This window comes from Bariatricus sp. SGI.019, from assembly GCF_050315235.1.
Lineage (GTDB): Bacteria > Bacillota > Clostridia > Lachnospirales > Lachnospiraceae > JAFBIX01.
This window is the reverse complement of sequence record NZ_JBNPOQ010000020.1, coordinates 1-43208: the sequence shown is the minus strand read 5'-3', so window position 1 is coordinate 43208 and position 43208 is coordinate 1. Positions and strand designations below refer to the sequence as shown.

Annotated in this window: 43 protein-coding genes; 4 read left to right on the top strand and 39 right to left on the bottom strand. The window is 39.3% G+C overall.

Annotated features, from left to right (window positions below; genetic code table 11):
* Positions 1–3 precede the first annotated feature (3 nt).
* The gene (locus ACQRD1_RS12260) at positions 4–1227 is read right to left on the bottom strand and encodes a D-alanyl-D-alanine carboxypeptidase family protein (protein ID WP_427761756.1); all 1224 of its coding nucleotides are present in this window, start codon (positions 1225–1227) and stop codon (positions 4–6) included.
* A gap of 151 nt (positions 1228–1378) precedes the next feature.
* Between ACQRD1_RS12260 and ACQRD1_RS12255 the strand changes: the two genes are divergently transcribed.
* A complete protein-coding gene (locus tag ACQRD1_RS12255) occupies positions 1379–1657 on the top strand; it encodes a type II toxin-antitoxin system HicB family antitoxin (protein WP_347376385.1) in 279 nt (92 codons plus the stop codon).
* A gap of 392 nt (positions 1658–2049) precedes the next feature.
* Here ACQRD1_RS12255 and ACQRD1_RS12250 read toward each other — a convergent pair whose 3' ends face one another.
* The 17 genes from ACQRD1_RS12250 to ACQRD1_RS12170 form a co-directional block, all read right to left on the bottom strand.
* On the bottom strand, positions 2050–2253 hold the full coding sequence (locus tag ACQRD1_RS12250) for an alpha/beta-type small acid-soluble spore protein (protein WP_159751513.1): 204 nt from the start codon (positions 2251–2253) through the stop codon (positions 2050–2052).
* 67 nt (positions 2254–2320) lie between these two features.
* Positions 2321–4351 carry an ATP-dependent DNA helicase RecG gene (gene recG / locus ACQRD1_RS12245; protein ID WP_235233149.1) on the bottom strand — a complete coding sequence of 677 codons (2031 nt, stop codon included), beginning with the start codon at positions 4349–4351 and terminating at the stop codon, positions 2321–2323.
* Positions 4352–4497: 146 nt separating this feature from the next.
* Positions 4498–6171 carry a DAK2 domain-containing protein gene (locus ACQRD1_RS12240; RefSeq protein ID WP_235233150.1) on the bottom strand — a complete coding sequence of 558 codons (1674 nt, stop codon included), beginning with the start codon at positions 6169–6171 and terminating at the stop codon, positions 4498–4500.
* Positions 6172–6190: 19 nt separating this feature from the next.
* Positions 6191–6550 carry an Asp23/Gls24 family envelope stress response protein gene (locus ACQRD1_RS12235; RefSeq protein WP_235233151.1) on the bottom strand — a complete coding sequence of 120 codons (360 nt, stop codon included), beginning with the start codon at positions 6548–6550 and terminating at the stop codon, positions 6191–6193.
* A gap of 184 nt (positions 6551–6734) precedes the next feature.
* Positions 6735–6923, bottom strand: coding sequence for a 50S ribosomal protein L28 (rpmB, locus tag ACQRD1_RS12230; RefSeq protein WP_235233152.1), 189 nt, complete (start codon positions 6921–6923; stop codon positions 6735–6737).
* A gap of 171 nt (positions 6924–7094) precedes the next feature.
* Positions 7095–7241: a hypothetical protein gene (locus ACQRD1_RS12225; RefSeq protein WP_427787645.1), complete on the bottom strand. Its 147-nt coding sequence runs from the start codon at positions 7239–7241 to the stop codon at positions 7095–7097.
* Positions 7242–7295: 54 nt separating this feature from the next.
* Positions 7296–7700, bottom strand: coding sequence for a GerW family sporulation protein (locus tag ACQRD1_RS12220; RefSeq protein ID WP_235233154.1), 405 nt, complete (start codon positions 7698–7700; stop codon positions 7296–7298).
* Between the two features lie 21 nt (positions 7701–7721).
* Positions 7722–8765: a DUF2953 domain-containing protein gene (locus tag ACQRD1_RS12215; RefSeq protein ID WP_427787643.1), complete on the bottom strand. Its 1044-nt coding sequence runs from the start codon at positions 8763–8765 to the stop codon at positions 7722–7724.
* Between the two features lies 1 nt (position 8766).
* Complete coding sequence (locus ACQRD1_RS12210; protein ID WP_427787641.1) at positions 8767–9090, bottom strand: hypothetical protein; 324 nt, start codon at positions 9088–9090, stop codon at positions 8767–8769.
* A gap of 24 nt (positions 9091–9114) precedes the next feature.
* Positions 9115–10446, bottom strand: a complete 1332-nt coding sequence (locus ACQRD1_RS12205; protein ID WP_347376430.1) for a peptidoglycan D,D-transpeptidase FtsI family protein — start codon at positions 10444–10446, stop codon at positions 9115–9117.
* Between the two features lie 37 nt (positions 10447–10483).
* Positions 10484–11956, bottom strand: a complete 1473-nt coding sequence (locus ACQRD1_RS12200; RefSeq protein ID WP_427787640.1) for an FtsW/RodA/SpoVE family cell cycle protein — start codon at positions 11954–11956, stop codon at positions 10484–10486.
* An 8-nt stretch (positions 11957–11964) separates the two neighbouring features.
* Positions 11965–14091 (bottom strand): peptidase U32 family protein, encoded by a 2127-nt coding sequence (locus ACQRD1_RS12195; RefSeq protein WP_427787639.1) that lies wholly within the window; start codon positions 14089–14091, stop codon positions 11965–11967.
* Between the two features lie 83 nt (positions 14092–14174).
* Complete coding sequence (zapA, locus tag ACQRD1_RS12190; protein ID WP_235233159.1) at positions 14175–14588, bottom strand: cell division protein ZapA; 414 nt, start codon at positions 14586–14588, stop codon at positions 14175–14177.
* A gap of 65 nt (positions 14589–14653) precedes the next feature.
* Complete coding sequence (ruvB, locus tag ACQRD1_RS12185) at positions 14654–15661, bottom strand: Holliday junction branch migration DNA helicase RuvB (RefSeq protein ID WP_347376393.1); 1008 nt, start codon at positions 15659–15661, stop codon at positions 14654–14656.
* 15 nt (positions 15662–15676) lie between these two features.
* Complete coding sequence (gene ruvA / locus ACQRD1_RS12180) at positions 15677–16288, bottom strand: Holliday junction branch migration protein RuvA (protein ID WP_235233161.1); 612 nt, start codon at positions 16286–16288, stop codon at positions 15677–15679.
* A 9-nt stretch (positions 16289–16297) separates the two neighbouring features.
* Positions 16298–16789, bottom strand: coding sequence for a Gx transporter family protein (locus tag ACQRD1_RS12175; RefSeq protein ID WP_235233162.1), 492 nt, complete (start codon positions 16787–16789; stop codon positions 16298–16300).
* A 13-nt stretch (positions 16790–16802) separates the two neighbouring features.
* Positions 16803–17174 (bottom strand): NusG domain II-containing protein, encoded by a 372-nt coding sequence (locus tag ACQRD1_RS12170; RefSeq protein WP_427787637.1) that lies wholly within the window; start codon positions 17172–17174, stop codon positions 16803–16805.
* A gap of 128 nt (positions 17175–17302) precedes the next feature.
* On the opposite strand from ACQRD1_RS12170, the gene ACQRD1_RS12165 reads away from it, so the two are divergent.
* Complete coding sequence (locus ACQRD1_RS12165; RefSeq protein ID WP_235233164.1) at positions 17303–18283, top strand: FAD:protein FMN transferase; 981 nt, start codon at positions 17303–17305, stop codon at positions 18281–18283.
* Between the two features lie 55 nt (positions 18284–18338).
* Here the strand turns inward: ACQRD1_RS12165 and ACQRD1_RS12160 are convergent, their stop codons facing one another.
* The 19 genes from ACQRD1_RS12160 to ACQRD1_RS12070 all read right to left on the bottom strand — a co-directional run bounded on the left by ACQRD1_RS12160 (position 18339) and on the right by ACQRD1_RS12070 (position 35503).
* Positions 18339–18875, bottom strand: coding sequence for a hypothetical protein (locus ACQRD1_RS12160; protein ID WP_235233165.1), 537 nt, complete (start codon positions 18873–18875; stop codon positions 18339–18341).
* Between the two features lie 64 nt (positions 18876–18939).
* Entirely contained in the window at positions 18940–19338 is a 399-nt protein-coding gene (locus ACQRD1_RS12155; protein ID WP_427787634.1) for a DUF2752 domain-containing protein, read from the bottom strand.
* Between the two features lie 88 nt (positions 19339–19426).
* Entirely contained in the window at positions 19427–20218 is a 792-nt protein-coding gene (locus ACQRD1_RS12150; RefSeq protein WP_235233167.1) for an RnfABCDGE type electron transport complex subunit B, read from the bottom strand.
* Between the two features lie 14 nt (positions 20219–20232).
* The gene (locus ACQRD1_RS12145) at positions 20233–20808 is read right to left on the bottom strand and encodes an electron transport complex protein RnfA (RefSeq protein WP_235233168.1); all 576 of its coding nucleotides are present in this window, start codon (positions 20806–20808) and stop codon (positions 20233–20235) included.
* Positions 20809–20821: 13 nt separating this feature from the next.
* A complete protein-coding gene (gene rsxE / locus ACQRD1_RS12140) occupies positions 20822–21541 on the bottom strand; it encodes an electron transport complex subunit RsxE (RefSeq protein WP_235233169.1) in 720 nt (239 codons plus the stop codon).
* 14 nt (positions 21542–21555) lie between these two features.
* Positions 21556–22137: an RnfABCDGE type electron transport complex subunit G gene (locus ACQRD1_RS12135; protein ID WP_235233170.1), complete on the bottom strand. Its 582-nt coding sequence runs from the start codon at positions 22135–22137 to the stop codon at positions 21556–21558.
* Complete coding sequence (locus ACQRD1_RS12130) at positions 22137–23066, bottom strand: RnfABCDGE type electron transport complex subunit D (protein ID WP_268826547.1); 930 nt, start codon at positions 23064–23066, stop codon at positions 22137–22139. Before ACQRD1_RS12130 ends, ACQRD1_RS12135 begins: the two co-directional genes overlap by 1 nt.
* A 50-nt stretch (positions 23067–23116) precedes the next feature.
* Positions 23117–24439, bottom strand: a complete 1323-nt coding sequence (rsxC, locus tag ACQRD1_RS12125) for an electron transport complex subunit RsxC (RefSeq protein ID WP_235233171.1) — start codon at positions 24437–24439, stop codon at positions 23117–23119.
* Between the two features lie 180 nt (positions 24440–24619).
* On the bottom strand, positions 24620–25738 hold the full coding sequence (gene rpsA / locus ACQRD1_RS12120; RefSeq protein ID WP_347376396.1) for a 30S ribosomal protein S1: 1119 nt from the start codon (positions 25736–25738) through the stop codon (positions 24620–24622).
* On the bottom strand, positions 25719–26576 hold the full coding sequence (ispH, locus tag ACQRD1_RS12115; RefSeq protein ID WP_235233173.1) for a 4-hydroxy-3-methylbut-2-enyl diphosphate reductase: 858 nt from the start codon (positions 26574–26576) through the stop codon (positions 25719–25721). Before ispH ends, rpsA begins: the two co-directional genes overlap by 20 nt.
* 22 nt (positions 26577–26598) lie before the next feature.
* Complete coding sequence (gene cmk / locus ACQRD1_RS12110; protein WP_427787630.1) at positions 26599–27255, bottom strand: (d)CMP kinase; 657 nt, start codon at positions 27253–27255, stop codon at positions 26599–26601.
* A gap of 12 nt (positions 27256–27267) precedes the next feature.
* Complete coding sequence (locus ACQRD1_RS12105; protein ID WP_235233175.1) at positions 27268–27873, bottom strand: YcxB family protein; 606 nt, start codon at positions 27871–27873, stop codon at positions 27268–27270.
* A gap of 16 nt (positions 27874–27889) precedes the next feature.
* A complete protein-coding gene (locus ACQRD1_RS12100; protein WP_235233176.1) occupies positions 27890–29119 on the bottom strand; it encodes an NAD(P)/FAD-dependent oxidoreductase in 1230 nt (409 codons plus the stop codon).
* Complete coding sequence (locus ACQRD1_RS12095) at positions 29112–30053, bottom strand: MurR/RpiR family transcriptional regulator (RefSeq protein ID WP_235233177.1); 942 nt, start codon at positions 30051–30053, stop codon at positions 29112–29114. The genes ACQRD1_RS12100 and ACQRD1_RS12095 overlap by 8 nt, the downstream gene beginning before the upstream one ends.
* A gap of 163 nt (positions 30054–30216) precedes the next feature.
* Entirely contained in the window at positions 30217–31632 is a 1416-nt protein-coding gene (locus ACQRD1_RS12090; RefSeq protein WP_235233178.1) for an oxaloacetate decarboxylase subunit alpha, read from the bottom strand.
* 39 nt (positions 31633–31671) lie between these two features.
* Complete coding sequence (locus tag ACQRD1_RS12085; RefSeq protein ID WP_235233179.1) at positions 31672–32826, bottom strand: sodium ion-translocating decarboxylase subunit beta; 1155 nt, start codon at positions 32824–32826, stop codon at positions 31672–31674.
* 46 nt (positions 32827–32872) lie between these two features.
* Positions 32873–33247: a biotin/lipoyl-containing protein gene (locus tag ACQRD1_RS12080; RefSeq protein WP_235233180.1), complete on the bottom strand. Its 375-nt coding sequence runs from the start codon at positions 33245–33247 to the stop codon at positions 32873–32875.
* Positions 33248–33269: 22 nt separating this feature from the next.
* The gene (locus tag ACQRD1_RS12075) at positions 33270–34049 is read right to left on the bottom strand and encodes an OadG family transporter subunit (protein WP_235233181.1); all 780 of its coding nucleotides are present in this window, start codon (positions 34047–34049) and stop codon (positions 33270–33272) included.
* A gap of 14 nt (positions 34050–34063) precedes the next feature.
* Positions 34064–35503, bottom strand: a complete 1440-nt coding sequence (locus ACQRD1_RS12070; protein WP_235233182.1) for an acyl-CoA carboxylase subunit beta — start codon at positions 35501–35503, stop codon at positions 34064–34066.
* Positions 35504–35842: 339 nt separating this feature from the next.
* Between ACQRD1_RS12070 and ACQRD1_RS12065 the strand changes: the two genes are divergently transcribed.
* Together ACQRD1_RS12065 and ACQRD1_RS12060 are read left to right on the top strand one after the other, a co-directional pair.
* Positions 35843–37198 carry a peptide MFS transporter gene (locus ACQRD1_RS12065; RefSeq protein ID WP_235233183.1) on the top strand — a complete coding sequence of 452 codons (1356 nt, stop codon included), beginning with the start codon at positions 35843–35845 and terminating at the stop codon, positions 37196–37198.
* A gap of 141 nt (positions 37199–37339) precedes the next feature.
* Positions 37340–39130, top strand: coding sequence for an aminopeptidase P family N-terminal domain-containing protein (locus tag ACQRD1_RS12060; RefSeq protein WP_235233184.1), 1791 nt, complete (start codon positions 37340–37342; stop codon positions 39128–39130).
* A gap of 88 nt (positions 39131–39218) precedes the next feature.
* Here the strand turns inward: ACQRD1_RS12060 and ACQRD1_RS12055 are convergent, their stop codons facing one another.
* Both ACQRD1_RS12055 and ACQRD1_RS12050 read right to left on the bottom strand, forming a co-directional pair.
* Complete coding sequence (locus tag ACQRD1_RS12055) at positions 39219–39977, bottom strand: ABC transporter ATP-binding protein (RefSeq protein WP_235233185.1); 759 nt, start codon at positions 39975–39977, stop codon at positions 39219–39221.
* Positions 39961–42627 (bottom strand): hypothetical protein, encoded by a 2667-nt coding sequence (locus ACQRD1_RS12050; RefSeq protein WP_235233186.1) that lies wholly within the window; start codon positions 42625–42627, stop codon positions 39961–39963. The genes ACQRD1_RS12055 and ACQRD1_RS12050 overlap by 17 nt, the downstream gene beginning before the upstream one ends.
* Between the last annotated feature and the right edge of the window lie 581 nt (positions 42628–43208).

Genomic DNA, 43208 nt, shown 5'->3' with positions numbered 1-43208 from the left:
CATCTAAAGCAACAACTCTTTTGCAACCCCTTCCAACGCACTCTTATAAGTAATTTCTTCTACCGTTTCCATCGCCAGAATATCTCTTTCTCCAATTTGATCTCCGTTCAAATAATATTGAATTTCTCCCAATTTATCACCTTTTTTCACAGGTGCTTTTATCTTCGAGTCAATGACTATCTTCCTTTCTATGGAATTTAAGTCAGAACCAGTCGTATCTATATAGGAAAAGGCGCCTTTCTGTTCTATTTTTACCTCTTTTTTCACACCTCGTTGTACAGATACAGGGGCTAATTTTTCCATATGCTCCTCTTTATATTTATTACATTTTCCAAATCCATAATTGAAAAGTGTAATTGCATCCTTTACGCGCGTTTTACTATCATCTGCCGCCATGATCACCGCAATCAAATCAATCTCATTCTTCTGCGCAGTTGCAGATACACAGAATTTTGCCTGACTAGTCGAACCGGTTTTTAAACCTGTCGCATATTCATATTGTCGAATTAGTTTATTGGTATTAGTCAATCCAAACTCAGAAGTACCTTTCTTTGTTGTGTGTGTGATATTTTCCATCCAGATTTTGCAATAATCGTATATTTGAGGATATGTAGTAATCAACTCTTTTGACATTAACGCAATGTCTCGCGCAGTCGTCAGATGTCCTTCTGCGTCTAGTCCATTACAATTTACAAAATGTGTATTTTTCATTTCCAGTTTTTCTGCCCTCTTATTCATTTGCTCTACAAATGCCTCTTCACTGCCACAGATATACTCCGCCATTGTTACGCAGGCATCATTAGCACTTGCAACAGATATACTTTTTATCAATGTATCAACCGTTTGCACTTCGCCAGGCTCCAGGAACACCTGTGAACCTCCCATAGATGCCGCATATTCTGAAGTTGTCACTTCATCTTCTAAACTAATCTTTCCTTCCTCTAGTGCATCAAAGATCAAGAGTAAAGTCATCACCTTTGTAACGCTGGCTGGTGGTCTCTGTGTATCAGCATCCTTTTCATAAATGACCTGTCCTGTCGAAGCCTCCATCAAGATTGCCGAGGGTGCACTAACTATAATTGATTCCTCCTTCGGACTTTCTGTTGTTTCCTGCGTATTTGTTGTTTCTTGCACATCCGTGTACAAAATTGGCCCTCTTATCTCCATAGCATATACAGGATGTACACATAATGCGACGCTTAGGATTACTGCCAGAACAAATTTCATACAACAACTCCTTCTGGATATTCGTCTATTACTACCATTCTAATAACAGCCTAAACAAATTATTCCAAATACATGCATACGATTTTACTATTGTTTTCTTCTTATAAAACTCCTATAATAGATTTCGAAAAAAGTTTATAGGAGGAACATTATGAAATTTATATATCCCGCAGTATTCCATAAGACAGAAGATGGAAAATACAAAGGGTACTTTCCAGATTTAGAATGTTGCTACGGAGAAGGTGAAACCTTGGATGATGCCATTGACAGTGCAAATGAAGCCGCCCGCGATTGGATTACATTAGAATTATCCGAAGAAGAACCTTTAATGCCCTATGTCTCAGATATTAGCGATATCGAACTTAAAGAAGGCGATATTGTAAGAAATATATCCGTAAACATCCGTTTTTATGAAGGCTGGGACGAATAGAACATTTTCTGTCATTCACTAAAATTCGAAAAAAGAAGAGCAGGTGGCAATATCGCCATCCTGCCCATATAGACTCCACATTTTGTGGAGAAAGAAAGCGGAATTCATATCATATGTATTTCCGCTTATTAAATTGGACAGATTGTCCAATTGAACCCTTATCATAACCTCTACAAATCTCTGTAACATTTTGTATATATAGATTATCATAAACTGTCATAAATCTCAAATAATTTGTCTGATTTTTTATCAAAATATCATATTTTTTATCGACAATTTTTTACAATTTATTCATCTAGGTACACCACATTTTTCATTTAGGTACACCACAAAATGAAATTTGGGACGTAGACTTTTGTAAAAAGTCTACGTCCCAATTTCATTCATTTTTCTTATTTACCAGCCATCTGTTTTTCCTGCTGTTCGATCATTTTTTTAACCATATAACCACCAACAGAACCATTCTGTCTAGATGTCAGGTCTCCGTTGTAACCGTCTGTTAACGGTACGCCTAATTCGTTTGCAACCTCGTATTTAAACTTGTCTAATGCGCCTTTTGCTTCAGGCACGGCTGCTCTGTTTGATGAACTTGTCATTGTTATACTCCTCCTTTTGGTAACTTTGTAACTTTTGGTTTTGTTACAATCATAGTATATGGAGGATTTAGATTATTACACTAGTATTTCCTTCATAATTTGGAAGATTTTTCAACCAATCACACGCAGACTCTGTAAGGGTATCAGCGGCTTCATTTGCCATCTGTAATATCCGGGCATCCTGATATATATCGCCAAGTCTAAAATCCATCAGTCCACTCTGTCTAATTCCAAAGAGATCACCAGGTCCACGAAGTCTAAGATCTTCACTTGCTATCTTAAACCCGTCATTTGACTTATTTAATATATCCAGCCTTTCTTTGGTTTCTTTTGATTTTGAACCAGTCATAAAGATACAATAAGACTGGTATTTCCCTCTCCCTACTCTGCCGCGAAGCTGATGAAGTTGTGCCAATCCAAAACGTTCTGAGTTCTCGATCATCATAACCGTTGCATTTGGTACATCAATTCCCACTTCAATAACCGTTGTTGATACCAGAATCTGGATCTCATTCTTTCCGAATCGCTCCATAATGTCATCTTTTTCTGTCTGTTTCATCTTCCCATGAAGATAAGATACATTGATTTCTTCTCCCATTTCTTCTTGTAGTGCAGAAGCATAATCAATTACATTTTCAACTTCCAGATGTTCACTTTCCTCCACCATTGGACAAATAATGTAACATTGGCGCCCTTCGGCCACTTGTTTTCTCATAAATGAATAGGCTGTTTTCCTGTAACTGGTATCTACCACACAATTTTTTATTGGGAGTCGGTTTGCCGGCAATTCGTCGATCACAGAAATATCCAGATCACCATACAAGATAATTGCCAATGTTCTTGGTATTGGAGTCGCACTCATGACCAACACATGTGGCACTCTTCCTTTTTTGGCAAATGTCTCCCGCTGTTTCACACCAAAACGGTGCTGCTCATCTGTAACTACCAGCGCAAGGCAATCATAATTAACCCGATCTTGAATCAGCGCATGTGTGCCGATGATAATCTTCGCATATCCGCACTCGATCCTATCATAAGCTCTGCGCTTCTCCTTTGCCGTCATAGATCCCGTCAGCAATTCTACTTTTATCCGAATGTCGTATTCTTCAAATAACCTCGTAATCGATTCATAATGCTGCCTCGCCAACACTTCCGTAGGCGCCATCATTGCACCCTGATATCCATTCCATGCCGTATTCAACAACGCCAGGACTGCAACGATTGTCTTTCCTGAGCCAACATCTCCCTGCACCAAACGAGACATGGTCGTAACGGATGCCATATCAGAAGCAATCTCTTCCCACACTTTTCTCTGCGCATTCGTCAAACGATATGGTAAACGCCGGATAAACTCTTCTACCTCTGGTTTTTTGGAAATCACATATTCATTTTCCAACTTCTCATTCTTATCTTTTAGCTTTCGAAGTGTAAGAATAAATGCCAGGAATTCATCAAAGACCAGCCTCTCTCTTGCATGATAGAACACTTCTTTATCCTCTGGAAAATGAATTCCACGAATTGCGAAATTATATTCCGCCAGTCCATACCTCATTCGTATTTTGTCAGGCAAAAATTCTCGTGTCAGATCCAGACCATCCAAAGCCTGTTTGACTGCTTTTGATACCACATTATTCGACAATCCCGCTGTCAATCCATAGATTGGCTGCAAAGTGTTCAATTTCTCCTTATATTTTTCACTTGGATAAAAGATTTCCGGATGTTCCATTACCAAACCATCTCGTTTACGCACGACTCTTCCCCTTAGAGTAATCACACCACCTTTTGCAAGTGTATTCCGCAAAAAAGGCATACGAAACCAGATAACTTTTATTGTACCAGTCAAGTCTTTCACATACAGTGTAGTAACCTGCATACTTCTACTTCCGGACACTTGTATACGACCATAGACAGTACCAGTTATCGTCTGCGTCCTTCCCTCTTCTACCTCACTGACCGGCACCGCATCTTCATAGACATCATATCCTCTGGGATAGTATCGAATCAAATCCCCGACTGTGCTGACTCCGACTTTTTCAAATAACTTCTGTGTTTTCTCACCAATTCCTTTGATTTCTTTGATACTAGTCTGCTCTATCATATATGCTCCACCCGCAAAACCTTCCATCGAAAATTTTTCCAACTGTATGGCAATAAAAAGGCCAGCTCCGTTCCTAAGGGACAACGCCCTACAGTCACAGAAATCTGGCCCTGCCTATATATTATTTTATCTACCTGATGATTTATTTATTCAACTGCAAGAACATAATAGTATATTGGCTGTCCACCAAAATGTGCATCTACATCCACATCTGGATACAATTCTTCAATCTCTTGAATCAACTGTTCCGCATCTTCTTCCTTGACTTCCTCTCCGTAATAAAGACTGATCAATTCAGACTCCTTATCTACAAGTTGCTCCAACATTGCCTTCGTAGTCTCTTCAATTCCTTTTCCAACTGCAAGAATTCCTTTATCACCAATACCCATAATATCGCCTTCATGAATCTCTTTATCATCAATATGAGTATCTCTAACAGCATAAGTAACCTGACCAGATTTTACACGTTGAATCTCTTCAAGCATTGTCTCTTCGTTCATCTTCGCATCTGCATCTGGCATAAAGTTTATAATAGCAGTAATTCCTTGCGGTACAGTCTTGGTCGGGATTACAATGATTTCTTTATCTTCCACCAATGCTTTTGCCTGATTTGCAGCCAACACAATATTCTTATTATTTGGCAATATAAAGACTGTATCTGCATTCACTTGATCAATAGCATTCAGCATATCTTCCGTACTTGGATTCATTGTCTGTCCGCCTTCAATAATATAATCCGCTCCCAACTCTTTAAATATCTCATTCAATCCTTCTCCGATAGATACTGTAATAAATCCCATCGGTTTTCTTGGCTCTTTCGCTTTTTTCTGTGCTTCTTTTTCAGCCTCTTCGGCGGCCAATTTCTCTGCATCACGAATTAATTTTTCCTGATGTTCCTCGCGCATATTATCAATTTTCATACGCGACAGCTGTCCATATGTCAAAGCTCTTTGAATTGCCAGTCCCGGATCATTTGTATGCACATGAATCTTTACCACATCATCATCAGCGACACATACGATAGAATCACCGATAGAGGACAAATATGCCTTAAATTCATGCTCATCTGTTTCTGTAAATTCCTTCTCTGTCAGAATAATGAACTCAGTACAATAGCCAAACTTGATATCTGCTGTATCCTGTGCATTAATCTTCGTCACAGACATACCAGCGCTTGGGGAAATAGCACTATAGTCAATCTCTTTTCCCAAAAACGCATCATAAGCGCCCTTTATAACTTCTAAAAGACCTTGTCCGCCAGAATCTACAACTCCCGCTTCTTTCAATACAGGTAACATATCCGGTGTCTTGGCAAGCACTTCTTCAGCATGCTCAATGACTGCTGGGATAAAGACCTCAAGATCGTCTGTCTCTTCTGCCATCTGAGCCGCTTTATCTGCAATACCACTTGCAACTGTCAGAATCGTACCTTCTTTTGGTTTCATAACAGCTTTATACGCAGTATCTCTTGCTCTTGAGCAGGCAGCAGCCAATCCAAGAACATCAATCTCTTTTTCCTCACGGATAGATTTGGTAAATCCTCTTAATAACTGTGAAAGGATAACACCTGAGTTACCTCGTGCACCACGAAGGGATCCAGAAGAAATCGCTTTTGCCAGTTCTTTCATATCAGGTTTACTCAACGCAGTCACTTCTTTTGCTGCTGACATAATCGTAAGTGACATATTCGTTCCTGTATCTCCATCCGGTACCGGAAATACATTTAATTCATTGATAAATTCTTTCTTTGCCTCAATATTCTGTGCACCTGCCAAAAACATCTTTGCAAGCATGTCCACACTTATAGTTTTCGTAGCCACTTCTAATGCTCCTCCTTAACTAATCGATGACTCTGACGCCTTCAATGTAGACATTGATCTTATCTACCGGCATTCCCGAAAATTCTTCTACTTTATATTTTACATTACTGATCAAATTCTCAGTAACAGCAGAAATACTTACACCATATGCAACAATAATATGGAAGTTAATGCTGATATGATTATCATCTGAGATACCCACCTGAATTCCTCTGGTCAGACTCTCCTTTTTCAACAGATGAACCAAACCATCTTTTACATTTACCGCAGCCATTCCAACAATACCAAAACATTCCACTGCCACAGTTCCAGCATATTTTGCAATCACTTCAGAGTCAATCGTCACAATACCAAGATCTGTACTCATACATCCCTTCATATCTAAAACCTCCAATTCTTCTCTAAACTTATGAAGTCATAATAATAAGCATATTATACTCTTTTTTTCTATATATTACAATACGAAAACGTTGATGCTTCGTATTACAAAATTACTTTATTATATCAATTAATGGGCAATAAAAAACTCAGATTCCAAAGCGAAATCTGAGTTTTAACCTTCATTACGCACGCTCAACTCTGCCTGATTTTAAACAAGAAGTACAAACATACATTCTCTTTGTAGCTCCATTTTCTGTTTTAACACGAACAGATTTTACATTTGATTTCCACATCTTTGGTGATTTTCTATGAGAGTGGCTTACATTATTTCCAAAGTGAGCACCCTTTTCACAAATAGCACATTTTGCCATGACTGCACCTCCTAACGCTCATATATAGTCTGTTCTCCAGACTCACAACACTAGTTATTGTAACAGAAGAATATATGAATTGCAAGTATTATTTGCATTTTTCTTTGATTATAGTATCAATACAATGCACAAATCCACGATTCATCCTAGCATCATGCTTTGAAATAAGTATTAACAACAGAACAGGTTATATCCTGCTAATACACACAACAAGATGCATAACACTTCTATAAAAGTATTCGGCAAAATCAATGCCAGAATAATGCCAACTGCTACCCAGAACAAGGCAAAACCTACCACGCGCTTCATTGTCTTCACCTTTGCCTGCATTTTATATAATATATGCAAATTCATGCAAATTCATGACTAATCCTATTTTCCATCAGAATCCTGCTCTGCCTCATCCAGAATATCCATAACATCTTCTTCCGTCATCTTATCTTCTTTGTTCGAAGAAAATTTGTCAATAACGTCCGGTACCATATCCAGTATCTTGGTAATCGTATCCTGATTTTTTACATTGACAAGCTTAGTATGTCCATTCTGAATCACAAGCACTGCACTAGGAGTCATCTTTCCTCCCAATCCTCCGGCTCCTTTTTCTTTCTTATCTCCATTAAATGCTCCGGCTCCAATTGCAAATGATACATCCACCAGCGGAAGAATAATGGTATCCCCTATATGAATTGCATCTCCAACAACCGTCTTTGAGGATACTACTCCATCCATTCCTTGAAAGAGCGCCTCAACCGTTCCTTTAAAATTATTATCTGCCATATCTTTCTTCCTCCTAAATGCTTATAATTCAAACTTCTTTATATCTCGATACGTCATTCGCACTTCCCTGCTCCAGATAAGACTCCACAAAAGTTTTATAAAAAAACTGCCTCGTATTTTTCCCGCTACATGCAGGTTGCCTTCCAGAATCTGATTTTCAAAATCTGGTTCCACCCTAACATGGTCTTCTACGAAAGAATAGAGCATACTAAATCCTGCAAGTAACTGTCCTGTTCTGTAAGGGTCTTCAAAACCAAAACGAATGTCTGCTTCCAATCGCTTTGGTCTTAGCTTCCTCAAAAGACAAAAAACCTCATCTTTCACCTTGAGGAACGCTTTTTTATGAATCTCATCCGTGAGAAACATGCAGATTTTCTCTTTCTTTTCTAATAATGCTTTTATTTTATCACAGAAACCTTTGATTGTACATTTAATCTTCCGATAGATATCTTTTATCTTTTGAACACCTTTCTGATAGATTCCTGCAATTTTCTGCCATATGCGCTTCCGTTCTTTCTTACTGCCATCATCAGATTCTTCCCTTGCCTCATCAAAACAGGTTTCTGCTTCTTCCACTGCTTTTTGATCTTCTTGAAATTCTTCTGTAATTCTTTCAGATATTTGGGGTTCTTTTTTAATTTCTTCCGAAATGTCTTGATCGCTTTTACCGTGGACTTCCAGCCTTTCTTCCTGCTTCTTTTCCGACTCCTCTGAAGTTCCTTCTTCATCTTCCTCCAATAATTGTTCCAATTCTTTTTCATAAGATTCCACCTCTTCTTTCACAGATTGTGTTGATTCCTGCTCACTTTGAATATGCTTCCATGCAATCCTGATACACCAGAATAATTGTTTCTCCTCATAAGATGCCGTTATTTTTATCAGATGCAACAACCAAGTCACTCTGGTTTTCGCTTTGACTCCGGAAAGGGTACCATCACAAGAAGCTTCTACTTTGTATCTGATAGGAACAAAAAGGACAATACAAACCAGTAATACCAGTATCCCCAGTATCACTGCAATTATAATTCCTAGAATTTTCAAGATAAGCAATAGAATATGTAGCATCTTACTCTTCCTGTTCTTTTCTTAATATATAGGAACGAATATCTGCTCCTTTGGTCTCATTATACACTTCCTGCACAATTTCTTCCACAAGTTCCAACGCATCCTCATAATCTTTTGCAATCCCAACTACAAAGAAATCATCATGAGGGAAATTCAGCTGTAATAACACTGCGGAATGATAGATTTCCAAATGGTTCTGTTTATTGTTTGCCAACGTCACAATATGAATATTCATCTGGAATTTATTGTTTTCCAGTTTTTCAATGATCTTTGACTTCTTTTTTTTCAGCCCTTCTGTCAGATACAAATGCCTATAGTACTGCATATTTCCACTCCTATAAACCCCGAATTAATAATAATATGCGTCAAATACTTGTTTTGCCACATTTACGGCTTTTGCAGAACCATCTGAAGCTTCAATAATCACGCTGATGACCAGTTCTGGATTATCTACATTCGACATTCCGATAAACCATGAATGATCCTTTTCCTTATCGGAACTATATTCTGCTGTTCCGGTTTTACCAGCCGCCGTATAGCTCTGTCCACTCAATACGGATGCTGTTCCATAATCTACCACACTCTTCATATATTGCTTTAATTGCGAAGCTTCTTCTTGCGTCATCAAAGTTTTATATTCTTCCGGAGTATTTTTTGTCACTTCCTGACCAGCATAATTCGTCACACAATCTACCAGATAAGGCTTCATTAATGTTCCCCCATTGGCAATCGCAGCTGTAATCAACGCCATATGATATGGGCTTACCTGCGTCTTTCCTTGTCCCATGGCTGTCATCATCTTATCTGCACTTCCATCACTAGTATTAAGTGAGAATTTACTCTTACTATATGATAACTCTGACGGAAGTTTTGAATCAAATAACAATTCCTTGGTTGTTTCCTGGAATTTGCTTACGTCTAATGACAAACCAATATTTGAAAATGATGTATTACATGAATAAGCCAGACTATCCTGAAAATCAACCTGACCATGCACATGACCGTTATAACAGTGAATAGAAACTCCATCCTGCTCTATGGTTCCCGTACAATTATAGCTGTATGTGTCATAATCTGCATGTTCCCGCATATATTCCAATGCCGTAATAACTTTAAAAGTTGATCCCGGCGCATACTGTCCCTGCGTAGCCCGGTTTAACAACACGCTATTTTCATCTGTATTTAAGGTTTCCCAGTTCTGTTCTACTGTATTCGGATCAAAATCCGGTTTGGACACCATAGCCAAAATCTTGCCGGTACTAGGTTCTATTACCACAACCGCTCCTTTATAATCTCCCAGCGCATTGTAAGCCGCCTGCTGAAGATTCAGATCCAAGGTTGTCACAACCGTATCTCCTGTATTCTTCTTATTCTGGAATTCGTTGACCAGTTTTTCCAGAAAAAATGCATGAGATGTCAGAAGCTCATAATTTTCTACCGACTCAAGCCCGGCTTTGCCTTGCACACTATATCCCACAACATGAGCAAACATATTCCCGTAAGGATATTCACGACTCTCCGTCCCATCTTCTGAGACGGATGACTGTGCAAGAACATTTCCATTCTTATCAACAATTTTTCCTCGGACCACACGATCTGCATAAGCGTCTTGTCTTGCGTTATAAGGGCTTCTGATAATCTCTTCGCTCTTGACTACCTGGAAATAAACGATATATCCCATCATAACAAGAAACAATGCCACAAAAATATAAGTAACCCTAGCGAACTCTTTGTTCCTTGCGCGCTTTTCCTTTGCCTTGCGCTTGTCGTTTCGGTTGGCTTCTCTGCGCTCTTTCCGGGACATCTGCTGCTTTTCTTGCTCTCTTTTTATTCTCTTGTCCGCTTCTCTTTGCTCGTAGCCTTTCCTTTTTCTTTCTTTCAATATCTTCTTCCTCGTCTTCCCTTAATATATATAGTCCTTGAATAATCGCAAACATAATCAGTGTGCTAAGGAGCGAACTTCCTCCATAACTTACCAACGGAAGTGTTACACCCGTTGATGGAATAAATTTTGTCACACCACCGATATTCAAGAACACCTGAAAGATATAACATGTTCCAAGTCCCAACGCAACCATCTTATAAAACATATTATGAAGCTGCATTGCGATATTCAAAAACATAATATAGCAGCTGACACAGATCAAGATTGTGCATAACGCAAATATCAATCCCAATTCTTCGGATATTGCAGAAAAGATAAAATCTTCATCTGCTACAGGAATCTGATCCGGCATTCCCTGATACAGTCCCATTCCAAACCATCCACCGGTCCCGATGGCAAATAAAGACTGTGCCACTTGATACCCACCATTATCATAAGAAGCGAATGGATCTTTCCACACAATCACTCGAGTCCTTACATGATTAAACAGATAATATGCTCCTACAGATGCTACACTTCCGGCACCGAGTCCTGCCAATATATAAAGAGGCTGATGTGTAGCAACATAAAGCATCGCAAGATACACTACAAAAATAATAAGTGCTGCTCCAAGATCTTTTGACACCACCAAAATCAATACATGAAAAGCTGCAAGTGCTGTTGTTATCACAATATTTTTAAATTCCAACGATTTCTTAAAACTTGAGGCAACAAAAAAAACAAAAATAATTTTCACTAATTCCGAAGGCTGTATGCTGATACCGCCTATCGTAAATCCCAACTTCGCCCCATAAGATACTTGTCCAGCTACTACAACAAATGCCAGAGATGCAATTCCAGCGATTGCATATAGATTTCTCCATTCGGAAAGTTTTTTGAATTTCCGGATAATGACCGGAACCACGAGACTGATTACAATCGCTCCAGCAGCAATCACATATTGCTTTACCGCCTTTTCGTAATTTAGCCTGGTCAGAATAATCATCCCGATGCACAAAAGCATGCACATATTATTAACGACTAGTCTGGATACCTTGGGATAGATATTCGTGTACAAAAGTATAACTACACCAAATAATACCACCTGCATTAAATAAAATGCCAGTATTTTTATTTCTTCTGTCTTCAGGTACAATACCAGAAATGCAATAATATGTATCATAAACGTTAATACATTTTGCTTTCTAAGCAGACTTTTTTTCTTATCCGGATCATAATATCCAAATATGCTGAAACATAAGTATGTATAAGCCGTAATCAGCACGATCATAAGATATTTTGACAATTCAACAATAATATTTACCAAATCTTCACCTACTTCACGCCCCGTTTAAAATGTCCCCTTGTGAATTCCGTTTCCGGTGTGGATACTTTTTGATGCTCCAGAAATGCTGACTGATAACATTCTACAATCTTCTGCATCTGTCCACACGTCTCGGTCGTAAAATCCATGCGTAATTCCGCCGGAGCAAGTTTTTGAATTTCTTCTGCTTTATCCGCCAAGAAAAGCGGTGCAGAATTATATATTATATTATAGCAGTATTGACAGCATCGTTTTACTGTAAACTTCTTCTGATATCTGTCGCGAATAGATAGATATCCTTCTTCCTTCAAGCATTTGCCACTAGTCTTCTGGATACAATTTGCCGTTACCATTACCGGTTGATATCCATACACAATCAGACTGGCATTATCAATTCCCAATTTGTTAAGTTCCCAGTCATTTAACTCCGCCGGAGCGGTAAACTGAGCAATCCCTTGTTCGTGAAGAAACGCCCTGCCAGAATGATTGAAGACATACATATTGTGATCCGAACGGATTTCCTTATGAAACCCATGCTCTGTAAGCCATTGATAACTTTCCCAGTTACGGATTAGCACTCCATCATAATACTGTTCTAATATTGGATATTTCTTTTCATAATTCTTAATGGTCTTCTCTCGGAAAATATAAGGCATTGCCAGATAATACTTTTGGTTTTGAGCTTTTTCTTCTAAGATTTTAATTGCTCGCTGCCCCATTCCGACTGCACTGTCTACATAAACATTCTTTATTATCTCCGATTGTATAACAAACTCAAGCTGTTCTACTGATTGAACCGAAGCTGACAAAACGGTTGCTTCAAAGGATGAAGCAACATTTTTCTCATTCACAAATATTCCTGAAAATTGTGGAATATCCCTTCGGTATTTTTCAAGTATACATACTGACAATTTTTCAATTCCTTCTCTGCGAAGCTCATTTAATGCCTGCATCGGAAGAAATACTGCCCCATCTATCTCAACATCAAATCGATCAAATATAAATTGTGTATTCCCTGTTTTTCGCATCTGCTTTTCCACTCGCTTTTTATCCAGCGGCTGTCGCTTAGCCATATCCGGCGCAGCTCCTTCACAGACAATCTCACAATCCCCATATTCCAGAAACAGTTTAGCACTTTCCCCCAAAGAAAGTATTAATTTCCCATTAATTTTTTCTTGGGTTTTGTATTCTGGCAGCTCCATTACCTCTTCATTTCCTGTCGGACGTTGGAAAGAAATCATATTCTTTCCATTATGCTGCCTATAATATCCATCACTGTATCCTCTTCTCTGATAAGCGCCAAGCAATTTCTCACGGTCCGATTTCAGGACCTTATATCCAGAAGCCCCTTCCGCGAAATAAAGGTCTGTATATTTTCGATACATACTTACCACCGTATATACATAGTCTGGCTGCTTCATTCGCCCTTCAATTTTAAAAGAATCAATTCCAGCTTCTATTAACTCTGGCAGAAAATCAATCGTGCACAGATCTTTTAAACTCATGATATCTGCCGGTTTTTGCCCTTCGACACTATAAGGCAGACGGCATGGCTGGGCACATTGCCCTCGGTTTCCACTCCTTCCTCCAATCATGCTGCTCAAAAGGCATTGTCCAGAATAGCAATAACACAGCGCTCCATGCACAAAGCATTCAATCTCTAATCCCGTCTCTTCTTTCATCTTTCGAATCTCTGAAAGAGAGAGTTCCCGCGCCGGCACTACCCGTACGATACCTTGATTTTTCCAGAACTCTGCTCCCTTCTGATTAGTAATTGTCATCTGGGTGCTGGCATGAATCGCAAGATCTGGGAAATATTTCTTCAGGAATCTGACCACTCCAACATCCTGGACAATCACTCCATCCAATCCTTGCTGATAAAAAGGAAGAAGATATTCATACAGACTATTCAGTTCATCATCTTTAAGTAAAGTATTTACTGTAAGATAAATCTTTCTCCCATGTATGTGTACATAGTCTATAGCCTGAAGCATATCATCCTGCGCCAGATTCTTTGCATAAGCCCTTGCGCCAAACTGACTGCCTCCGACATAAATCGCATCTGCTCCTGCACATATAGCTGCTTTCAGGCTTTCATAAGAACCGGCAGGCGCCAGTATTTCAATTTTCCTGTTCATATATCTTTTTCCTGCTTCCTTATCAAAATTCATCTATATTCGAAGTATTCTCCTATATGATAAATAGGCTGTCCATAGACAGCCTATTTTTTATGATTATTTTTAATCTCTGTTTCCAGCTGGACAATCTTCATCTGAAGTTCCTTATTCTCTTCTTTTAGCTTGTCCATAGATTTCTCCGCATTCTCCAGCTTAATTTGAACAGATATCAATTCATGCTTCAGATCATACATCTCTTTATCCTTTGCTTCTATATCACTCTCTAGAGAGCCGCCTTGCTTTCTGGCTTTAAAGTAATCATCCGCAATGTTCAATGCCAAAAGAATGCTTCTGGTCTCCGCACTTTGCTTACGATATCCTTCACTGTTGCTGCATTCTTCAATCTTATGATTTAAATAGGTAGATACCTTCTGCAAATAGTCCTCGCTTTCAAAGCCACTCAAGGTAAATACCTTTCCTCCTATTAATACTTCCGTATAGTTTTTTGATGATGCCATAGAAGCCTCCTCGAACTTTTATAATATCTGATAACTATTATAAACTAAACTGATATAAAAACCAACTATTTTTCATCATTTTCACGTGAAATTCCCAGATGACAATAAGCACTGTCTGTAACGATCCGCCCGCGAGGTGTTCTTTGAATGAATCCATTTTTCAGTAAATATGGTTCATAAACATCCTCTATGGTTCCGGAATCTTCACCTACAGTAGCTGCTAAAGTTTCTAAGCCTACCGGTCCACCCTGAAATCTTTCGATCATGGTTATCAGAAGATTCCTGTCGGTTTGATCCAAGCCTTCTTTATCCACATCAAGAAGATCTAATGCATAATTCGCCACTTCCTCGGAAATATATCCTTCATATTTAATCTGTGCAAAATCTCTGACACGCTTCAAAAGTCTGTTTGCAATTCTCGGCGTTCCACGGGAGCGCTTTGCAAGAGCGTATGCTCCTTTGTCATCAATTCCTACTTCCAGCACCTTTGCCGATCGAAGAATGATTGTTTTTAATTCTTCGACCGTATAAAATTCCAGACGATTGACAACGCCGAACCGATCTCTCAAAGGAGCTGTCAACATTCCTGCTCTTGTCGTAGCTCCCACCAGGGTAAATTTGGGTAAATCCAGACGAATAGATCTTGCACTGGCACCCTTTCCAATCATAATATCAATAGCATAATCTTCCATCGCCGGATAGAGTACTTCTTCCACTTGACGATTCAACCTGTGTATCTCATCAACAAATAAAATGTCTCCTTCCTGAAGATTATTTAAAATCGCTGCCATCTCTCCAGGCTTTTCTATTGCCGGACCTGAAGTAATCTTAATGTTTACATTCATCTCATTGGCTATGATTCCTGCAAGTGTCGTCTTTCCCAATCCTGGCGGACCATAAAACAACACATGATCCAACGCCTCATTTCTTGCCTTTGCAGCTTCTATATAAATTTTCAGAGTCTCTTTTGTCTTTTCCTGTCCTATATAGTCTTTCAACAACTGCGGACGCAGATGATTCTCTATCTTGACATCTTCTTCTAGATTTTCTGTTGTAACAATTCGCCTGCTCATGTCTTTCACCCTGTGCTAAAACATCATATATTTTAAAGCTTGCCTCAGCACATCCTCTACTTCCATATTTTCTTCAAATTCCACTTGTTTGACTGCTTTTAATGCCTCAGTATTGCCATATCCCAGGGCTACCAATGCCTGTACGGCCTCACTCTGTACCTCATTGTGGTAATTCACACTACCAGACATCACAGAAGCAGAAGCACTGTGTTCCAAAGCATCCTCAAGACGTAACTTATCCTTTAATTCCAATATCATCTTTTCTGCTGTCTTCTTCCCAATCCCAGGTGCTGCACAAATTGCCTTTATATCATTTGACATCACAGCAAATCTAAGATCATCCGGGCTTAACGCTGACAAAATTCCTAAGCCACCTTTTGGACCGATTCCGTTTACACCGATCAGCAATCGAAACACATTCAATTCATCTCTCGTTAAAAAGCCATATAACTGCATGGCATCTTCCTTCACGTTCAGATATGTATGTATCTTCACTTCTGTCCCGAGAGCCGGCATAAGCCCCATTGCCCGACCTGACATAAATACACCGTAGCCAACTCCGCCTACATCAATAATCACTTTATCTTCTTCGTATGCTGCAATTTCTCCCCTTAAATAAGATATCATATATCCCTCCTAAAAATGTACATTCACCAGTCTTTTTAACATCTCATTTGACACAATTCCAATAAGCAGTCCAGTTATCATTCCAGCAATTAATAACACCGGAACGTAATATGCCACGCTAAATGTCTCCACAACCAACATAGCCACAATCAATTGCCCAACATTATGAAATACTCCGCCGGCAATGCTAATCCCCATAATACTGAACCCATCTTTTCGCTTAAAAACTGCCATAACTGTAAGACTAAGAAGCCCTCCTGCCAAACTATAGATAATGCTAAAATAATTACCGAAAATAAAACCGGACAATAAAACTCTGACAATCGACAGCAGATAAACTTCTCGCAAACGCATCTTATACAGTGCAATCACAATAATCAGGTTAGCAAGCCCCAACTTTACTCCCGGAATTCCAAAATTAATCGGTATCAAAGTTTCAACATAACTAAAAATCAACGCTAATGCCGTAAATACCCCAAAATAAGCAACTTTGCTCTTCACATGTATCTGCCTCCTAATTCGTCACCGCATCATATTCGCTATTTTCACTACTTTCAATCTCCACAACAACTCTGTTCGGAAGACAGATAATACTCTCATGATTCATTGAAATTTTTTTCTGGTACACGCACAATTGATCTGGGCAGTCTGCCTCAATCATATCGGCCTTTCCATTTTTAATCTGAAGTATATTCGTTCCATGATTGATTTCTATCTCCTGATCTTCTGACAGACTGTAAACGCCCTGAATCTCTCCATTCACTTTAACAATTGCCTTACTTGCCCCTTTTCCTCCGATAAACACATGCACAAGTATCGTTAAAACAGCGATACATAGAATTGTCAGTATCAGAATACCATCTTTTTTCTTAAATTCCATTTTCATATTTCATTTACCTCTTTATTCCTATGAGTTTTATTCTAACACAACCCAATCTTACCTTCAACCACATGTTCGATTGCATATCTTCTTTTTTGTGTTATACTAAGACTATCAAAATCACGAGGTGTTCTATGAAATATAAACGATTAACCGCATTACTTATTTCTGCTGTTCTTTTAATATCTGGCTGCTCAGGGCTTCCCAAAGAACGTGATCAGACGTATACCGGAACTTTTTTTGATACCGTGATCAGTATCCAAATCTATGATGCCATAGAGGATGACGTTTTAGATGGCTGCGCAAAGCTCTGTGAAAAATATGATACTATGTTTTCGAATAAAACAGAAGATAGCGAAATATCTCAGATTAACCATGCCGGTGGAAATCCAGTCGAAGTATCAGACGAAACAATAACAATTATTAAAAAAGGAATCTATTACAGCGAGATGTCGAATGGTGCATTCGACATTACTATCGGCGCCGTCTCCAATCTCTGGGACTTTAAATCAGAAACTCCTGAGATTCCAGCAGCTGATACCGTTGCCTCTGCAGTCAGTCATGTAGACTACAACCAGATTATAATTACCAACAACACAGTACGTCTGACCGACCCTTATGCATCTATTGATGTTGGGGCTATTGCCAAAGGTTACATCGCCGATCGATTGAAAGCGTACCTAAAAGAGCAAGGTGTAAAACACGCAGTTATTAATCTTGGCGGAAATGTACTGACAATGGGTGGCAAAATAGATGGATCAGACTATAATATCGGCATCCAGAAACCATTTGACGAAAGCGGGCAACCTATTACTTCTGTAAAGGTTTCCAATAAATCTGTGGTAACATCCGGTATCTATCAACGATATTTTGAATCTGATGGAAAGATTTATCATCACATACTTGACCCCAATACAGGTTATCCTTGTGAAAACAACTTATATAGTGTCACTATCATCACCGATTCATCTCTTACTGCAGATGCATTGAGTACAACCTGTTTTCTACTTGGATTTGATGAAGGTATGAAACTAATTAATCAGCTGGATAATGTTGATGCTGTGTTCATCACAAACGATAACAAAATCCACTATTCCAAAAATTTCCAATATTAATCAGCATAAAAAACATCAGGAAAGCATTCCTGATGTTTTTTATCTACTCATCTTATCAATATGTTCCTGATGCACTAAAAAATGCTACTCCAAAAATTATCATAAATACCAGATAAACAACCAATATGACTCCTGTAATAATCAAAGAAGCACGACAATAATTTCTGCGGTTTACATTACCTTTTTTACTAAATGCCCAAACAAAGTAAATAACAATTCCGAAACATGGAATGCAGGATGCTAGAATCGTCAACACCCAATCACCCATAGTCATGGGACTATTATCCATACCCGGTTCATATGCCTGATTATAGGTTCCTGTATTATAACTATAATTATCCTGATAATTATAACCATTCTGTTGATTGTAATTATAATTCTGTTGCTGATTATAATTATAACCACTCTGGTATTGATTATAATCATTATTCTGGTTCGTATACTGATATTGTTGATTTTGGTATTGTGGATTCTGATAAGGCTGCTGTCCTGCATTTGGATCTGTATATTGTTGTCCATTTATATCCGCACTATTGTATGTCTGTTGAGAATCCTGAGTTTCCTCTGGAATATTATCATTTTGGTTTTCCATCGTATTATCCTCCTTGCCTTATTAACAACTATATTCTATCATGCAGATACATGAATTTCAATCACTAAACAAACCATACTATTTGTATAACTTTTTGTATATATGCAAATAAATTATATTCATAATAACTCATTGGAGGGTCACCAGGAAAACAGACAAACATCCGCAATATATAAAACAACATCATCGCAGCCATAATTCCAATCATTCCCCACAACAATCCTCTCCCCATCTTGCGTCCCAACAGGTAGCGGTTCCACCCAAATATCACCAGATAGATCACAATCGGATATATAAAAGGATGTATTAAAAAAGCATTCAAAAAATCGAAATGAAACAGACAGAATGCTGCTCTGGTCAATCCACATCCCGGGCATGGGAATCCCGTAATAAGCACCATCGGACATAAGCTATATAAAAATTTTTTCATGAACGCAAAATAGGCGATTATAAGAATAATCACCCATTTTGCCGCCTTAATATCTTCCCACAATAAAGTGAGAGCTCTGCATATGATCTTTTTTAAAGAACATTCTTTTCTTTTCATAAAATTATAAAATAATCTTCTTTGGACATTTTTCTGCACATGCTCCACAGTTCGTACACTTTTCTGGATCAATGTGTGCAATGTTACCTTCAACCTTTACGGCATCAAACTGGCAGACTTTTTCACACATCTTACATCCAATACATCCAACAGAACATGCTTTCATAACATCCTTACCTTTGTCTCTGGAACTACACTGAACCATATGTTTCTGTTCATATGGAACCAGCTCAATCAGCTTCTTCGGACATACAGCAATACATTTACCGCAAGCTTTACATTCTTCCTTATCAACAACAGCAACCCCGTTTACAATATGAATTGCATCAAATGGACATGCCTTTACACAGCTTCCTTCGCCAAGACATCCATAATTACATGCCTTCGGTCCGCCGTCCTGCATCATGTTGACCATTACACAATCATTTAATCCATGATACTCGTATTCCTGCTGTGCTTTATCACAAGTCCCCGCACATTTCACGAATGCAACCTGATGAACCTGCTCTCCAGCTGCAATTCCCATGATCTCACCAACTTTTGCAGCAACTGGTGCTCCACCGACCGGACATCCACCAACTTCGGCTTCACCTTTTACGATTGCTGCTGCAAGACCAGAACATCCTGCATAACCACATCCACCACAGTTATTTCCAGGCAGAACTCCAAGAATAGCTTCTTCTCTCTCATCTACTTCTACTGCAAACTTCTTGCCAGCGACTCCAAGGAACACACCAATGAATAATCCGGTGCCGCCTACGATGATCGCAGCAATAATAATACCTGTAACACTCATTGTTATGCCTCCTTCTAAATCAGTCCTGAGAATCCACAGAATGCGATTGCCATCAGACACGCTGTAATCAGAACAATCGGAGTTCCCTGGAAGGACTCAGAAATATCATTATATTCAATCTTCTCACGGATACCTGCCATGATTACAATTGCAATCAGGAATCCTACAGAAGTACCAACACCATTGATAACACCTTCGAGAAGTGTATATTCTTTCTGAACATTCGTAAGTGCTACACCAAGTACCGCACAGTTCGTTGTAATCAACGGAAGATATACACCCAACGCATTATACAATGGCGGCATTGCCTTTTTCAGGAACATCTCTACAAACTGTACCAAAGCCGCAATGATCAAAATAAATACGATAGTCTGCAAATATTCGAATCCCAATGGTGTCAAAATAAACTTATAAATCAAACCTGTAACAAATGAAGCAATTGTAATAACAAATACTACAGCGCCACCCATTCCGGCTGCTGTATCAACCTTCTTAGAAACACCAAGGAACGGGCAGATTCCAAGGAACTGGCTGAGTACAACGTTATTTACAAGAGCTGAACCAATTGCAATAATCAATAATTCTTTCATCTATGTACTCCTCCTACTCTTCGTTTCCTGTTGGGAACACCTTACCGTTACATCCGCCACAGGATGCACAATCTGTACCACATCCCTGAGCATCTGCAATCTTCTTGCCCTTCTTTGCAGCATTCTTCTTAATCTTGTTCATAGCAGCAACAAGGAATGCCAGAACAAGGAATGCTCCTGGAGGAAGAATAAAGATAGTTACAGGAACATAACCACCTTTACCGGCAGCTGCATCAGCCAACGGCAAAATCTGTGCTCCAAAGACTGCACCTGTACCGATCAGCTCACGAACAATACCAATACAAGTAAGTCCAAATGTAAAACCAAGTCCCATACCAATGCCGTCAAAAATAGATGGGATTACAGGATTCTTAGAAGCATAACTTTCTGCACGTCCAAGAATGATACAGTTAACTACGATCAGCGGAATATAAATTCCAAGTGAATCATACAAACTTGGAACAAAACCTTCCAGCAAAAATTGTACAATTGTTACGAAAGATGCTACGACTACGATGAATGCCGGCATTCTGACAGAATCCGGAATAATCTTACGCAGCATGGAAATCAACATATTTGACAGTACAAGTACGACCGTTGTAGAAAGGCCCATACCTACACCGTTAATAGCGGATGTTGTTACCGCCAGGGTCGGACACATACCTAACATCAAAACGAAGGTAGGATTTTCTTTGATCAGACCGTTATATAATCGTTCCGTACATTTATTCATCTTTTAACTACCTCCTATTGAAATGCATTCTGATAATAACCAAGAGCAGCATTGACAGCTCCGGTCACTGCTCTTGAAGTAATAGTTGCACCACTTAATGCATCGATAGGTTCACCATCTCCGCCGTCTTTTGACACAACAAACTTCTCAGCCTGTTTTCCTTCATACTGGCCATAGAATGCAGGCTCTGTTGCTTTCATACCAAGACCTGCTGTTTCACTAATAGATAAAATAGACACACCGTTTACAGTACCATCAGTTGTTATACCTACTGTAATCTGAATACTTCCGCCAAATCCGTCTTTATCTGTAGTTGTAATAACATATCCCTGATCACCTACTGTACAAACTTCATCAATCGTTGCATTCACGCCCATATCGGCGATTGCCTGATCTGCAGCCTTCTGATCTACTTCGGTCTCCTCAAAATCATTCAGATCAGCTTCCGGGAATACTGCCTGCCATGCTTCTTTTTTGGACTTTTCCTGCACCTGAGCAATCGGGTCTTTTGTAATCTCATAGACCACACCGAGTGCAAGACCTGCGATCAAAGTGATCATTGTAAGAATCAATGTATTTTTCAGAATCTTATTCATTATTTTTCTCCTCCTTTACCAAATGGTTTTGGAAGAGTAACCCTCTCGATCAATGGAACAATAAGGTTACTGATGATGATTGCATAAGATACTCCTTCTGCTGAACCGCCGAAAAGACGGAACAATCCAGTCAGTACACCTAACAGAATTCCATATACATACTGGCCCTTCTTCGTAATTGGAGATGTTACATAATCGGTAGCCATGAACCATGCACCAAGCATCAAACCACCGCCGCACAGATGTGCAGTAATATATTGAGGATCAAAGAATCCAACATTCGGATTTGCAAACGGTCCGAAGATACCAATAAAAATTATAAAAGATACAATATAAGTTCCTGGGATTCTAAGATCAATAATCCCTTTCAAAATCAAAATAATTGCACCAATAATAATCGCAATTACAGATGTTTCACCAATAGTTCCTGGGATAGTACCGATCAGCATATCCATAGAATTTACAGCCTCTCCAGCTTTCAGCTGTGCCAAAGGTGTAGGACCAGATACTCCATCATATACAAATGTAGTCATCTGGCTTGTGAAAGAAATTAACAGGAAACATCTTGCTCCGAGTGCCGGGTTCATAAAGTTCTGTCCCAGACCACCAAATAACTGTTTTACAATCAGAATGGCAAAGATACCACCGATAACACCCATCCACCATGGAGCTGAAGCCGGCATATTCAGGCCAAGTAAAAGACCTGTAACAACGGCACTCCAATCGCCGATTGTAATTTTCTTGTGCATTAATTTTTCATATATGTACTCTGTCAGAACAGATGCTGCAGTTGTACTGATCAGCATAATAAGCGCTGACAATCCAAAGTTCCATACACCAAAGGCTGAAGCCGGCAACAGTGCAATCGTTACCCACATCATAATACTGCTTGTGGTGTCTTTGGAACGAATGTGTGGTGAAGATGACATTTTTAATTTGTTCTCACTCACGTTTGTTCACCTCTTCCTCTTCTATTTGACTATTTTTTCTTTTTGCGGTTTGCCATCGCAATCTTTCTCATTGAACCAATTGCCTGTTTTAATGGGCGCTTTGCAGGACATACAAAACTACAAGAACCACATTCCATACATTCCAGACCTTCATGTTTTGTAAACGTCTCTTCGTCATGATGTTCTGCATAATCTGCAAGTCTTGACGGAATCAATCTACTTGGACAGGCATCTACACAACGTCCACAATTGATACATGCAGATGGTTCATATTGAGCCACTTCATCTTTTGTAAAGCCAAGAATAGACGAAGAAGTCTTAGTGACCGGCACATCCAGTGTAAACATAGAGAATCCCATCATCGGACCACCGGAGATTAATTTTTCCGGTTCACTTTTGAATCCACCAGCAGCCTCTACAAGTTCAGCCTGATTTGTTCCAAATGGTACTCTGAAGTTACCTGGTTCATTTACTGCATTTCCACTCACAGTAACAACTCGTTCCATAGATGGTTTTCCTTCTGCCACTGCCTGATAAATACTGATCAATGTTGCCACGTTATCTACAACACATCCTGCATCTGCCGGAAGCATTGCCGAATTAATTGCTCTTCCAGTTGTTGCATAAATCAATTGACGCTCACCACCCTGTGGATACTTGGTCTTTAACGCAAGTACTTCCATACGTGGTTCATCCTTTGTCAGTTCTTTTAACTTTTCAATACAATCCGGTTTATTATCTTCTACTCCAAAAACACCTTTTGCATTATCAAAAAGCTTTAATACAATTTTCATACCGCCGACTAATTTTTCCGGCGTCTCCATGATTGATCTGTAGTCAGCGGTGATATATGGTTCACACTCTGCACAGTTAGCAATAATGTAATCAATCTTTTCTGGTTCTTTCGGTGACAGTTTGACTCTCGTTGGGAATCCTGCACCACCCATACCTACAACACCAGCATTACCGATTGTATTGAGGATTTCTTCTTTTGTCATCTCATCCAAAGGTTTCACTTCTGGATATTGCACTTCCTCATATTCACCGTCATTTTCAATAACGATACTGTTTACCATACCCCCTGTTGGATTTAAATGTGGGGCAATCGCCTTAACTGTTCCGGAAACCGATGCATAGATAGGCGCAGACACAAACCCCCCGGCTTCTGCTATCATCTGACCCTTTAAAACACGATCCCCTACAGCCACTATCGGATTGGCCGGAGCGCCAATATGCTGAGAAACTGGATATACCAAATCCCCTTTGGGTTTTACTTCGACAATCGCCTTATCTTTTGCCAGGCTCTTGCCGTCATCCGGATGAATACCACCCTTAAATGTTAACAATGCCATCCTTTTTCCTTCCTTCCTTTTTACTCTTTATATACTATACATGAAAACTCCCTAATAATCCAGTAAATCCAGGGATTTCATTGTATATTTCCGCAAACATCTTGTCGAAATTTTAACATATAAAAGATAGAGACCTAGCGGTCTCTATCTCTACAATCCCAACAATATTCAACATGCAAATTATTCTTCGCTAGTTTCCTCTTCAGCACTTTCATCCACGCTTTCTGCCTCAGTCTGTTCATTTGCTGCCGGCTCTAAAGCTTTCATACTTAAACTGATTTTTTTCTCATCCTCATTAAGGTCGACAATCTTAGCCGTAATTTCCTGACCTACAGACAATACATCTGACGGCTTGTCCACATGATTTCTTGAAATCTGAGAAACATGAAGCAATGCATCTACTCCAGGTGCAAGTTCAACAAATGCACCAAAATCAGTCATTCTAGCAACTCTTCCTTCAATCACAGTACCAACTGCATATTTTTCTGCTGCATTCGCCCATGGATTAGTCTCCGGGAATTTCAAACTCAAGGCAATCTTTGTATCATTGATTTCTTTAATCATTACTTCTAATGTCTCACCAACTTTGAATACCTTCTTTGGATTCTCAACACGTCCCCAAGACATTTCAGAAATATGAAGAAGTCCATCAACTCCACCAAGATCAATAAACGCGCCAAAATCTGTCACATTTTTAACAGTTCCTTCCATTCTGTCTCCAGCCTGGATCTTAGCAAATAATTCTTTTTGCTTTTCTGCACGTTCAGCAACAAGTAACTGTCTTCTGTCTCCAATTACGCGATTTCTTCTAGGATTAAACTCACTGATTACAAATTCAATCTCCTGATCCTGATACTTACTCAAATCTTTTTCATAAGTATCTGACACAAGGCTTGCAGGGATAAACACTCTTGCTTCATCAATCACAACACTTAATCCACCGCCAAGAATCTGAGCAACAGGAGCCTTTAACACCTCATGATTCTCATAAGCCTCTCTCAATCTTTCATTTCCTTTTTCTGCTGCAAGTCTCTTATAGGTCAAAAGCACCTGACCTTCTCCATCATTAACTTTCAGGACTTTTGCAGTCATTGCATCACCAACGGATACCATAGTCGTTAAATCTGCATTTGCTTCGTTTGTGTACTCGCTTCTTGTAATGATACCGTCTGCCTTGTAACCTATATTCAAGATGATTTCATCGGGCTTTACATCGATGACAGTACCATCTACGACCTCTCCATTTCTTATTGTTTTGAATGACTCTTCCAACATTTGTTCAAAAGTTAATTCTGACATTATTTTGAACCTCCTCAATTATATTATTGGGCGTGGATGCCCCTGCTGTAATACCTACTGTTTCCACGGACCTTAATTGATTCATATCCAAATCGTCAAGTGTCTGTATATAGTACGTATTCAAACATTCATTCTTACATATTTCAAATAACTTCTGAGTATTTGAACTACGTTTGTCGCCGATAACCACCATAGCATCTACTCTCTTTGCAATTTCACAAGCCTCCTCCTGACGTTCCTTTGTTGCATTGCAAATCGTATTTAAAACAATTATATCATACCCCTTTTTTGAGATTATTTCAACTAAATCTTTGAATTTATTGTAATTAAATGTCGTCTGAGAAACGACGCAGACCCTCTGTTCAGCATCTTTCAACTGAAACTGTCTGGCATCTTCTGCTGTCTGTACAACAATTACTTGTTTTCCTGCCCACCCTTTGATTCCTTCTACCTCCGGATGTTCGCTGTTACCAATAATGACAATAAATGCCCCTTTTTTGCTTTCTTCCTCAACGATTCTGTGTATCTTCTTTACAAAAGGACAGGTAGCGTCTACACAAGTCAGGCCTTTTTCCTGTATTTTTTTATATATGTCTCTGGCTACTCCATGAGAACGAATAATAATAACGCCTTTATCCACTGCATCTAATTCTTTTTCAGAGTCAATCACTTCAACTCCTTTTTTGGCTAGATCTTTTGTCACTTCTTCATTATGGATAATCGGACCATAGGTATAGATTTTATCTTCCCGGTGCTGTTCTACCTGTTCATATACAGTGTCAACAGCTCTCTTTACACCAAAACAGAATCCCGCTGTTCTTGCCAACTCTATCTCCATTCTTTTCTCTCCTTAATCCACATCACCTGCACAATTCGACAATTTTATCCACAACTTCAGGAATTGTCATATAAGAACTATCTACCTTTACTGCATCCTCAGCCTGTTTCAGCGGAGCAATCTCTCTTGTCATGTCACGATAATCTCTTTCTCGAATGTCCGATTCAATTTCATCCAAATTACAAGGGACTCCCTTTGCCATCAGCTCTTCATAGCGACGCTTGGCTCTCGTCTCAACACTTGCAGTTAAAAATATCTTCACGTCAGCATTCGGCAATACACACGTTCCGATATCCCTGCCATCCATGATCACATTTTGTGTACGTGCAAGATTCTGCTGAAGCTCCAATAACTTGGCTCTTACTTCTGGGATTGCCGATGTCATAGATGCCATATTTCCTACTTCCTCATCCCTCAATCTGGAAGTAATATTTGCTCCATTCAGATAAACCTGCTGGATACCATTTTCGTAGCGAATGGTTACTTCAGCATCCTGGCATGCCTTAATCACTTTTTCCGTCTCATCCGCCTGAATTCCCTGATTCAGGAAATGAATCGCCAGACCTCTATACATGGCACCGGTATCAACATAGATAAATCCCTTTTCTTTTGCCACTAATTTTGCAATCGTACTCTTTCCTGCACCTGCTGGACCATCAATTGCCACATTATATCCCATGATATTTCTCCTTTATTCAATATTTACTTTTTCGATTCCTTTTTTAACTCCAGTACATTTCTGTATTAAAAATTGTTTAAATTCTTCAATATCAGCATCCTGAATCCCATCCTTTGGAAAACCAAAGAATTTCTTTCCGCCAGTTTCTACATAAACAATCATTGCTATAATCTTTTCACTTTCGATAATTCGCTCTACATTTTTATAATAAAGCGTCTGTTTATTACCATGTACAAAACTCGTCCAAGAATCTTTACCGAATTCCAGTTTTACATTAAAAGGTTCTTTCCATTTTTTCATTCTTTCTTCATACATTGTCTGCCCGTCTCCGGTTGACGCAAGCATCTCCATCTTTTTCCCGAAAGTCCTTGCCAGAACTTCTGCTATAACAAAAGCCAGCGCCCAACACACAAGATATTTTAACGCGAAAAAGGCAATGCTGCCCGCCGTACCATGTAATACATTACTGTATACAAGCATGAACAATAATACGAATACTCCTCCCGTAAAAACCACGATTTTATAATTTTTTGAAATCTTAGTCATTCCATGGACTTTCAAAAAATCTGTCAATACTTCTTCTGTTTCTATATATCTAAATTGATATTTTCCTTTCATATTCTTCTCCTTCACTCTATATAATACTATTTCCTGCCGCATACGCAGTAGACCACGCAATCTGAAGATTAAATCCCCCCGTTACAGCATCCAGATCTAAGACTTCGCCAATAAAATAAAGGTTTTTTATCATTCTGGATTCCATGGTGCTCGGATCAATTTCTTTTATTCTGACACCACCCTTTGTGATAATCGCTTCATTATAATCACGAAGTCCAGTCAGCGTAATTGAAAGATTCTTAATCAACTCTGCAAAGAACCTTCTTTCTTCTCTAGAAATGATATTCACTTTCTTCTCTGGCGGAATATTGCTCAATTTTATCATAACCGGGATTAATTTGGAAGGAAATAATCCTCCAACCGCATTTTTAAATTGACGATTCTGATTTTCTTCAAATTCTTTCAATATCCGATGATCCAACTGTTCAGCCGAAAGTGCGGGCTTCAAATCGATTGAAAGACGTAATTCTTTTGTTTTTAACCTCTTTCCCACATAACTGCTGGCAGTTAAAATTAGGGGACCACTGACACCATAATGGGTAAACAACATTTCGCCAAATTCATCATACAAGATCTTTTTACCATCACAAATAGTTATGTTTACATTTTTCAGGGATAATCCCTGCAGCTCTTTTACCCACGATTCTTTTGTCTCTATTGGAACAAGTGATGGCATACACTCTGTAACATGGTGTCCCAGATCCTCCGCAAATCGAAATCCATCTCCAGTAGCCCCTGTACTTTGATAGGACAAACCACCCGTTGCAATCATACAAGCATCTCCAGCAACTATCGTGCCATCCTCTAATATAATATGATGAAATACTCCTTCCTCTGATACGACCTTTTTCACTCTTGTCCGAAGAGATATTTCAACTCCAAGGCGATGCATCTCATCGGAAAGAACACGAATCACATCAGAAGAATGGTCAGATATCGGGAACACCCTGCCCCCACGCTCTATCTTCGTCCGAAGTCCAAGTTCTTCAAAAAACGCAATGGCATCCTGATTCGTAAACCCATAAAAACTACTATATAAAAACTTTGGATTTGAAACCACAGAATCAAATAACACATCCATATCACATGCGTTGGTCAAGTTACACCTTCCTTTTCCTGTGATGAATAGCTTTTTCCCTAGTTTTTCATTACTTTCAAACACCAGGACTTCATGCCCATTTCTCGCTGCAATAATGGATGCGAACATTCCTGCCGCGCCCCCGCCAATTATCAACACTTTACTCATCTTTCATATCCTTTGCGTTTTCATTTTCGACACTTCCCGATAATTCCACCTTATCGCCTACCATATTCAATTCATCTTTACTATACACCTGATATTCATCCCAAATCCGTTCTAATGTCTCCAGAGTGGAAATAACCTCTTTCTGCTTCTTCATACACAAAGCAACCACCAACGCATTAACTACACTTAAAGGTGCAACCAATGAATCTACTATTGAAGCCATATCACTTCTTGCAATTAAATTACATGAAGAATATAAATTCATAGGAGAATGTACGCTATCTGTCAAAGTAATTACTTTCGCCTTTCGATTACTTGCATACTCCAATGCTTTCAGTGTACGCATAGAATATCGCGGAAAACTAATTCCAATAATGACATCTTCCTCATTAATGCGGAGTAACTGTTCAAAAATCTCACTGGAACTATTTGTATTCACAGCCACTACATCATCACAGACAAGATTCAGATAAAAGCACAAAAAACTGGCTAAAGGAGCGCAGCTTCTAATGCCAACCACATAGATCTTTCTGGCATTCAATATCGTATCCACAGCCAATTCAAATGCCTCATGGTCAATTGCTTCCATTGTCAGTTTTATCTTCTCAATATCGGATTGTAATACAGAGGTCAGAATCTCTCCCTGGCTGATACGTCCATAAGTCACTTCCATACGTTGGATGGAATTCAATTTCGTCCGTACCAACTCCCCAAGTGCTTTTTGAAATCCCGGATAACCGTCATATCCAAGCGCTGTTGCAAAACGAACGACTGTAGATTCACTGACTCCGACTTCTTCTCCCATCTTCGCAGCCGTCAAAAAAGCGGCTTTGTCATAATCTTCACGAATAAAATCTGCCAGCTTTTTTTGACCTTTACTGAATTTCGGATAACCGTCTTCTATTTTCTTTAACAACTCATTTTTACTTTGCATGTGACATTTCTCTTTCCATTTCAACATTGTTTCCATTATATAGCCAAACCTCTTAAGATTCAAGAGGACATCTGAAGATTCTACTCTTCTTCACCAAAACAAGGTGTGCAAAAATCTGCACACCTTGTTCTTATCATGCTTTCTGTCATTCTATATCTCTGAATTAAACCGGATAACTTCCATTTTCCGTATCAGCTACTGTTGGATCCACTTTTGTCTGCTGTGCTTCTCTGTATTTAAAGAAGTCAACAGCTACTTGCGGGAACAACGCATAAGACAGAACATCCTCATCCTGTTGAATCCACTGCTCACACTCTTTGCGCAATGTATCCAATTCATCAGGAATCAAATCTGCCGGACGGCAGGTAATCGTCTCAGCATTTTCACCCAATACTTTTTTCTTCACATCTTCGTTAAATGGTTTTACAGTTGCACCATACTTACCACTTAAGATATCTTTTGTCTCTTTAGTTGCCATCTTATATCTCTCACCCATCAGCACGTTAAACACAGCCTGTGTACCTACGATCTGGGAAGAAGGAGTTACAAGAGGTGGTTCTCCCAAATCTTTACGTACCTTCGGAACTTCCTCCAGTACATCATAGAATTTATCTTCTGCACCCTGCTCCTTCAATTGAGAAGTAAGATTTGACAACATGCCACCTGGTACCTGATATAACAGAGTCTTAATATTAACACCCATGTTCTTTGGATTCAACAGACCACTTTCCAATGCTTCGTCACGAATCGGACGGAAGTAATCAGCAATCTCAGCCAATAAGTTCTGGTCAAATCCAGTATCATATGGTGTACCTTTGAAAGTCTCAACCATAACTTCTGTTGCCGGCTGAGAAGTTCCAAGTGCAAATGGTGACATTGCTGTATCAATGACATCCACTCCAGCCTCTACAGCTTTCAAATAAGTCATAGATGCAACACCTGATGTATAGTGCGTATGAAGCTGGATCGGAAGATCTACAGCTTCTTTTAACGCGCCAATCAGTTCTGTTGCCTGGTATGGTTTCAAGAGACCTGCCATATCCTTAATACAGATAGAATCCGCGCCCATGTCCTGAATTCTCTTTGCAATATCAACCCAATACTCTAATGTATAAGCATCACCCAAAGTATAAGAAAGAGCCACCTGAGCCTCTGCCTTTTCCTTATTAGCTGCAGTTACTGCAGTCTGCAGATTGCGCAGATCATTTAAGCAATCAAAAATACGAATGATATCAATACCATTAGCTACAGATTTCTGAACAAAATATTCTACCACATCATCTGCATACGGACGATATCCTAAGATGTTCTGTCCACGGAATAACATCTGTAATTTTGTATTCTTAAATCCATCGCGGAATTTGCGAAGTCTGTCCCACGGATCTTCTTTCAGGAAACGAAGGGATGCGTCGAATGTAGCACCTCCCCAACATTCCACTGAATGATATCCTACTTTATCCATCTTCTCAATAATCGGAAGCATCTGTTCTGTTGTCATACGGGTAGCAATCAGAGACTGATGTGCATCACGCAGAATGGTTTCTGTTATTTTAATTGGTTTTTTCTCAATTTCTGCCATTTTATATCCTCCTATAATCTATCAACAATTTTTAGATCATTATACACCTACGCCGAAAATTGCCATAAATGTTCCGGCTGCAACTGCAGTACCGATTACACCCGCTACGTTCGGTCCCATCGCATGCATCAGAAGGAAGTTTGTAGGATCCGCTTCTGCACCTACCTTCTGTGATACTCTGGCCGCCATTGGAACTGCAGATACACCGGCAGAGCCAATCAAAGGATTTACTTTTCCATGCGTTGCATAGCACATCAATTTACCAAACAATACTCCGGCTGCTGTACCAAACATAAATGCTACAAGTCCCAGAACAACAATTTTAATGGTGTCCATATTCAGGAATGCTTCTGCACTCGTTGTTGCACCTACAGAAGTACCAAGCAAGATTACTACAATATACATCAATGCATTAGAGGCAGTCTCAGTCAGCTGTCTTACAACTCCCGATTCACGGAACAGGTTACCAAGCATCAGCATACCAACCAGCGGTGCTGTCGTCGGAAGAATCGTACACACTACAACAGTAACAATAATCGGGAAAAGAATTCTTTCCAATTTAGAAACTGGGCGAAGCTGTTCCATCTTAATCTTTCGCTCTTTTTCAGTTGTCAATAACTTCATAATTGGCGGCTGAATGATCGGAACCAGTGACATGTAAGAATATGCCGCCACCGCAATCGGCCCCATTAATGCCGTCTGCTGTAATTTACCGGCAAGAAAGATAGAAGTCGGTCCATCTGCACCACCAATAATAGAGATTGCTGCCGCTGCTTTATCAGAGAATCCCATTGCCATTGCACCAAGATATGCTGCAAAAATTCCAAACTGCGCTGCTGCTCCCAGCAGGAAACTCTTTGGATTAGCAATCAATGGCCCAAAATCTGTCATCGCACCTACCCCGAGGAATATCAGAGACGGAAGAATTGACCACTCATCCAAAACATAGAAGTAGTAAAGTAATCCTCCGGTTCCATTGGCTGCCTCATCTGCATGCAACATAATATCTGGATAGATATTTACAAGAAGCATACCGAACGCAATTGGTACCAGGAGCAGAGGTTCAAACCCATGTCTGATTGCTAAATATAGGAAAAAACATGCAACTGCAATCATGATCAAATTGCCCCATGTGAGACTGAAAAATGCTGTCTGATGCACGAGGTTTCCTAATGTTGTTGTTATATATTCCATTTTTTAACCTCCAGTCGTGTTAAATAAACATAATCAGATTATGTCTCTAGTTTAATGTAGCAAGAACAGCTCCTGATTCTACAGCATCACCAACTGCCACATCAATACTTGCCACTGTTCCATCTTCTGGTGCCACAACTGGAATTTCCATCTTCATTGCTTCAATAATTACAACCGCATCGCCTCTTTTTACACTCTGTCCAACATTTGCTTCAATCTTGAACACTTTTCCTGCAGCTCCGGCTTTTACTTCAACAGAACCTGCTCCTGCAGCCGGTGCAGCAGTCTTTGGTGCTGCTGGTGCTGCAGCAGGTGCGGCCTTTGGTGCTGCTACTGGCGCAGCCGATGCCACACCTGCACCTTTTTCTTCTACTGTTACATCATATACATTTCCGTTTACTGTAATTGTATAATTTTTCATTTTAAATTCCTCCTTTGGGTAGTTATGCATTCCATTTATTTGACGGACGACGTCTAATACTTCTTACAACAAATCCATCTTTGCTGCATCCTTCTGCCTCTCTGGCGGCAGCAATTGCTGCAGAAATGACTGCGATCAATTCCAGATCATCTGCGACCGGAGTCTCAACTGCAGAAAGATTCTGAACAGGAGCTTTCTCTGTCTTAACTTCCTGTACAGGCTGCTTTTTGAATTTTTTCTCAATCGCAGGAATATATTTAAATAAGGAAATCAGGAATGAAATAAAAATCAGTACTATAAATACCGTTCCCATTCCAAGTATCGTATTTAATCCTGCTTTTTCCAATATTTCTCCTGTTGAATATTCTGCATCAACTGTCATGCTGTCCAGATAAGAATCTTCATCAAATACAAATGTAATCGTTGCTTCACGGTCTGAGAACTCAACTGCTGTTGTAACTTTAAGTTCATCTGTAGATGCCTCAAATGTATAATCACCATGACCTATATATTCACCACACTCTTTAGTAGCCGCTTGCCACGCCTCCAATGCTCCAAGGAAACTTTCCTGCGTAACAGGGATCCCAGCCTCAGTCAACTGTAGCTCAACATTAAAATCTGTCATGGACTTCCACTGTTCGAGCGTTGCTTCATCGGTACTCGCACAATAACTCAACAGAAATTCTGTCGTCTGTTCAATGGTAGCTTCATCATAATCCATTGTTTTATTGCCGCTTCCACATGCGGTAAAGCAGAGCATTGTCGCAAGCACACAGAGTAATAAACTAATCTTTTTTCTCACTTTACCTCACCTCTCTAAACTGCACCATGTTTTTTCATCGGGCGTTCTTCTCTCTTGGTAAATAACATCTCAAATGCACCGATGACATATTTTCTGGTATCAGCTGGTTCAATAATCGTATCTACATATCCTCTTCTTGCTGCTGAAAGCGGGCTTGACTGCAATTCTTTGTATTCTGCTGCTTTTTCTTTTACAGTAGCCGAATCAGAATTTGCATACATAATCTTAGCTGCAAGATTTGCATCCATCATACCAATCTCTGCAGTTGTCCATGCATACACTATATCTGCACCGATAGACTTACTATTCATTGCTACATAAGCACTTCCAAATGCTTTTCCAATCACAACATTCACTTTTGGAACTGTTGCATTGGCAAATGCATAAGTAAGCTTTGCAGCTTCTCTCGCAAGATTTCTTTCTTCACATTTTCCGGCTTTAAATCCAGACACGTTTGTCAAAGAAAGAATCGGAATATTAAAAGCATCACAAAATGTTATAAATTCCGCTGCTTTTCTTGCTCCATGAGCAGACAAGGAGCCATCAAATTCTGCGACAACTTCTGCATTTTCATTGTATACTTTTGAACGGTTCGCAACAGCACCCACTGTCATCCCATTCAATCGAATAAATCCGGTCACCATATCCTTTGCAAAATTCTTTTTCGTCTCAAAGAACACGTTGCTATCAGAAATATTGGCCAGTGCAATTGCAGTATCTTCAACTGCATTTTCAATCCCTTCACATACACGGTTGAGATCATCTGTACACTCATCGTAGGCAACATTTTCCTCATTATTACAAGGAAGCATACAAATTAGGGCACGAATATTTTCAAGGATTTCTGCTTCTGTTCCCACCACATCTACAAGACCAGACTTTTCACTCTGATATTCTGCAGAAGAGGTATCCAGCTTTGAAATCTCATTGCCAGGAATTGCATTTGGTGAATTCACAAATAACTTTGCATCAGATGCTTCCATGAAGGTAAAATCTGTCAAAGCAGGGACGAGAGCAAGTCCACCACCACAAGTCCCAAAGATTGCTGTAATCTGTGGAATCACACCAGAAGCCATTGATTGTTTTAAGTACAGATTACCAAATGCCTCTAATGCATCTGTCGCTTCCTGAAGTCTAAAACCAGCACAGTCTACAAGACCGATTACCGGCGCACCCATCTTCATTGCCATATCATAGATATTTGAAATCTTTTTCGCATGCATCTCACCAATTGCTCCATTTAATACCGTTGCGTCCTGGCTATATACATATACTAAATTTCCGTCAATTACTCCATAACCAGTAATTACACCATCAGCCGGAGTGTCTTTTTCCTGCATGTTAAAATCAGTGCTTCTGGCAGTAACAGCACCACCGATTTCAACAAAGCTTCCTGCATCAAGTAAAGAAGCAATTCTTGCACTTGCTACATTTTCTGTTGCCATGTTGCCCATAGTATAGTCCTCCATTTTCTTACATATTTAAATTGGGTTGATACTTAATTGTAAAGTAGAACCAAATTTTTGCCAATTGTATTATATCGTTTTTCTTCTCTCCATGCAATACTTTTCGCATTTTTCTGTTAAAATATTATCGAATTATTTTTTTATTATATCAAGTTATCATGGCAGCACGTTAAAGCAACTGTGAATTTTGCACTATTCATTAACTTTTTCTTAACTTTTTATTGTACTTTAGTCTAATTTATGATATATTTATCATGGTTTTTAAATGTAGACATTTTTCTACACAAAAACCGAAACAATACTATATTTTTAATTGGAGGGTTAAAAATGGAAACAACAAAAAAGAAATGGCCATTTGGTTTCTATGTATGTAGTTTCTCTTTCACTCTTGAAAGACTTGCATACTACGCTGCTAAATGGGGCGTTGCCATCTTCATCGTTCTTTCTGCAGCAGAAGGAGGTCTTGGACTTTCCAAAGCTGAGGGTGCGTTGATGAGTTCCAACCTGGTAGCATTTACTTATATCACACCAGTTATCGGTGGATACATTGCTGACCGTTGGATTAGCCCAAGACTCCTCGTTCCAATCGGAGAGATTTTAATGGGTCTTGGTTATTTATGTGCATGGCAGGCACAGAGCAAAGGTATGGTTTGGGTTATGATTATCCTGATTGCTATCGGTACAGGTTTCTTCAAAGGAAATGTATCTGGTATCAACGGACGTCTGTTCCCATTAGCTGACGCAGATACTTTGGACTCTATCTTCAGTATCCAGTATTCATTCGTTAATATTGGTTCATTCTGCGGAACAACATTCCTGACTCTTGTTGCTACAAACTACAGCTATCGCTTCATGTTCCTTCTTTGCGGAATCTTCATGTTCATCGACTGTGCATGGTGGCTCTTTGGAATGAAGTTCTTAGGTGATGCTGGTAAGAAACCATTCCTTGTTGACAACAGAACTGAAGATGTTGACAAAGCTGACAAAGAGAAAGACAATGCTCCTCTTACAAAGCTTGAGAAAAATCGTGTTATCGCTATCTTAATCGTAACACTGTTCTCTGGTGTATTCTGGTTAATCTGGTACATGGCTTACATGCCAGTTTACTATGAATTTGGTCCAATTGAGCAGGGCGGTTCCGGATGGGCTAACTGGAACATCGGTTCTTTCCAGATGCCTACTGCATGGTTTGACTCTATGAATGGTCTTCTTTGTATTATTCTTTGTCCTGTATTCGCTGGAATCTGGGCTAAGATGAAACAAAGACCACAGGGCGACTGGGGAATGTTCACAAAGACATCTGTAGGTATTATTATCCTTGGTCTTTGTACAGCATCCATGGTACTTGCTGCATTCCTTAGCGGTGAAGGAACAAAAGATCCAGTTGGTATCTGGGTTATCATCCTGACAGCTGTTGCTATGTCTGTCGGTGAAGTTATCTTCTCACCACTTGGAAACTCTTTCATCAACAAATATGCTCCTAAGAAACTGCTTGGAACATTGCTTGGTGTATGGCCACTCATCATTTTCTTCGCTGGAAAAGGATATGGTCCACTTTACAACTTCCTTGCACAGTTCTCATTCGTTAAAGCTTACGGTATCGTTACAATCCTGATCATCGCCTGCGGTGTTATCATGTTAGCGTTCACGAAGAAATTTGACGAAATGGTTGGCGGTAAATAAGTCAATACATAAAAGGATTTACTTTTTGAAGGAAAGGGCTCCCGGTTCCCCGGGAGCCTTTTTTTCTACAGGAAATCACATTTTCCAAAATATATCTGTGTATTTCATAATGAAATTACAATATAAAGGAGGCAATTGATTATGACAATTGTAGCAGAAAGAATTGCAAAACTTCGTGCTTTGATGGCTGAAAAAGGGATTGATGCATATGTTGTTCCTACTGCCGATTTCCATCAGAGCGAGTATGTAGGAGAACATTTTAAGGCAAGAAAATTCATTACCGGATTCAGTGGCTCTTATGGTACAGCCGTGATTACAAAAGATGACGGTGGTCTATGGACAGATGGAAGGTACTTCTTCCAGGCAACTAACGAACTGGAAGGAAGCGGCATCCGACTGATGAAAATGTTCGTGGGTGATACTCCATCTATCACAGAATATTTATGCGATAATGTACCAGAAGGCGGCACGGTAGGCTTCGATGGCCGTGTGCTTTCCATGGGAGAAGGTCAGGAATATGAAGATGCATTAACAGCAAAGAATATTCAGATTGATTATTCTGAAGATTTGATTGATGCAATCTGGGAAGACCGTCCATCTCTTTCTAAAAAACCAGCATTCTTCCTGGAAGAAAAATATTCTGGCGAGAGTACAGCTTCCAAACTTGCACGCGTGAGAAAGAAAATGGAAGAAAACGGAGCAGATACACATATCATTGCTTCTCTTGATGATGTATGCTGGCTTCTGAATGTCCGTGGAGATGATATCGATTTCTTCCCATTACTGCTTTCCTATGCAATCGTAACCATGGATGCTGTTGAACTATATGTTGACGACTCCAAACTGGATGACCGAATCCATGAAGAATTAAAGAAGAATAACGTCAATATTCATCCTTACAATAATATTTATGAAGATATCAAGAATATCAGCACTGACAGTGTTGCACTGATTGACCCAATGAAAATGAACTACGCTTTGTACAAGAATATCCCTTGCAAAATCGTAGAAGCTGCAAATCCAACTATCCTTATGAAAGCCATGAAAAATGATGTAGAACTTAAGAACATCAAAAATGCTCATATCAAGGATGGTGTTGCAATCACCAAATTCATGTATTGGGTAAAAACACGTTATGACAAAGAACCAATCACAGAGCTTAGCTCTGCTGCAAAATTAACGGAGCTTCGTGCAGAACAAGAAGGCTATATCCGCGACAGTTTCGAACCACTGTGTGCATTTGACGACCACGCAGCCATGATGCACTACTCTCCTTGCGAAGAGTCTGACGTACAACTTAAATCCGGCGCATTTTTCTTAAATGATACTGGCGGTGGATATTATGAAGGTTCTACCGATATCACCAGAACATTTATCCTTGGTTCTGTTGACCAGCAGATGAAAAAATACTTTACTGCTGTTGTACGTGCCATGATGCGCCTGTCCCGTGCAAAATTCCTTTACGGATGCTACGGATACAATCTTGACGTCCTTGCAAGAGGCCCAATCTGGGATCTTGATCTCGACTATCAGTGCGGTACCGGACATGGCGTCGGATACCTCGGTAACATCCACGAAGCACCGACTGGCTTCCGCTGGTATGTCGTTCCAAGCAAGAATGAACATCATCAGTTAGAAGAAGGCATGGTCATCACCGATGAACCAGGAATCTACGAAGATGGAAAATTCGGTATTCGTATTGAAAATGAATTTGTCGTAAAAAAAGGCAATAAGAACAAATATGGACAGTTCATGCACTTCGAGACTATCACATTCGCTCCAATCGACCTAGACGGAATTGACCCTGATGAAATGAGTAGAGATGAAAAAGAATGGCTGAACAACTACCATAAAGAAGTATATGAAAAAATCGGACCACATCTGACAGATGAAGAAAGAGAATGGTTAAAAGAATATACTAGAGCAATTTAATTAATAGGGGACGTAGTAAAATGCAATTTTACTACGTCCCCTATTAAAAAATGTGGTGTACCCAATCGTCATATGCCCTGTACCCAATTTACAATTCTGCCATTCTTTCTAACACTTTATGATAGAATTCTTCGCAGCTTCCAATACGTCTTAGATCTTCCAGCACGATTCCATCTTTTAAGAATATGATTCTTTTGCATTTGCTTGCCATCTGTGGGTCATGTGTAACCATAATGATGGTCTTTTTCATAACTTTATTGATTTTTATGAATTCATCTACCACGATTTTCCCGGATTTTGAGTCAAGATTTCCGGTAGGCTCATCGGCTAAGATTAATTCGGGATTATTTAGAAGTGCCCGGCAGATTGCTGCTCTTTGTTTCTCTCCACCTGATAATTCGTATGGATTTTTGTCAAGAAGATGGGTAAGGCCGAATTGTTCTGCCAGGCTTTCAGCTCTTTCGATGCATGATTCAGCTTCTGCTTTATCTAGAATCATCGGAAGCATGATATTCTCTTTTACGGACAGACTATCCATCAAATATAAATCCTGAAATACGAACCCGATTTCTCTGCGTCGGATATCTGCTAATTCGTCTTTCCATAGTTTATCGATGTCCTTTTCTTTAAAATATATGGTTCCCTTTGTTGGTTCATCAATTAATCCCAACACTTTAATCAACGTAGTCTTTCCACAGCCGGATTTTCCCATAATTCCAACAAATTCTCCCTTTTCTACCTCCAGGTCAATCCCTTTTAGGACCCGGATATCATCTGGCTGTTCTTTCTTGCCGCCCGTTTTTGAATAACTTCTATATAGCTTTTCAGTTCTAATGATTGTTTCCATGGCTGCCCTCCACTTTTCTTATGATATAATACTCCAGGCACTTCATCCCTAGTGATTCTACCGCTGTATAAATAAGGAAAATAATTGTCAATACTTTGGAATATGCAATACAGTCAGTCTGTGAAAATAATCTCAGTTTCCACGTTATTGCCGTAAATACTATAATCGAAATAATCGATATTGTCATGGGTACCCAAAAGTAGAACCCCAATTCTGACTTAATGATTTGTAAGCGTTCTCTTTTTCGCATACCCATGCACTCAAGAAATTCTTGTTGTCTCTTCTTCTCATCCATCTCAGACTCTACTTTCATGTAGAGAAGGATCAAACTTACGATTGCCATAATTATCATGATAAACATACTGACTGCAATATTCATAAATCGTTCGGACTTTATCTGATCAATGAGAGTAGTTTTTGAGTACCATGACTGCACCTCACTGTCAAAAGAATTATCAAATACATGATTATCGTCAAATATCTGCAGTTTCTTTTCCACATCTTGTTTCTGATCATCTGCCACATTTATTAAAACAAGTTGATCCGGCCAGTGATGGATCGTCACATCTTCTATTGCTTCTTCCTCGCTGATCTGCTCACCATTCCAGTATATCGTAGTTTTCCACATATCCTCAACTTCTGCGAAATATTCATCCGAGAACACAACAATATTCTCATGTTCACCCTGTCTCAAATTGCCGATAAGGCTGGTTCGCTCCATTCCAATAACTTTACGTGGCTGAAATAATTTCTCTCGTTTAACATAATCATAAGCTATCAATGGCTGTCCAATATGAAGATAAGGAGTCTTCGTCCCCATATAATAATCAATCGGATGTGCTCTCACACTTTTATCTTCCTGATAGATGACATATATTTCACTTCCATCTTCTGCAAGATTCAGTTGTTTTGGCTTTTCTCCTATGTTCTCACACAATTTTCGATAGGTAGACTCTGAGATTCCGATATGTTGTCCCTGAGGCTGTATACACTCCATTGCACCGTTGATTTCTGTAGAATTATCTGCGTTACTGACTCGAACCATTGGATAACTTAACACTTCCGCCTGATTCTCATTTTTTATCTCTTCAAATATAGGCATATCATCTTCAATCGCCATACATACATAATCATATGGGAACATTGTCTCTGGTTCTTCTTCAATCAGAGATGTGGTTACTTCTCGCGAAAACACAAAAAGCACGCAGATATGTAATATCGTAAATAAAAATAAATACCGATATGCCGTCTTAAAATGATGATAAAAATAATTCTTCTTTAATAAACTTCCCAAATAAATTGAATTCTTCTTTTTTCTCAAGCGCAAATACATATTCCAGCAATGTCGCATAAATAAATATAACCCAATCAGGAAAAATACAATATACACCATTCCTTCTGCATGTTCTCTCTGAGAAAATCCATAAACAGAAAACACAATGACTCCTGCTCCAAATATCATGAATAAAGGGCTCAAAATTCCCGGCATCTTTTCTTTCTGTACAGCTTTATATCTCGCAGAAGTTCCACCCGTCTCATAATAAACATCATGAGTTGCCATGGCAGATATCAGATAGACTAGAAAACTGACCAATAGTGTCAACAAATAACTCTTAACCGTAATGTTTTCCAGCAGAATTGCCCCGTTAAATCCATTCCGAATTGCGATACGGCATACAAACAGAATCACATTTCCCAAAATGCATCCACCAATCAATGCCAGTATCATGCATACTGCCAATTCTGTTCCTATAAACAAATACAGTGTTTTGCTTCGAATTCCAAGATTCTGAAATAATGAATAGCTACTCATATGATTTTTCAGGTAAAACATCAAAACAGATACTATCATGAAAATGGATATTATGATTGCCGATGCAAGAAAATTTAGGAGGATTGTGCCAAGTCCCTGTCCGGTAAGGAGATTTTCCACTCCCTGCATCCCAGATAACATTTCTCGCATCCCCATACCTGCAAAAATAAAACTAATCGACACAGTATCTACCAGCACAAAGATACGATAAGTCGCCCAATTGCTCTTAAAATTCTTCCATACAACCTGATAAAATAACGCGGAGTACTTCCCTTCAAATACAAGCCGTTCTTTCCGCTCTTTTTTTACCTGTCGTTCATGCTCTTTAATCCGACGCATCTCTTCGGTCGCTTCCACCCATGAATCTATCATACGATACCCAATGAGATTGATTCCCTGAAGTATCAGCATAATAAGAAGATACAACTTAGCAAACCAACTATCCATATAAAAAGTAGGGCCACTTGTTATACTGAAAAGATTTGCAGCGCAGATCACCAGACACACGCCCGACACAAATCCCTTCTTCTTATTCGAGAACACCTGTAAAATGCTTATAATCCCCAAAATCTGTAGCACGACTAAGAGAAGCAGCTGCCCAATAAACACAAACATCATGGATTGGATATCCGTCCAGTCCATCCAGCCTTCCCCGATTGATGCAAAATCCGCCCGCATTACTGTCCGCATATCTTCAGATGCATGCAAACGAAATAAATATGCATATGTATTATATCTTTTTCCTCCAAGCGAAATCCACGGAAGAAGCAATATGATCTGCATTATGATTCCTGTAACAAGCAGATACTTTCGATCAAGTGACAGTCTTTTCTTCATTCTTTCCCTCTCCTTGTTCCCCATATTACCTTATAAGTAACATCGCAATACCTACAATTCCACACACACACGAGATTCCAACCTTAAAGGCAATAGAAACAACCGACATTACCCACGCCATCGGATCCGCATTTCCTTTTTTATTGCCTCTCAAAAATATAATTTCAGAAGCTGACCAGAAAAGAAGTCAAAGTCCTATGCGATAGAAGGATACATTACGATAGAATATTGCAATAAAAATCATCAGATTTGCTAGAATATCAAATTTAACATTCCTGCTTCATCCGATTCATATAACTTCTACATTCACTAGTCGGAATTCAGCATTTTGTTACAAAAAATTAAATTGGGGACGGGATTTTTTCATTTTCCTCCGTCCCCAATCGAATTTGCCATGTCCTTTTTTGTATCTATTATAATATACACTGTAGATGAAGTCTATCACTTCTTTATTTAAGGGGAATTTAGATTAGTTAGTTGGTAATTGGGTGTGTACGGCGAGAGGACGGATGGAATGGTTGCCATTGCGGAGTCCTTCGCTTAGAATCCATAACTGAAAAAGGAGCAGATATTTTGTGACC

Coding starts and splice junctions, on each gene's coding strand:
- ACQRD1_RS12170 (WP_427787637.1), bottom strand. CDS start 17,174: ATGAAAATGGAATTTAAGAAAAAAGATGGTATTCTGATACTGACAATT.
- rpsA (WP_347376396.1), bottom strand. CDS start 25,738: ATGTCAGAATTAACTTTTGAACAAATGTTGGAAGAGTCATTCAAAACA.
- ACQRD1_RS12090 (WP_235233178.1), bottom strand. CDS start 31,632: ATGGCAGAAATTGAGAAAAAACCAATTAAAATAACAGAAACCATTCTG.
- ACQRD1_RS12205 (WP_347376430.1), bottom strand. CDS start 10,446: ATGGGATATATCGTTTATTTCCAGGTAGTCAAGAGCGAAGAGATTATC.
- ACQRD1_RS12250 (WP_159751513.1), bottom strand. CDS start 2,253: ATGACAAGTTCATCAAACAGAGCAGCCGTGCCTGAAGCAAAAGGCGCA.
- ACQRD1_RS12150 (WP_235233167.1), bottom strand. CDS start 20,218: ATGAGTGTTACAGGTATTATTATTGCTGCGATCATCGTAGGCGGCACC.
- ACQRD1_RS12050 (WP_235233186.1), bottom strand. CDS start 42,627: ATGAAGAAAAGACTGTCACTTGATCGAAAGTATCTGCTTGTTACAGGA.
- ACQRD1_RS12195 (WP_427787639.1), bottom strand. CDS start 14,091: ATGAACAGGAAAATTGAAATACTGGCGCCTGCCGGTTCTTATGAAAGC.
- ACQRD1_RS12135 (WP_235233170.1), bottom strand. CDS start 22,137: ATGAATAAGATTCTGAAAAATACATTGATTCTTACAATGATCACTTTG.
- ACQRD1_RS12215 (WP_427787643.1), bottom strand. CDS start 8,765: ATGCTACATATTCTATTGCTTATCTTGAAAATTCTAGGAATTATAATT.
- ACQRD1_RS12255 (WP_347376385.1), top strand. CDS start 1,379: ATGAAATTTATATATCCCGCAGTATTCCATAAGACAGAAGATGGAAAA.
- recG (WP_235233149.1), bottom strand. CDS start 4,351: ATGATAGAGCAGACTAGTATCAAAGAAATCAAAGGAATTGGTGAGAAA.
- ruvA (WP_235233161.1), bottom strand. CDS start 16,288: ATGATATCTTATTTAAGGGGAGAAATTGCAGCATACGAAGAAGATAAA.
- rsxE (WP_235233169.1), bottom strand. CDS start 21,541: ATGAATAAATGTACGGAACGATTATATAACGGTCTGATCAAAGAAAAT.
- ACQRD1_RS12070 (WP_235233182.1), bottom strand. CDS start 35,503: ATGGGCAACATGGCAACAGAAAATGTAGCAAGTGCAAGAATTGCTTCT.
- ruvB (WP_347376393.1), bottom strand. CDS start 15,661: ATGAGCAGGCGAATTGTTACAACAGAAAATCTAGAAGAAGATGTCAAG.
- ACQRD1_RS12100 (WP_235233176.1), bottom strand. CDS start 29,119: ATGAGTAAAGTGTTGATAATTGGCGGGGGCGCGGCAGGAATGTTCGCA.
- ACQRD1_RS12055 (WP_235233185.1), bottom strand. CDS start 39,977: ATGGAAACAATCATTAGAACTGAAAAGCTATATAGAAGTTATTCAAAA.
- ACQRD1_RS12105 (WP_235233175.1), bottom strand. CDS start 27,873: ATGAAAGGAAAATATCAATTTAGATATATAGAAACAGAAGAAGTATTG.
- ACQRD1_RS12145 (WP_235233168.1), bottom strand. CDS start 20,808: ATGAAAGAATTATTGATTATTGCAATTGGTTCAGCTCTTGTAAATAAC.
- ACQRD1_RS12060 (WP_235233184.1), top strand. CDS start 37,340: ATGACAATTGTAGCAGAAAGAATTGCAAAACTTCGTGCTTTGATGGCT.
- ACQRD1_RS12260 (WP_427761756.1), bottom strand. CDS start 1,227: ATGAAATTTGTTCTGGCAGTAATCCTAAGCGTCGCATTATGTGTACAT.
- ACQRD1_RS12085 (WP_235233179.1), bottom strand. CDS start 32,826: ATGGAATATATAACAACAACATTAGGAAACCTCGTGCATCAGACAGCA.
- rsxC (WP_235233171.1), bottom strand. CDS start 24,439: ATGGCATTGTTAACATTTAAGGGTGGTATTCATCCGGATGACGGCAAG.
- cmk (WP_427787630.1), bottom strand. CDS start 27,255: ATGGGATATAATGTGGCAATTGATGGTCCAGCAGGTGCAGGAAAGAGT.
- zapA (WP_235233159.1), bottom strand. CDS start 14,588: ATGGCATCATCAAAAAACTATACGGAAGTATTAATAGGAGGAAAGGTA.
- ACQRD1_RS12095 (WP_235233177.1), bottom strand. CDS start 30,053: ATGCAAAGTAAAAATGAGTTGTTAAAGAAAATAGAAGACGGTTATCCG.
- ACQRD1_RS12220 (WP_235233154.1), bottom strand. CDS start 7,700: ATGGCAGATAATAATTTTAAAGGAACGGTTGAGGCGCTCTTTCAAGGA.
- ACQRD1_RS12165 (WP_235233164.1), top strand. CDS start 17,303: ATGAAATATAAACGATTAACCGCATTACTTATTTCTGCTGTTCTTTTA.
- ispH (WP_235233173.1), bottom strand. CDS start 26,576: ATGGAGATAGAGTTGGCAAGAACAGCGGGATTCTGTTTTGGTGTAAAG.
- ACQRD1_RS12160 (WP_235233165.1), bottom strand. CDS start 18,875: ATGGAAAACCAAAATGATAATATTCCAGAGGAAACTCAGGATTCTCAA.
- ACQRD1_RS12210 (WP_427787641.1), bottom strand. CDS start 9,090: ATGCAGTACTATAGGCATTTGTATCTGACAGAAGGGCTGAAAAAAAAG.
- ACQRD1_RS12065 (WP_235233183.1), top strand. CDS start 35,843: ATGGAAACAACAAAAAAGAAATGGCCATTTGGTTTCTATGTATGTAGT.
- rpmB (WP_235233152.1), bottom strand. CDS start 6,923: ATGGCAAAATGTGCTATTTGTGAAAAGGGTGCTCACTTTGGAAATAAT.
- ACQRD1_RS12235 (WP_235233151.1), bottom strand. CDS start 6,550: ATGAAGGGATGTATGAGTACAGATCTTGGTATTGTGACGATTGACTCT.
- ACQRD1_RS12080 (WP_235233180.1), bottom strand. CDS start 33,247: ATGAAAAATTATACAATTACAGTAAACGGAAATGTATATGATGTAACA.
- ACQRD1_RS12130 (WP_268826547.1), bottom strand. CDS start 23,066: ATGTCATCTTCACCACACATTCGTTCCAAAGACACCACAAGCAGTATT.